General features: G+C 49.0%; 36 protein-coding genes and 1 pseudogene. 14 read left to right on the top strand and 23 right to left on the bottom strand.

What is annotated here, in order from left to right; all coding sequences use genetic code 11:
* The first annotated feature begins 8 nt into the window (after positions 1-8).
* The 11 genes and pseudogenes from QZT18_RS15775 to QZT18_RS15725 form a co-directional block, all read left to right on the top strand.
* Complete coding sequence (locus QZT18_RS15775) at positions 9-155, top strand: TIGR04076 family protein (protein ID WP_366925904.1); 147 nt, start codon at positions 9-11, stop codon at positions 153-155.
* 62 nt (positions 156-217) lie between these two features.
* Entirely contained in the window at positions 218-904 is a 687-nt protein-coding gene (locus tag QZT18_RS15770; RefSeq protein ID WP_022512909.1) for a response regulator transcription factor, read from the top strand.
* A gap of 447 nt (positions 905-1,351) precedes the next feature.
* Positions 1,352-1,849 carry a sigma-70 family RNA polymerase sigma factor gene (locus QZT18_RS15765; protein WP_022512908.1) on the top strand — a complete coding sequence of 166 codons (498 nt, stop codon included), beginning with the start codon at positions 1,352-1,354 and terminating at the stop codon, positions 1,847-1,849.
* A 521-nt stretch (positions 1,850-2,370) separates the two neighbouring features.
* The gene (locus tag QZT18_RS15760) at positions 2,371-4,629 is read left to right on the top strand and encodes an ATP-dependent DNA helicase (protein WP_294149145.1); all 2,259 of its coding nucleotides are present in this window, start codon (positions 2,371-2,373) and stop codon (positions 4,627-4,629) included.
* A 90-nt stretch (positions 4,630-4,719) separates the two neighbouring features.
* On the top strand, positions 4,720-4,983 hold the full coding sequence (locus tag QZT18_RS15755) for a DUF6870 family protein (protein ID WP_022512905.1): 264 nt from the start codon (positions 4,720-4,722) through the stop codon (positions 4,981-4,983).
* A 158-nt stretch (positions 4,984-5,141) separates the two neighbouring features.
* Positions 5,142-6,791: a recombinase family protein gene (locus QZT18_RS15750; RefSeq protein WP_120152596.1), complete on the top strand. Its 1,650-nt coding sequence runs from the start codon at positions 5,142-5,144 to the stop codon at positions 6,789-6,791.
* On the top strand, positions 6,792-8,498 hold the full coding sequence (locus tag QZT18_RS15745; RefSeq protein ID WP_294149141.1) for a recombinase family protein: 1,707 nt from the start codon (positions 6,792-6,794) through the stop codon (positions 8,496-8,498).
* Positions 8,491-10,083, top strand: coding sequence for a recombinase family protein (locus tag QZT18_RS15740; protein WP_022512902.1), 1,593 nt, complete (start codon positions 8,491-8,493; stop codon positions 10,081-10,083). Before QZT18_RS15745 ends, QZT18_RS15740 begins: the two co-directional genes overlap by 8 nt.
* A complete protein-coding gene (locus tag QZT18_RS15735) occupies positions 10,070-10,447 on the top strand; it encodes a recombinase family protein (RefSeq protein ID WP_022512901.1) in 378 nt (125 codons plus the stop codon). The genes QZT18_RS15740 and QZT18_RS15735 overlap by 14 nt, the downstream gene beginning before the upstream one ends.
* A gap of 22 nt (positions 10,448-10,469) precedes the next feature.
* Positions 10,470-11,357 (top strand): recombinase family protein, encoded by an 888-nt coding sequence (locus QZT18_RS15730; RefSeq protein ID WP_294149134.1) that lies wholly within the window; start codon positions 10,470-10,472, stop codon positions 11,355-11,357.
* Positions 11,358-11,369: 12 nt separating this feature from the next.
* Positions 11,370-12,206 (top strand): annotated as a pseudogene (locus QZT18_RS15725) (nucleoside recognition domain-containing protein); the annotation flags it as partial.
* A 7-nt stretch (positions 12,207-12,213) separates the two neighbouring features.
* Here QZT18_RS15725 and QZT18_RS15720 read toward each other — a convergent pair.
* From QZT18_RS15720 to QZT18_RS15675, 10 genes are all read right to left on the bottom strand, one after another.
* On the bottom strand, positions 12,214-13,092 hold the full coding sequence (locus QZT18_RS15720) for a TPM domain-containing protein (RefSeq protein ID WP_294149131.1): 879 nt from the start codon (positions 13,090-13,092) through the stop codon (positions 12,214-12,216).
* Positions 13,089-14,207 (bottom strand): TFIIB-type zinc ribbon-containing protein, encoded by a 1,119-nt coding sequence (locus QZT18_RS15715; protein WP_294149129.1) that lies wholly within the window; start codon positions 14,205-14,207, stop codon positions 13,089-13,091. Before QZT18_RS15715 ends, QZT18_RS15720 begins: the two co-directional genes overlap by 4 nt.
* A gap of 15 nt (positions 14,208-14,222) precedes the next feature.
* Complete coding sequence (locus tag QZT18_RS15710; protein ID WP_294149128.1) at positions 14,223-15,485, bottom strand: SPFH domain-containing protein; 1,263 nt, start codon at positions 15,483-15,485, stop codon at positions 14,223-14,225.
* Between the two features lie 16 nt (positions 15,486-15,501).
* Complete coding sequence (locus tag QZT18_RS15705) at positions 15,502-16,335, bottom strand: deoxyribonuclease IV (RefSeq protein ID WP_294149126.1); 834 nt, start codon at positions 16,333-16,335, stop codon at positions 15,502-15,504.
* Positions 16,329-17,288 carry an ABC transporter permease gene (locus tag QZT18_RS15700; RefSeq protein WP_294149124.1) on the bottom strand — a complete coding sequence of 320 codons (960 nt, stop codon included), beginning with the start codon at positions 17,286-17,288 and terminating at the stop codon, positions 16,329-16,331. Before QZT18_RS15700 ends, QZT18_RS15705 begins: the two co-directional genes overlap by 7 nt.
* Positions 17,266-18,228 (bottom strand): ABC transporter ATP-binding protein, encoded by a 963-nt coding sequence (locus QZT18_RS15695; protein WP_227030323.1) that lies wholly within the window; start codon positions 18,226-18,228, stop codon positions 17,266-17,268. The genes QZT18_RS15700 and QZT18_RS15695 overlap by 23 nt, the downstream gene beginning before the upstream one ends.
* The gene (locus tag QZT18_RS15690) at positions 18,228-20,702 is read right to left on the bottom strand and encodes a hypothetical protein (RefSeq protein ID WP_294149121.1); all 2,475 of its coding nucleotides are present in this window, start codon (positions 20,700-20,702) and stop codon (positions 18,228-18,230) included. The genes QZT18_RS15695 and QZT18_RS15690 overlap by 1 nt, the downstream gene beginning before the upstream one ends.
* 18 nt (positions 20,703-20,720) lie before the next feature.
* Entirely contained in the window at positions 20,721-21,860 is a 1,140-nt protein-coding gene (locus tag QZT18_RS15685) for a HAMP domain-containing sensor histidine kinase (protein ID WP_366925903.1), read from the bottom strand.
* On the bottom strand, positions 21,850-22,554 hold the full coding sequence (locus QZT18_RS15680; RefSeq protein ID WP_125143129.1) for a response regulator transcription factor: 705 nt from the start codon (positions 22,552-22,554) through the stop codon (positions 21,850-21,852). Before QZT18_RS15680 ends, QZT18_RS15685 begins: the two co-directional genes overlap by 11 nt.
* 266 nt (positions 22,555-22,820) lie before the next feature.
* Entirely contained in the window at positions 22,821-23,063 is a 243-nt protein-coding gene (locus tag QZT18_RS15675) for a helix-turn-helix domain-containing protein (protein ID WP_294149117.1), read from the bottom strand.
* Positions 23,064-23,128: 65 nt separating this feature from the next.
* Here QZT18_RS15675 and QZT18_RS15670 point away from each other — a divergent pair, with 65 nt between their 5' ends.
* Positions 23,129-23,467: a hypothetical protein gene (locus QZT18_RS15670; protein WP_294149116.1), complete on the top strand. Its 339-nt coding sequence runs from the start codon at positions 23,129-23,131 to the stop codon at positions 23,465-23,467.
* 235 nt (positions 23,468-23,702) lie between these two features.
* Positions 23,703-24,383 carry an aspartate/glutamate racemase family protein gene (locus QZT18_RS15665; RefSeq protein ID WP_294149115.1) on the top strand — a complete coding sequence of 227 codons (681 nt, stop codon included), beginning with the start codon at positions 23,703-23,705 and terminating at the stop codon, positions 24,381-24,383.
* Positions 24,384-24,621: 238 nt separating this feature from the next.
* Here the strand turns inward: QZT18_RS15665 and QZT18_RS15660 are convergent, their stop codons facing one another.
* The 12 genes from QZT18_RS15660 to QZT18_RS15605 all read right to left on the bottom strand — a co-directional run bounded on the left by QZT18_RS15660 (position 24,622) and on the right by QZT18_RS15605 (position 38,149).
* The gene (locus QZT18_RS15660; protein WP_294149113.1) at positions 24,622-26,790 is read right to left on the bottom strand and encodes an RNA degradosome polyphosphate kinase; all 2,169 of its coding nucleotides are present in this window, start codon (positions 26,788-26,790) and stop codon (positions 24,622-24,624) included.
* Between the two features lie 3 nt (positions 26,791-26,793).
* Positions 26,794-28,359 carry an exopolyphosphatase gene (locus QZT18_RS15655; protein ID WP_294149111.1) on the bottom strand — a complete coding sequence of 522 codons (1,566 nt, stop codon included), beginning with the start codon at positions 28,357-28,359 and terminating at the stop codon, positions 26,794-26,796.
* Entirely contained in the window at positions 28,349-29,683 is a 1,335-nt protein-coding gene (locus QZT18_RS15650) for an ATP-binding protein (protein WP_294149109.1), read from the bottom strand. The genes QZT18_RS15655 and QZT18_RS15650 overlap by 11 nt, the downstream gene beginning before the upstream one ends.
* Positions 29,684-29,720: 37 nt before the next feature.
* Positions 29,721-30,848 carry a bifunctional chorismate mutase/prephenate dehydratase gene (locus QZT18_RS15645; protein ID WP_294149107.1) on the bottom strand — a complete coding sequence of 376 codons (1,128 nt, stop codon included), beginning with the start codon at positions 30,846-30,848 and terminating at the stop codon, positions 29,721-29,723.
* Entirely contained in the window at positions 30,823-31,578 is a 756-nt protein-coding gene (locus QZT18_RS15640) for a 1-acyl-sn-glycerol-3-phosphate acyltransferase (RefSeq protein WP_294149105.1), read from the bottom strand. Before QZT18_RS15640 ends, QZT18_RS15645 begins: the two co-directional genes overlap by 26 nt.
* A gap of 205 nt (positions 31,579-31,783) precedes the next feature.
* Positions 31,784-33,280 (bottom strand): cardiolipin synthase, encoded by a 1,497-nt coding sequence (gene cls, locus QZT18_RS15635; protein WP_294149102.1) that lies wholly within the window; start codon positions 33,278-33,280, stop codon positions 31,784-31,786.
* A gap of 98 nt (positions 33,281-33,378) precedes the next feature.
* Entirely contained in the window at positions 33,379-33,882 is a 504-nt protein-coding gene (locus QZT18_RS15630) for a type II secretion system protein (protein WP_294149100.1), read from the bottom strand.
* A 20-nt stretch (positions 33,883-33,902) separates the two neighbouring features.
* Positions 33,903-34,082: a DUF4250 domain-containing protein gene (locus QZT18_RS15625; protein WP_294149099.1), complete on the bottom strand. Its 180-nt coding sequence runs from the start codon at positions 34,080-34,082 to the stop codon at positions 33,903-33,905.
* A 119-nt stretch (positions 34,083-34,201) separates the two neighbouring features.
* Positions 34,202-34,504: a hypothetical protein gene (locus tag QZT18_RS15620; RefSeq protein ID WP_366925901.1), complete on the bottom strand. Its 303-nt coding sequence runs from the start codon at positions 34,502-34,504 to the stop codon at positions 34,202-34,204.
* A 37-nt stretch (positions 34,505-34,541) separates the two neighbouring features.
* Positions 34,542-35,972 carry a DNA polymerase IV gene (locus tag QZT18_RS15615; protein WP_294149097.1) on the bottom strand — a complete coding sequence of 477 codons (1,431 nt, stop codon included), beginning with the start codon at positions 35,970-35,972 and terminating at the stop codon, positions 34,542-34,544.
* A gap of 347 nt (positions 35,973-36,319) precedes the next feature.
* On the bottom strand, positions 36,320-37,147 hold the full coding sequence (locus QZT18_RS15610; protein ID WP_294149093.1) for a polysaccharide deacetylase family protein: 828 nt from the start codon (positions 37,145-37,147) through the stop codon (positions 36,320-36,322).
* 129 nt (positions 37,148-37,276) lie between these two features.
* Positions 37,277-38,149, bottom strand: a complete 873-nt coding sequence (locus QZT18_RS15605) for a polysaccharide deacetylase family protein (protein WP_294149091.1) — start codon at positions 38,147-38,149, stop codon at positions 37,277-37,279.
* Between the two features lie 241 nt (positions 38,150-38,390).
* On the opposite strand from QZT18_RS15605, the gene QZT18_RS15600 reads away from it, so the two are divergent.
* Positions 38,391-39,371, top strand: coding sequence for an agmatinase family protein (locus QZT18_RS15600; protein ID WP_294149089.1), 981 nt, complete (start codon positions 38,391-38,393; stop codon positions 39,369-39,371).
* 251 nt (positions 39,372-39,622) lie between these two features.
* On the opposite strand, the gene QZT18_RS15595 is transcribed toward QZT18_RS15600, so the two are convergent.
* A complete protein-coding gene (locus QZT18_RS15595; protein ID WP_294149087.1) occupies positions 39,623-40,393 on the bottom strand; it encodes an IclR family transcriptional regulator in 771 nt (256 codons plus the stop codon).
* Positions 40,394-40,568 lie beyond the last annotated feature (175 nt).

Raw genomic sequence — 40,568 nt, 5'->3', positions numbered from 1 at the left:
TTTGCCCAATGGCAATTCACGTTGCATTTCCCTATATTGACATTCTGCGATATGGAGGCTCCTTGCCGGTAGGAAAGTCTGGTGATATTCGCTTCTGCTGCCCGGATGCTGATGTGTTGAATATCTTTCGTGTGGAGATAGATGACAAAAATTAGAAAAGTGTGATAGCTGTGCTCAATAAATAGGTTGATACTATCAATTTGAGGGGAGGGGTAACATGAATCATGTGTTGATAATAGATAAGGATTTATTAACTTGCAAGGAAATAAAATACAGTTTGCAGGATGATATAACGGACGTGTATTATACGCAATCTGTCAAAGAAGCGATACATATGTTGCAAAAAGAATCCTATTCACTTGTGATTATGGACGCCTGCCTTTCTCAATATGGTGGGGCGACGCTCATTCAACAAATCCGGCAAATGAACCCTCTCCCTATCCTTGCCCTCTCTGAAACCGCCAGTACAGCGGATAAGGTGGCGGCGCTCAAATGTGGTGCAGATGATTTTCTGAACAAGCCTTATGATTTGGAGGAATGTCTTGCCAGAGCGCAGGCGCTTATGCGGCGATACACCCAGCTTAACCATATAAGCGGCCGCAATTATGCCCTTGTCAGCCATGGAAATTTGATGTTAGATACAGCACGGCGGCAAGTTACCGTAGGAAATGAAAAAATTATCCTGACAAAGAAAGAATATGATCTCCTGCTGTATTTCATAAAGAACAGTAATCGTGTATTAACATTTGAGCAGATATATAACGCGGTATGGCATGAGGAATATCTAATGGATAACTCGACCATCTTCTACCATGTCGGGAATCTTAGAAAAAAGATAAAAGCCGATTGGATAGAGTCCCAATATGGCGTGGGCTATTATATTCATAACCCCAGCGAAGTTTAATTTTATCATTTGTGCGAAAATTGTCGTAAAATGCGAAATATCTAAGAATGTCCTTTGCATATTCTAAGCGTGTTCTTAGTATTGTTTGCTAAAATTTCCCTCGGTCAAAACACGAGAGGAAATGACAGATGCAGACAGAAAGAATGAAAATGTCCCTCTTGATATATAGGAGGGGCATTACATCAGCACACACAATCAGAAGAAACCAATTTATGGTTTAGGTACAAAACAGAATAACGATTGCTCTAAGGCTGTAATTCCCAACGCTGGGGTTACAGTCTTTTTTTGTTCGACAGGATATGTCAATATTTTCCTGTCAAGGGCAGCTTGCCGGCATCCACGGTTTTATTGTGGGTGCTGTTTCTGCGTCCGGCATTTATGGCCGCATTGCCGGGGTCCGCCCTTTCCGGTTTGAAATTCAAAAAATTTCAACCGGAGGAAAGGAAAATGCGGAAATATTGGACAAGCGATTATGCTGTCAACAAAGACCGCAAGGGGATTGTCTATCAGTTTGCTGATGGAAGCGAAATAGAAATCTCCCTTGCGGAATATTTACAAGTCAATCCCGACAAGACAGAGCAGGATTTCATGGAGCTGAAGGCTCTGTCGGATGGCATTTACTATGAACAGGCTTTAGAGGACACCCGGTACGGGAAACAAAAACAGTCCCTCGGCAAGCTGGAGGATTCCGAACAGTTTGCTACGCCGTCCGTTGATACCCTGCTCATACATAACAGCGAGAAAGACGAAGCCTTGAAAGCCGCCAGACTGCTTTTAGAGAGCAGCGATCTGACCGAGACACAGCGGCGGAGGTTCATCAGGCATTTCTTTGAGGGACAGTCCTACCGGCAGATTGCCAGTCAGGAAAGTGTACATTTCACCTCGGTACAGGAGAGCATTGAGGGCGCCGTGCGCAAAATGAAAAAATATTTGAAAAATTTTTAGCTGAATACCCCTACACCCCCCTTGTTTTTGGACATTAGGTGAAAGGCAAGTTTACAGCCGCCTTTCATCGGTTCCTTGACAAGTGAATACGGGTGTGGAGGCACAGCGATGACAGGCCGGGAAACCGGAAGCGACGCACTGGAACGCGCCAAGACGACAGTAAGATGGTCAGAGAACCTTGCCGATCCGAGCGATACCGTTTGCAGTGATGACATCCCGTGGTGGGATGGATTGCGATAACCCCTGTCACAATCATGGTACTTCTGCCGAGAACCGGCAGCCCTGAAAAACGGGAAAACGCACACCCCTGTTTGAGAAAGAACAGGGGGCGGCTTTTATGGTGTCCGCAAACCAAGCGGAACGCTTTCCACACCTTTGCAATACAGAAACAATCTATCGCACTATTGGAGCGATAGAAACCATGGGTTGGAGCGGGCATTTTTGTCAACAGACAACCAACCAAGCCCAGCTCCATCCTATGCTTGTGTCGCTCCTTTAGGCTGCAAAGGAGGCTGAAAGCTATGAATGAAGAACTTGTCTGCATGGCGGACATTCAGAATAAAATTTATGAGGCCGGACTGTTCCGACCGGAGGAAAAGGTCGTGCTTGCCACCAAAGGCTGTGTACTGCTGGAATATTTCACGGGCAAGACATACAGCTACCGTATGGTAGATTTGAACACGTTAAAGGCGAAACGCCTGTTTTCCCGGCAGAAGCCGCTCACACAGGAGGGGTATCAGCGTGCAATCGAAAAAATGCTGGCAAAGGCGCCGGAGCCGGAAACCCCGGCAGAAAATGATGGGCGGAAAAGGTCAAAGGAACTGCTGGCCTATATTTTCAGCGAAATACTGCCAAGGCATGGGATGGTGCTGCGGGATAACCAGCTTTCTCTTTCCCTGACGATGTTGGACGCTCTGTGGGAGAACAAGCTGGCGCTGTGCGAGGCCGAAGTGGGAACCGGAAAGACCCACGCCTATATTCTTGCCGCCATTGTGTACCGGCTTTTTAAGGGCAGTATACGCCCGACCGTGATTTCCACCTCGACCATCGCTTTGCAAAAGGCGCTGACAGAGGAATATATACCGCAGATTTCCACTGTTTTGCTGGAACACCGGATCATCAACCGGCCGCTGACCTTTGCAATCCGCAAGGGGAAATCCCATTATGCCTGTGATGACAGGGTGCGTAATTACCTGTCCTCGATCCGGCACAATAACCGGCGGTCGGACGGAACACTCATGGAAACCCTGACTGCGCTTTTTAGCGGCGGCTGTCCCATTGATTTAGACGGACTGCCGCTGACGGACTATGTAAAAGGGCGTATCTGCGTAAACCACTGCCATTTCCACTGTGACCTGTCCGCAGTCTGCCGATACCGGGACTTCCTGCGAAAGACGCAGACAATGGCGTATGATTTTCAGATTGCCAACCACAACCTTGTGCTGGCGGACATTTTAAGTCAGAAAGGCGGCAGGAACCGTCTGCTTCCGCAGAGCGGCATCCTGATCTTTGATGAAGCCCATAAGCTGCTGGACGCCGCAAGGCAGATGTACGGCATGACTTTTGACGCTGCGGAGCTGGAGCAGCTTGTGTCCAGCGCATACCGGAGCGTGAGCGGTATTTCTAACCGTAAGGAAGCGTCCCTGCTATGTGGGGAGCTGCTCCGGCTGAACAGCCTGCTATTTGATGTCATCCGGCATGAAGCAGGGGTACATTACGACAAAGGCTGTCAGGCATTTGACTTTACCACGGGCAGCATACGCATTTTGAACGCACTGGCGGCCGCGCTCGGCAGGCTGTCCGTGTGTTTTTATCTGCCAAGGGCGGGAAACGCACATAAACGTCTCCTGAACCGTATGGAGCAGGAACAGGCAAAACTTTCGGTGCTTTTGGACAGTTCGGAGTCCATCTGCTGGCTGGAGTACACGGGCGTGTCAACGTACCGGCTCTGTACCCTGTCGAAAGCGTTGGACTTCCTGCTCTACGAGGATATTTGGAATCAGGAAACGCCCTGTGTGCTGACCTCGGCCACGCTGTCCATTGGCGGGGATTTCAGCCACTTTATGCACCAGACAGGCATTGACCTGTTAGAACAGCGCAGGCTCCTGACAGTCAGCAAGGCATCCCCTTTTGACTATGAGAACCATGCCCTTTTGTACTTGCCGGAGGATATGCCGTTCCCGGATAGGAAGAATGGCGCCTATCTGACGGCGGTACTGGAACGGCTTACTGAACTGATCCGGCAGAGCCACGGACATACGCTGGTGCTGTTTACGTCCTACCGCATGATGGAGCTTGTGTATCAGGAGCTGTTGAGGCCGCAGGCGGTGGCTTATCCGCTGTTCTGCATGGGCAAGGGGCGGCTGGAAACCATTGATTCTTTCAGAAAGAGTGGGAATGGCGTGCTGCTGGCAAGCGACAGCGCCGGGGAGGGCATTGACCTTCCGGGGGATATTCTGTCCTCATTGGTGGTGGTACGTCTGCCGTTCCCCACTCCCGACCCGGTATCGGAATATGAACGCACCCTCCATGATGATTTTTACAGCTACCTGTCGGAACGCATCGTACCGGATATGCTCATCAAGCTGCGCCAGTGGATTGGGCGCGGCATCCGCAGGGAGACGGACACCTGTGTGTTCTCTATCCTCGACAGCCGCGCCGCCGGCCGCTATAAAAATGACATATTGGCCGCCCTGCCTGATATGCCGGTCACAGACCGGATTGATGATGTGGGGCGGTTTCTTTTGTCCCATAAGGACGAGAGCTACTTTGACGCCTAAGCGTGTGGAGGGAACTGCCAGTGGCAGTTCCCGGAGCATAGGACAAGACAACATTTCATATAGATGTAAAAACGAAAAGGAGGGCTGTCAGTGGGCGAATTTGATTTATCTCAGGTGGATTTTGAGGCGTTACGGCAAGTGGATGTGCGGACGGTTGACCCGGACACCCTTGTGGATATAAAGGAACTGGATATTGATAAGACCCTGCCGAGGGAGCAGCGGATGGCGGAGTTTGTCCGTCAGGTAAAGAACCCCTATTGTTTCAAGGTGGGAAAGGTCGCCGTCAGCGTGGGGTATTCCGGTGACGGCGTGACTTTTGAACAGCGGATGGAACACTATCTGCAAACATTGTAAAGAGGCTTATGGATATGAAAAACGACCGTGGATTTTCTGAAAATCAATCTGGACGCGCAGTTCTTTTTGTGGTAAGCTGGGACACAAAATAGGACTTGCGGTAAAACTCCAACATCAAATTGGCTTTCTGAAATCCAAAATGATTAGGAGTATATCGTATGGAAGCAAACAACCAAATACTTTATGATGCAGACCTCTATCTGCGCCTGTCCCGTGAGGACGGCGACAAGGCGGAGAGTGAAAGCATCGCCGGTCAGCGGGATCTCCTGCTGTCTTTTTTAGAGAAGCACCCGGAAATCCGTCTCCACTCGATCAGGGTGGATGACGGGTATTCCGGGGTCAATTTTGACCGCCCGGACTTTATCAAAATGATGGAGTCTGTAAAAAACAAAGAAATCAACTGTATCATTGTCAAGGATTTATCCCGTTTGGGAAGAAATTTCATTGAGACGGGGAAATATGTGGAGCGCCTGTTTCCGTTCATGGGCGTTCGGTTCATAGCAGTCAATGACGGATACGACAGCGCGGAACCGAAAAAATCTTCGGATAACCTGTTGCTGCCGGTAAAAAACCTGATGAATGACGCTTACTGCCGGGACACGTCTATCAAAATCCGCAGTCAGCTTGCAATTAAACGGAAAAAGGGTGAGTGTATCGCCCCGTTTGCCGTTTATGGGTATCTGAAAGACCCGCAAAATAAGAACCGGCTGATTGTAGACGAAATGGCGGCCAGCGTTGTACAGGATATTTTTAAGAGAAAACTGGATGGCTATTCCGCACAGGCGATTGCAGACTGGCTGAATGAGCAGGATATACTTTCCCCCATAGAATACAAACGCTATTTGGGGAGCAGCTTTTCCAGCCCGTTTAAGAGAAACGCAAAATCCCGCTGGACAGCGGTTTCTATCCTGCGTATTTTGAAAAATCCAGTTTACATAGGAACGCTGGTGCAGGGGAAACGGAGTACGCCAAACTATAAAATTAAGAAGCAGATGGAGGTTCCAAGGGAACGGTGGGTAACGGTAGAAAACAGCCATGAGACGATTGTCAGCAGGGAAACTTTTGATAACGTGGCAAAGATACTGTTGGCAGACACCCGCACATCTCCCAAGGAAGATACGGTATTTTTCCTTTCCGGGCTTGTGTACTGTGGGGACTGCGGACGGAGCATGGTGCGGAAAAACAACGCATCCGGCGCAAAACCGTATTACTATTATATCTGCTCCGGCTATAAACAGAAAACCGGCTGTACCAGCCACAGCATCCGTGACCAGCTTTTAGAAGAAGCGGTATTATGTGCGGTGCAGGAGCATATCCGCAGCGTGCTGGATGTGGAGGAAACCCTGCAATCAATCCACAACCTCCCCTATACGACACGGGCGGTAAAGAAAACGGATGAACGCCTTGCGGCGAAACGTGAGGAAATTGAGAAGTACCAGAGACGCAAACTCCGGCTGCATGAGGATTATGCGGACGGCGTGATTTCCCGCGAGGATTACCGTGCCTTTGGGAAACGGTATGAGGACAAAATACAAGAAGCCGAGGAAGCCGTATTCAAGCTGGAGCAGGAAATTGACCGGCTGGCAAATGGCAACTCCGGCGAACAACAGTGGATTGCTTATTTTAAGGAACACCAAAACATTGACCGCTTGAACCGGAAACTGGCGGTGGAATTGATTGACCGGGTTTTTGTCTATACCGGACAGCGAATCCGGATTGAATTTAAGTTTCAGGCAGAGTATGACCGGCTGGCTGCTTTTGTAAATACGCTGCGGCAGACCCGCCCCTCTGAACAGGAGGTGGGATAAATGGCGAGAAAAAGCAGAATTACAGAACAGCCGCCGCTTTCCCTGCTGGAACGGATTTATAAGGTTGGCCTTTATGTCCGTCTTTCCGTGCCGGACAGCGGCAAAAAGGACAGTGACACCGTAGAAACACAGGAAGCAATCCTGCGTCAGTTCATAGAGGGAAAGCCATATTTCTCCCTCGTTTCAGTATACGTTGACAACGGACAGACAGGGGTAAACTTTGAAAGGGACGAATTTGAGCGTCTCCTTGAAGATGTCCGCAGCGGCCGCGTGGACTGCATTATTGTAAAAGACCTTTCCCGCTTTGGCAGGAATTATATTGAAACCGGCGAATACTTAGAAAAAGTATTCCCCTTCATGGGAGTACGGTTTATTGCCATCAATGACCGTTACGACAGCATTGATCCATCCACTTCCGACAGCCTGACCATGCACCTGAAGAATCTGGTCAATGACGTTTACGCCCGTGATATATCCCACAAAATCTGCCCGGTACTCCGTGCAAAGCAGGAACGGGGGGAATTTATAGGGGCGTGGGCGGCTTATGGTTATTTGAAGTCCGCAGAGGATAAGCACCGCCTTGTGGTGGATGAAGAAACCGCCCCTGTGGTTCGTGATATTTTTCTATGGCGGGCTATGGGCAAGAGTTTTCAGGAGATTGCTAAAATGCTGCGGGAGAGGAATATCCCCTCACCGAGCCAGTACCGCTTTTCAAAAGGGCTGGTAAAAGACGGGCGGCTGGCGCAGGCTCCGTGGAAAATTGCAACGGTTAAGCAGCTATTGTCCAATGAAGTGTATTTAGGGCATATGGTTCAGGGGCGCAAGCAGGAAGCCCTATGGAAAGGGCAAAAGCAGTCACGGGTTCCTAAGAATCAGTGGGTTATCGTAAAAAACACCCATGAGGCGATAGTGGAGGAAGAACTGTTTTATGCCGTGCAGGAAATGAACCGGCAGGCAAACGAACAATATTGGGAAAAGAAAAAGCGGTTTGACCATATCCAGAATACCGAAAATATCCTGAAAGGGCTTGTGTACTGTGGGAATTGCGGCACAAAGCTGACCCGGTACAAGAATGTCCGGGAGAATAAGCACAAAGAGCCTAAATTCCATGTCTGGTATAATTATATCTGCCCGGTACACGCTACCTCGGCTGATCTTTGTTCTTTTATCAGCATACCGGAGCAGGACTTACTTGCTTTGGTTTATGATGTAATAAGAGTACAGTTTTTAGCGGCGCTGGATATGGATAAGCTGATGAAAAAGTCACGGTTTGGCAGCACGGCATCGGCAGAGAAAAGAAAGCTGGAACAGCAAATCGCACAGGCAAAGTTAAGCCTTGAGAGTATCAGGCGGCACGAGGAAACACTTTACGATGATTACTCGGAGCAGCTCATGTCGGAGAGAGACTATCTATATGCGCAGAACCGTTATCAGGAACAGGCAAAATCGCTTCGTCAGCAGATTGGGGAGCTGGAGGAACAGCAGCGGGTACATAGTCAGGAAAAAACGGGAGAAAACCCGTGGCTGAAAGCATTTCTGCAATTTCATAGTGAACCGTTACTGACCCGGCCCATGGCGCTGGAACTGATTGACAGCGTGGTGGTGTACAGCAAGACCCGCATTGCCGTGAATTTACGCTTTCAGGAGGAATATCAAAGGCTGTTAGAGTTGGTAATGCCACAGTACGAGGTGGCCGCCAATGAATGAAGCCATGGTAGTTGTGCTTTATCTGCGGCTGTCTGTGGAGGATTATGACGCCCGGATCGGAGAGCAGGACGAAAGCAACAGCATTACCGCACAGCGGAATATTTTACGGGATTTTGTTGCAGGACGTGAGGAATTTCAGGGCTGCGAAATCATAGAACTTTGCGATGACGGATACTCTGGTACAAATCTCCATCGTCCTCAAATTCAGAAACTGCTGGAAATGGCAAAGGCGAAAACCGTGGATTGTATTATTGTAAAGGACTTTTCCCGGTTTGGCCGTGATTATCTGACCGTAAGCGACTATGTGGATCAGATATTCCCGTTTTTGGGAGTCCGCTTTATTTCCATCAATGACGGTTACGACAGTGCGGACTATAACGGCATGACCAGCGGCGTGGATATGGCATTTCGGAATGTGGTGTATGCCTATTACAGCAAGGATATTTCCGAGAAAGTCAGAAGCGGGAAAAGAATCAGAGCGGAAAAGGGCAAATATTTAAGCCCATTCGCCCCAATCGGATACCGGAAAGATGAAAAGGATAAGAACCACCTCGTCATTGATGAAGCATCCGCCGGGATTGTCCGGCGCATTTTTCGTCTGGCAGGCATGGGCATGAGCGTGATACAGATTACCCAACTGCTGAATGCGGAAAAGGTTCCCACCCCCAGCACTTTAAAAAATGAGCAGGGGCTTCGGCATAAATGGTGGGATGGAATCGGCGGAGAAAAGCAATGGTTTGAAGATGTCATTGTCCGCATAATACGGGATGAACGCTATCTTGGGAAGAACATTTACGGCAGGCGCTACCGCCCGGAGGTGGGAAACCACAAGACAAAAAAGAGCGGGAAAGACAACTGGATTATTGTGGAGGACTGCCATGAACCACTAGTGACGCCGGAAGAATTTCAGGCGGCTAAAGATATGCTGAAAGAGTATGTGGAGAAAGATACCCCCGCTTTACAGCCGCATCTTTTCAGCGGAAAATTGCGCTGCGGGGTATGCCATTACGCTTTGGAACGAAAAAAAACTCCGACGCCAAGGTATTCCTGCACGACACGATACCGTACCTCTGGTTTTGACTGTATGAAAGGGCATATCAAAGAGACAGATTTAGCAGAAGTGGTTTTTCAGGCCATCCTTTTATATTGTCAGACACTTTTGGATAAGCAGAAACGGGTAAAAAAAGCGGCAAGAATTGAGAGTGTCCCCAATCTGCAAAAGCAAGTGGAGGAATACCAGTCAGCGGTTATGGGCTATGAGGAACGAAAAGCACTCCTGTATGACAGCAAGCTGGACGGTGCAATCAGTAAGGAACAGTATATTGCAAAGAGGGATGAGCTTTCCGCACAGCAGGAGGATTTAGAGCAGAAGATTGAGGAAATGAATGCGAAAATCAAACTCTTAAAGCAACAGCAGAACGGCGATACCCCACAGATCGAGGTGTTTGAAACGTATCTTTCCAGCGACTGCCTGACCCGTGAAATGGTTGAGGTGTTCGTGGATTGTATCTATGTCCATAGTGATAGGTCGATTCATATTGATTGGCTTTTTGACGAGAAAGGATTCCAAAATGAACAGAAATGAAAAGGTATGGTTATACTGCCGGGTGGCGCGGGACGATAAAGCGGCGTTGGAGAATCAGGAAAAAAGACTGATTGATTTTGCAGGAAAAAAGGGTTATGCAATAGCCGGTGTGTCTAAAGATACAGGCTCCGGGCTGACTATGGAACGTCCGGGGTGGAAAGAGGTTGAGCAGGCCATTACCGCACATCAAGTCGGAGCGGTTTTAGCAATCAACAGTAGCAGGATTGCCCGGAATACGGTTGAACTTCTTGCGTGCGCAGAAAGGCTTCACCGGCAAGGTGTACAACTGGTAACTGAATCCGATGGAAACATAGGAAAAATGCGCGTAGCCATGTATATGAGACTGGCACAGGAAGAAAGATAAATCGAAAGAGCAGGCCGCTGGAGTGTTGCTAGCCGCCTGCTCTTTCTGCGTTTCGGCAAAATATTTTAAAAAACTTCAACTTTTTTTACGTCCTTACTTGACACTATCAGACGACGGCTACTCCGGCACTTCGTTCGACCGCCCGGGTTTTTGCAGCATGATCGAGGATATTGAAAAAAAAGAAATCAGGCTGGTTCTCACCAAGGATCTGTCACGGCTTGGCAGGGATTACATTAAAACGGGAGAGTATACGGAGTTATTCTTTCCATCCAGAGGCGTCCGTTTCATTGCCGTCGGAGACGGATATGACTCCGCCTATTCAAGTACCGACCTGATTCCGTTCCGTAACGTGGTAAATGAAATGTATGCCCGCGATATTTCCAGAAAAATCCGGGCATCCCTGCAGGTACGGATGGAGGAAGGTTCCTATATCGGCAACTTTGCCCCTTACGGCTACAGTAAATGCGGAAAAGAACGCCATCAGCTTGTTCCTGACGGCGAGGCAGCTCCCATTGTACTGCGGATTTTCCTTGAAGCGGCTTCGGGTGTTCTCCCCTCCGCGCTGGCCGGAGAATTAAATGCGGAACACATCCCCTGTCCTTCCCTCTACCGCTGTCTGAAACATCCCGGCCTGAACCCGGGCCATTACAGCAAAAGCGGCCTGTGGACGGCCAACACCATCATAAAAATACTGCACAATCCCGTGTACCTCGGCCATATGGTGCAGGGAAAAACGAAGAAACTGTCCTTCAAAAGCAGGACGTCTCTCACGGTTCCCTCCTGTGACCGGATAAAGGTCCCCGGCACACATCCTCCCATTGTGACGGAAAAACTGTTTGCCCGGTGCAGCGAACAGCTTAAAAGCAGGGCAACCCGTAAAAAAACACCGCCTTCCCAGGGGATGCATTGACCACTCATGGCTATGGGCTTCGGCTGCAATGCCGCCGGCGTCGTCGGATGCCGTATTATCGACTCTCCAAGAGAGAGGCTGATTGCCATCCTGACCAACTCCATGGTTCCCTGTAACGGCCGTTTTCCTACCCTTATCATGCTGATTACAATCTTTTTTATGGGAATCGGCTCACAGAGCGGCGGAATTCTTGAATCCTTTACCACCGCGCTTGTCCTGACGGCATTCATCCTGCTCGGGGTTCTTGCCACTCTTTTATCATCCCTTCTGCTGTCCAAAACAGTGCTCAAAGGAATTCCGTCTTCTTTTACTCTGGAACTGCCTCCCTACAGACGGCCGCAGATCGGCAAGGTCATTGTCCGCTCCATTTTTGACAGAACGCTCTTTGTCCTCGGCCGCGCCGTTTGTGTGGCGGCTCCCGCGGGCCTGATTATCTGGATAGCCGGAAACCTGTTTATCGACGGCCAGAGCCTCTTATCCCACATGTCCTCCTTCCTCGATCCGTTCGGGCGTTTCCTGGGAATGGACGGTATGATTCTGGTTGGATTCATACTGGGATTTCCAGCCAATGAGATTGTAGTCCCCATCATTCTGATGGGTTACCTGCAGACCGGCAGCCTGGTCGAGATGTCCGACCCATCCGTCCTGATGGGACTCTTCGCCGCCCATGGATGGACGATGAAGACCGCGGTGTGCATGGCAGTCTTCGCCCTGTTCCACTGGCCCTGTTCCACCACCTGCCTCACTGTAAAAAAGGAAACAGGAAGTATCCGCTGGACTGTCGTCTCATTCCTGCTGCCGACAGTGATCGGAATCATTCTCTGTTCCCTGATTAATCTTATATTCTAATAGCCTCTCAAAACTTCCGCCCCCCGCCGCCGTGCATCCTTCCGCTGCTGCTTCTGTGAAGGGTCGTGCGGCCGGCTGAGGAGCCGGGTCCCTGGCTGGAACCGGAACTTCCTGTATCCTCGGGGATTCTTCTCTGTGTAACCATCCTGTTTAAAAACAGGTCGTTTACAAGGCGGTACTGAAATTCGCTGTTTCCCCTGTAAGAGAAACGGTAATTAAGAGCCTGTTTCTGCTCCTTTTTCATCTTATACTGGTTGACTGTACTGATGCACGGCAGAGCGGCGGCGGCTCCGGCGGCCACAAATGCAAATACCACTTCATACCATCTGAGGGAAGGCCGGTGATCGCTCCGTATATAATCATGCTGATTTGCCGGAATCCCGGCCTCCATGTAACTGCCGATCTGCTTTACCGCTGCATCCGCACATCCCGCATAGTCTCCGTCGGAGACGTAGCCGTAAGCAGCGTCCAGCACCTTTTCGATTCTCTCATCCGTCAGATAACCGGCCATCTTTCCCAGTGTGGAAACATGAATTTCCCGGTTATCCATATCTATAACGAGGAGCGCTCCGCTGTGATCGCTTCCCATGCCCAGGCCGTTTCTGTCATAGAAATCATCCGCAAGACGTTCCGTCGATTTTCCCCGCGCATCGTTCGTTGTCATGATTCCCAGATCCATCTTCCACTCATCGCGGAAAGAAGTGAGCTTTTGCTCCAGTGCTTCTTTTTCATCCTTATCAAACAGTCCTCCGTTATCAAAGACGCGCTGTTCCCCGGCGTAAGCTAATCCCGGAGACGCAAGGGCGATAAGGACAGACAAAGCCGCTGCCAGGAATCCGGCACAGACAAGTCTTATATAATTGCCCGTATGGCTGACTGTTCTCATATCAGGTACCCTCCTATCAGCAGCAGGATCAGAACCGGAAAAAAGATAACGGCAAATAGGCCCGCCAGTTTTCCATAGTCCACCGGCAGTACACCACAGATTTTCCCGCTCTGGCCGTTCATCGCAAAATAGTACATTTTATCGTTCTTTTTATCCCTGTAAGTCAGGACCCACACGGGCAGAAGCGAGTAATTCCACTCCGAATCCACAATTTCTTCCCTGTGGTTTTTAATATTGACGCTGTCATAAGAGGAAATGCTGTTTTTCAGGGAATTAACTGCAAAATCACGCACTTCCGCCTCAAGTCCCTGTCTGAATTCATCCCTCTCCATATCACGCCGCTCGGCCTTAAATCCGGAAAGATATGCGGCCTGGAACGGTTTCAGTTTTTCCATGTCAAAGGGAAGCACATTCTCCGAAAGTCTTCGGTCGGCCTGTTTCAGGGCATTCCGGGAGATATTTTTAACGTCCATCTCCCCCTTTCTCTCGACCTGATACCGGCTGGTCTCCAGATACTCAATGCTCCCCGTCCTCGTTGTCCTGCGCTTAATTCCCTCCGCGTCAATCCATCCGTCCACCTTGCAGCTATAGAGCCAGTAGGGGTAATAGATCCCTTCCATCAGCTCTATCTGTCTCGGTGAATAGAAGTCTCCCGGTACATATTTTTTGCGTTTAATCCAGTCTTTGAAAATCTCCTCTGCCTTTTTCCGATCCATCTCAAAAGGAATGATATAATCCGGCTTATAAATACCTTCCAGCCTGCCCGAAAGCACCACCGGATTGTGGCAGTAATAGCAGAATGTGGCCGCTGTCGTCTCATCCGTGACAATCTCGGCTCCGCAGCTTGGGCAGTGATAAAGAACCAATGGGGAAGCATCCTGTGAATTTTCCTCAGAACCTCCTGCCGGTTCTGCAGGTTCTTCCACTCCTGATGCTCCTCCCGGTTCTGCCGCGTCTTCCCGCTCCGCCGTCTCTGCCTCTTCCGTGTCGGCCAGTCCTACCAGCTCTTCCTGCGTAAACTCGGACAGGCAGTAACCGCATTTGAATTTCCGGGTTTTCGGATCAAATACCAAACCGCCGTCACAGTTGGGACACTTATATGTAATTGTGTTCATCTTTTGTTTCACCTTTTATGGCCTCGGTTTTCCACATTCCGAACAGAAATTTCCCTTGTTTACATTGCCGCAGCTGCAGGTCCACTCCTCTGAGGGTTTCGGTGTTCCGCATTCGGAACAGAACTTACCCGTATTCGCAGTTCCGCAGGCACAGGTCCATGATGCCGGCTGAATGGGGGCCGTCCTTCGTCCCGCGCCTCCCTGGGCATTTCCCTGGAAATTTCCCTGTGCGCCTGCCTGCTGCATCCAGTCCGTCTGAAACATCGGCGGCTGTCCCATGGCCTGGTTCATCTGCATCTGCTGCATATTGGCCGCCGACAGCGCTCCCATCAGGCCGCCGCCTGCGTTCATTCCAACACCCATACCCATGAATCCGGCCAGGGAGCCGTTTGCATTGGAGCCTGCCGCCTCCATTCCTCTTGCCACAGAGCCCTGCACGTATCCCTCGCGTACGGACGGATCACCGAGCATGGCTCCCTGATTTCTCATATTAATCAGCTTCTGGGATTCCTCGTCATAGGAAATGCTGGCAATACCCACCGCCTGAATCTCCATTCCCCTCATCTGGTTCCACTCGGCATCCAGCGTTGTCGACATATACTGGCCGAGCTCGCGGCTCTTGGAGCTGACATAGGAGATCCTTGTGCCGTCCGACGACATCTGGTTGATGGAGGACTGGAGGGCCGACAAAAATTCGGACAGATACTGTTCGTTGATTACGTCGATATCCACATGGTCTTCGTTCTTTGGAATGACTTCCGAATAGAACTTGAGAGGCTCCGTAACCTTGATCGAATAGGTTCCGTGCGCCCTTAAAAACAGCTCGGCATTGTAGAAATTATCAAAATAATTAATCGGTGTCCTGGTGCCGAAACGGATTCCCTTGATTTCCTGAAGATTAATAAAATACACCACCTGTTTCAGAGGCGTCTGGCCGCCGAAACGGATTCTGTTAAACGTCTCCTTCAGTGCGTCTCCGAATTCACCGTTAAAAAGGGACGGCATCGCGGAATTATCCACCTTGTAATATCCCTCTTCCGCCGTATAATCCACAACCTTGCCGCCGTCCACCAGCATCATGAACTGATTCGGGTACACATGGATCATGGAACCGTTGGAAACCACGTCAGCCAGTCCCTTTTTATTCTGTCCCGACCTGATTTTAACGCCTTTCGTAAATACCGTCTGATCGCTCATATCCTCAGCTTCGATGACCTCCAGCCACTGATCCGCTAAAGATGTCCCGATTGCCCCCGTTACCGCTTTAATAATTCCCATTCCACTACCTCCTGTTTTAATCCCTGTATTTTGATTTGAGCAGCGCTATCTCCCTTGCATATCCGTCCAAATCATTGGGCGTTTCCAGATAAAAAGGCAGATTTCTAAGCGCCGGATGATTGATTATCCGCACCATCGCATCGAGGCCGATATGGCCCTCCCCGATCTTTGCATGGCGGTCCTTGTGTGCGCCCAGGGGATTCATGCTGTCGTTTAAATGGATGGCTTTCAGCCTGTGAAGGCCAATCTCCCGGTCAAAATGATTCAGGACACCATCCAGATCATTCACAATATCATACCCGCCGTCCCATACATGGCAGGTGTCCAGGCAGACTCCCATCTTGTCGGCAAGTTCCACCCGTGAAAGGATTTCCCGGAGTTCTTCAAACTCCCGTCCCACCTCACTGCCTTTTCCCGCCATCGTCTCCAGGAGCACGGTCGTCCTCTGTTCCGGTTTCAAAATCCCGTTCAGCATTTCCGCAATATATGCAATTCCGATTTCCACTCCCTGCTTTACATGGCTGCCCGGGTGAAAATTGTAACAGTTTCCCGGGGTGTATTCCATTCTGTTTAAATCATCCTCCATGGTTTCCCTGGCGAACTTTCTGATATTTTCATCGGCGGAACAGCCGTTTAACGTGTAGGGCGCATGGGCCAGAATCTTTTCAATTCCCTGTTTTTCGGCAAATGCAAGAAAGTTCCCGGCATCGGCCGGATCGATCTTTTTCGCGCTGCCGCCCCTCGGGTTCCTGGTAAAAAACTGAAACGTCCCGGCGTCTATTTTCTCCGCCTCTTTTCCCATGGCCAGATACCCCTTGGATGATGATAAATGACATCCGATTCTCAACATGGCTGTCTCCTCTTTTCTCTTTCAAATCCTCTGATTTTCTCATGCTGCACCGCCTTATCTTTCCTTCCGTGGATAGGCGTAACGGCATAGATGGAAATTACAATCAATATTATGGCCAGAACAAGTTGAATCGCCATGCTCACTCCGGCCCAGTGATCCATGATAAAGTTATCGGGCAGAGCCCCAAACCACTGTTCAAACGGTTTGCGGATATCCCCGGCCCCCGCCTGTCCGTTGATCACGGAATAAAATGTCAGCGCCGGATTCAGGAGCAGCAGGTAAATAAAGCCGCCCGAGCTGGCCTGCCTGGCCGCGGAGTTTAAAACCGACACATAGGAATTGACCTCATTGGCATCCAGACGGTATGTAAACACATTGACGGCATACGTCCCGGCCACCAGAAGCACAATGGTGACATAGGTGCAGACCGTGGCTACGGTAGAACGTTTCAGCAGGGAGGAATAAAACATGCCGATGCCTCCCGTAAACAGCGCCACAATGCCGTAACAGAGAAACAGCACCAGCACATCCACAATCGTAATGCCACCGTATACAAATACAAGCGACTGCACCGGCAGCGCGGATATGGCCAGAATCAGCATCGTAGTGAGCGCCGACCAGAATTTGCCCAGGATAATCTCTTTGGGCTGCATCGTCGTGGTCAGCATCAGTTCCAGCGTCTGCCGCTCCCTCTCACCGCTGATGCTGCTGGCCGTCAGAGCCGGCATAATAAACATCAGCATCAAAAATTCGATGGAGGATACAAAGGTGTACAGCTCCAGAAATCTGGAATACTGTATCTCCGCCGTCACCTTTACCTGTTCCACTACGGTAAACATATTGAACAGGGCAACTATGGCCAGAACACTGTTAAATATCAGAAGAATCAGCGCCATACGGATACTGCGGCTGCTGACAGTCAGTTCTCTTTTATAAACCGGATTCAATTTCATGTTTCAGCACCGCCTTCTCTCCTTCGTGACCGGTAATCTGCATAAAGAGCGTTTCCAGACTACCCTTTTCTCTCATAAAACCGCTTATCATTACATCGGCATCTATCATCTGCTGGAGCAGCATCGCTTCATCCTGCTTATCCCCGATAAATCCGACCTTAATCTCCTCTTCCTTCACCGATATCGTCTGCACGCAGGGATGGCTCTTTAATATGGTCAGCGCCTTCTCCTTATTGCTGAAAACGCAGATTAAAAGCGGATTGGAAGAATTGACGCGCTCAAAAATCTGGGACATGCTGCCCTGCAGGACCATCCTGCCCTGCTCTATGATGCCGATGCTGGTGCATAATTCCGACAGCTCCGACAGCATGTGGGAACTTACAATCAGCGTCTTGCCCTGTTCCCTCAGTTCCTTCAGCATCAGCGTGTACTCCACCCTCGTCCTGGGATCCAGGCCGGAAGCCGGTTCGTCCAGAATCAGCAGTTCCGGATCATGGATCAGGGCCCTGGCCAGGCAGAGTCTCTGCTTCATCCCTCTGGAAAGGCCGTCCACAAAAAAGTCCGCCTTGTCCTCCAGCTTTACCTGCTCAAGCAGAAGTCCGCACCGTTTTCTGGCCATCAGTCCTTCTATTCCATAGCAGGAGGCGAAGAATTCCATATACTCCGATACCTTCAGGTTGTCGTAAACCCCGAAAAAGTCAGGAACATATCCGATCTTCTGTTTCAGCGCCGTATTGTCCCGGACGGCATCCACGCCGTCAATTATCACTTCACCGCCGTCCGGCGCCAGAAGGCCGGCCGCGATCTTCAGCGTCGTTGTTTTACCTGCCCCGTTGGGACCGACAAAGCCGAACAGTTCCCCCTTGGCTATCTCCAGATTTAAACCGTCGAGGGCCTGGAAATTGCCGTATTTTTTTCGAAGCTGTCTAATCTCCAGCATTATTTTTCCCTCCCTGTAACGTAAAGCATCGGAAGCTGTCTGTCCCATCCGTTCTCGTTCGTTCCCTCACTGACATATTTCACGGTGAGCGTATTGGCCGGTGACAGGTATGGCCTTAATTCCTGGGCCGTATAGCTGTCCTTTTCTTCCATCAGATCATTGCGTCCGGTGTCGTAGTTATAAAAATACATCTTCCCGGTAAAGATATTCAGATATGGATATCTCGGGTTGTCGATAAATACAGGTGACAATTTCTTAAAGTCCACACGGGTGATATCCAGGTCATTGCCGAGCGAATACTCAATAATCGCGGGCTCCGCCGGTTCTCCCGTGTACATGCTGTTATATCTAGGCTGATAATTGCCTGAAATCACCTTCGGATCCTGCTCCAGAGCCGTCCTGTAAACAAGGCCGTTCTCCTTCCGGCTGAGTTCCACTTTGGCGGTCACCATCGTGAGTCCCTCCGCAATAATATCATCGCCCTCCAGGAACGTTTCCGTCTGGTTGGGACTGAAGCCCACAACCGTTGCCTCAGGCGTATATTCATCCATCACGGAATCCAGGTAAAAGGACAGCAGGCGGCTGTGTTCCTGCGAGCGCATATAGCCTTCATCATTGATGTCCGTCTTTTCATACTGGTCGCCTCCGGTAACCCGTTGTGAAAGAGCATACGTATAACTCAGAGGGTAATTGAGGATTTCCAAATCGTCCAGTATAATCTCCTGGCCCGGCTCCATATCTCCCAGCAATACGGCCTGTCCGTAAAGGAGAAGAACGGCGTCCTCCAGCTTGTAATCAAACCGGTTGACCAGGGTGCCCTCGATTTCCCCTCCATATATATCCACTTTTCCGTCTATTCCCACATGCTCCGTCCTGTCGAGCTGTTTTCTCAGCATAAACAGTTTCGGTGTAAATGCGACGGTATCGCGTATCTTGATCTCGGTTCTGTCCGGAAGGAAATTAATATCCGTCTTGTAATCTTCCTCCCCTGTAAAACGTGTTGCGGTAAACGAATCATAGTAATAGCCCTTCGTCACCGGCCTCACCGCATACTGCGGATTCAGTTTCACGGTATACGGTTTATTGTAAGGGCTGCGGATATTGACATAGGTCTCCTCCTCCACATCCTTCCCCGAAACATCCAGGATCGTCGCATAAGTAAAGAAGGGTTCCCTGAACCTTGTCTTCATTCCCAGAATATAAATAATCCCCGTAAAAATCAGGGCACAGGCGGTCACGCCTCCCATATAATACCGGTGGATGGAACGTTTTTTCAGATAGAGATAGATAACCGGACCTATCAAAACCAGATAAACGACAATGACAAATGTGTAGAGAATGATATTGGGCAGCCTTCCGGCATCCCCTGTGTTGATCAGTCCCTGTACGGTAAAATAAAGGCTGGCAAAGCCGGAATACTCCATCTGGGCCAGTTCATTCGTCTTCATTTCACCCATGGCCATTGTGTAGAATTTTTCGATAAAAGCGGGATGGGTTTCGCAAAATCCCCTGATATCTTTCAGTTCAAATGCCGCAGCAACAATCCTGCCCTTTTTCCTGTGTACATAAGAAAGGAGAGGAAACGCGTCCCCCGGCATCAGGGCCGAACCGTTTTTCAGTCCGATATTGGCACAGACCATCTCCATAACGGCGTCCTGCGGAGCATTCTGTGAGTATTCCGCTCCGAGATTAACCTCCTGAAGAACAGCATCCTCGTATGGCGGCTCCAGAATCTCGGAAGCAAAGCGCCCCATGGACTCTTGATACCGCGCGCCCCCTCCCACAAGAAGCGTCCCGCCGTCATCTATCCAGCGGCTGACCGCCTTATGCTGCGCTTCGGAAAGCTGGTTTAAATCATAGTCCGACACCAGAATCATGTCCAGCTGATCATAGCCGAAGGCATTCTCCGGAGCCGTATCACGGTTCAGGTAAACCTGGCGGATTTTAATAGAACCGTAATGGATTCCCACTTCGTCCATAAACTGCAGTTCTTCCGGATGGTCGCTGAACACACCGACAAACGTCTCCGCGACATCGCCGCTTATATTCAGTTTCAGGCGTTTCCGGATTACCTCATTGCCGCCTGCATCCGTCATGCTGACAAACAGTTGATCCGTCTTGATTCCAAGGGGGATGTAGACAGACTTTTCTTCCTGTCCTCCGCCTTTAATCGATATCGGGTAATCGTAGCGGTAAACCTCCATACTCGACTCGGTGGTCAGGATTTCCAGTCTTCCCGTAAAGTCCTGCTCTTCCCTGTTTTCCATTTGAACCTTTATCTGCAGGTAGCGGTTTCCTTTAGCCGTGTCGTCAAATCCGTATGTTACCTCCATTGCAACAGGCGCGTCCTTTCCTGCCTGGACGGCCGCCATGGTTCTGAGCGGGAGCAGTACCGCCCCTGCCAGGAATATTAGTGCAAATAAGGCAAAAAAGAGGCCTGCCCCTCTTTTTCCCTGTTTTATATGATCTTTCATGTCCACTCTTCCCCCGCTTTACGCCGGTGTGTCAAAATTCTCTTTGTTTACGTCAAAGTTTGTCTTCAGCTTAACGGTGAATACGGTACCGTTCAAATCGCTTGTCACCTGGATCGTGCCGCCATGTATATCCACGATATTTTTGGCAATCGCAAGGCCCAGGCCCGTCCCTCCCGTGTTGGTGGAACGCGACTGCTCCACTCTGTAGAACTTGTTGAATATAAACGGAAGCTCATCCGCCGGAATCACGTAACCGTAATTGGTGACGGAAACGGTAACCGTCGGCTCGGCGACCTGTATCTTAACAAGCACCCGTTTCCCGTCGGCTCCGTATTTAATTGCATTGTTAATCAGGTTGTCAAAGAGACGGGCCAGAAGATTTCCGTCCGCCGTAATCACTTTGCCGGGCACATTGCTCTGAAGTTCATAGGACAGATTCTTGTCCACAAAGCTCGGATAGAACTCCTCCAGAAGCTGGCTCAAAAGCTTAACAACGTCCACCTTTCCCACATGCATGCTCATCTTACCGTAATTCATCTTGGTAAATCCGAACAGATCCTCGATCAGCTTCTCCAGGCGTTTGGACTTGGCATATGCGATATCAATGTACTTCTTCTGCATCTCCTGCGGAATCTCCACCTTGCCGGACAGCAGCTCCAGATATCCGATGATCGATGTGAGGGGCGTCCTCAGGTCATGAGCCACATTGGTAATCAGCTCATTCTTCGTCCTCTCCGCTTCCCTCTCCTTATCCATCAGCCTGCGGATATCCTCCATCATCTTGTTGAGGTTTACCGCCATCTGGGTAAATTCGTCATCTCCCGTGACCTCCACCGTTGTGTTCAGATCTCCCTCCGAAATATTCTGGATGGCGGAAGATATCTTCCCGATGTAGCGCAGCGCTTTCTCCTGCAGGGTCATGAACGTCACGGTAAATACGCCAATCCCCATGATCACATAGATGAGAACCATCAGCGTATTGATTTCCGTCATCTGCAGAAAAAAGGAATCGGCGTATCTCGTCTCTTTCAGATACCCAATGATCATGGAAACATTCGCGATGAGAAATACTTCTATCAGGCAGGTTATCACTGCACTGTAAAATATGTTTGTAACGATTTTCGTGCGAAACCGTTTGCTCATGTCACTACTTTTCAATTTTGTATCCTACCCCCCAGACGGTAGTGATGATCTTGTTCTGTCTGGTGTCCTCTTTCATCTTACCGCGAAGGCGCCGGATATGTACCATAACTGTGTTGTTGGCTTCATAGACCTTCTCATTCCAAACCTTCTCAAATATCTCATCGGTGCTGAATACGCGGCCCGGATTGGAAGCGAGAAGATAGAGGATATCGAATTCAATCGGGGTCAGCTTGATCTCTTCCCCATATACCATCACCTTGTGGTTATCCTTGTTAATAATCAGTCCCTTGATGGAAATCTCATTCTTGGCGGAGGAACTTACGTTGCTCTGCGGATTTAACTGTGTGTATCTGCGAAGCTGGGACTTTACCCTGGCCGTCAGCTCCAGCGGGTTAAACGGCTTTACCACATAATCGTCCGCCCCGGTTCCGAGACCCAGAATCTTATCAAGATCCGTGGAGCGGGCGCTGAGCATGATAATCGGGATGTTATTGGTCTCCCTGATCTTCTTACACATCTCAAGTCCGTCCATCCCCGGCATCATGATATCCAGAAGGACAAGATGAATGCTCTCCTTCTCCAGAATATCGAGTCCCGCCTGCGCGTTATCCGCCTTAAATACTTTATATCCGTCACTGACCAGGTAAATCTCCACCAGGTCCGCTATTTCCTTTTCATCATCTACCACTAAGATGTTGATCTCTGACATAAAAAATCCTCCCTCATTAGTAAACCTTTTCTGTCATTTTCCCGTTTTGTTTCTCTCCGGAAAATCATACAGTCTTAGTTTACCATACAGCTGAAAAATTTGCTTTAATTTTCTCTTACATTTTTGGAGAAATCTTCCCTTGTAAATCAAGGGTTTTCTGGAATTTCGTTACTAACTTGTTACTAATGCAATCGAATGAATTCACACAAAATCGCTCTCAATATGTATATAACAGAGGCGGCCGGAACATTCCCCGCCGCCCCTTGTTATTCCAATAATGCCTCATAGCTGCATCCTAATATTTCTTTAATTGCCCTTAATTGACTGGCTTTTACATGCTGCGTATTCGCTTCAATCTTCGATAAACTGAAGATTGTCATGGACACGCCAAGCAGATTTACCTCTCTCACCAGTTCCGATGGTCTCATGCCTTTTGCTGTTCTAAGTTTCTTTAAATTGCTCCCAATTTGTACATCGCTGTCATTTTTTATAAAAGTGTCTTCTATCATCTCTGTCCTCACGCTTGCTCGTTTAAGCAATCTTTTTCTTTATAGTATGTGAGGTTTATGGTAAAATGTTGCTTGTATTAGCAAAGCGAAATATATTTCCATCTATTTCCAGATTTAGTGCTGCATCAGAGAAGTATGACAAATCCGTAAGGGGAAAGGGATGGAAAATGAAAAGATATAGGAATCGAATTAAAAATAATATTTTATATTACTGGTCTGTGATCGACCTTACCATAACCGGATTGGCCTGCCACATTGTCCATTTTGTAAAAACGGGGCGGTTGCCCCAGAAAAGGACAAAGTACAGCCAGGATGAGATTCGGGAAGAACTGAGAAAAATTGCTGAAGAAATTGATATGAAAGATAAAGAGGCCCCGGTTGAGGGCCCGGGGCCAATGGAGTAATAGGATATGGGGCGAGGCCAGTGGAGAGTCGTGTCTCCGGGCGTCGCCCCCTTTCATTATAACGCGGGCATGTTTTTGCCCCTATATCCAACAAACGGATAAGGTTCTGTTTTTGTGACAACTCTCCCCGCAGGTCCCTGCAAAACGACGGAATGCATTGACGGATACGCCAAAAAATGTATATAATTAAATCACTACAAAAGCATACGGTTCTAAGTGAACAGGAGGTACACGGATGTCAAAGCGAGATATAAAAAGGATTGCCCTGCTGCTGCCCAACACGGATTCCATTCTGGAAACGGATCTTCAGATTTATCTTCCTTCCAATGTCATTATCCACACTGCCAGGATGCGCCTGGATGAAGTAGGGGAAGAGGCGGAAAAGCGTATGGTAGACGAAGAACTGCCGAAGGCAATCTCATTTCTGAAAGACATTACTCAGTTTGACGGCGCGGTGTTCGGCTGTACATCGGCCTCGGCGGTTTACGGTGAGGAGGGGCTGCAGCGCATCGGACATCTGATGGAAGAGGGGCTAAAATGTCCCGTGACCAATGCATTTTCTGCCGTTCTGTCTGAAATCAGGCGCTTTGAAGCAAAGCGAATCGGCCTCCTGACCCCTTACACCGGGGAGGTTAACCAATTCTTTGCGGCCACTCTGGCGGAGTTCCACATCGCCTGCGGGGCCTATTACGGTCTTGGAATCTCCGACGATACACAGATTGCCCGGGTGGAGCCTCAGGAGATTGAGGATATGGCATCCAGATACAGGGATGAATTAAAAGAACAGGATCTGCTCTTACTTTCCTGCACGAATTTCCGTGCCGCCGAGATCCATAACAGAATCAGCCGAATGCTGGAGCTTCCGGTTGTCACCAGTAATCAGGCTATTATCCACTGGATATTATCGATTGTATGACAGCCTGGGGAAACATTGTCCTCAGAAAATATAAAAACGAAACAGCGGTGCTTCAGAGCGGTACAAAGCCTGATAAGCATCGCTGTTTCGTTTTTTATGTTTTTACAGAATCCTTAAGCAGAGCCGGTTCACCGCGGTTCTAAATCCCGGTTTCCTCGGTTCCCGCCTTAGTTCCACCGCGGTTCATCCTTGATTCTTTCTCCCATTCCATCCAGCTTCCGGAGCCATCCCCAATTCCCTACTGTTCCAGAGGGATAAATACCCGGTTCTTTACCGGATCCGTCAGATCCTTCTCCGCCCTGGCCGCCTGGATCGCCTCCTCGCAGAATACCTCCTGGGAGATGACAAGGGCTTTCCCCCTCTTATCCTTCTTTGCATAGGTGCCGTCCGGCTGCAGGAAATGAGCCTTCACATTGTCATTTAACTGGACATCCAGGATGTGGATTACACGCGCTTTCAGCTTCTCGTCTTCCACCGGGAAGAGGATTTCCACACGCCGGTCCAGGTTTCGCGGCATCCAGTCCGCGCTTCCCATAAACACCTTCTGTTCCCCGCTGTTCTCGAAGAAGAAGATTCGGCTGTGCTCCAGGAAATTGCCGACGATAGAGCAGACCGTAATATTCTCACTCAGTCCCGGCACGCCCGCTTTCAGGCAGCAGATGCCGCGTACAATCAGTTCCACCTTAACGCCTGCGCAGGACGCTTCGTACAGGTTGGCAATGATCTCCTTGTCGCAAAGGGAATTCAGTTTCGCCACAATTCTTGCATTCTTTCCGTTCCTGGCATTTTTCGTCTCTCTCTGAATCAGGCGCAGAAACTTGCCGCGAAGCCACAGGGGAGCCAGAGACAGTTTATTCCATCCCAGAGGTTCGGAATATCCCGACAGCATGTTGAATACGGCCGTGGCATCCTCTCCAATCTGCGGATCGCAGGTGAACAGGCCGCAGTCCGTATAGAGCTTGGCTGTGGAATCATTGTAGTTGCCCGTTCCCAGATGGACGTAACGGCGGATGCCCTCCTCCTCTTTTCTGACAATCAGGGTGATCTTACTGTGCGTTTTAAGACCCAGCAGGCCGTAAATTACATGGCAGCCTGCTTTCTCCAGCATCTTCGCCCAGATAATATTATTCTCTTCATCAAAACGCGCCTTCAGCTCTACGAGAACAGAAACCTGTTTTCCATTGTCCGCCGCCTCTGCAAGGGCCGCAATGATCGGAGAGTTTCCGCTGACGCGGTACAGGGTCTGCTTGATAGCCAGGACATCCGGATCCTTGGCCGCCCGTTTGATAAATTCCACTACCGGTTCGAACGACTCAAACGGATGGTATAAGAGAATATCACCCTTTCTGATATTGGTGAAAATATCGTCGTCATTCATCAGGGCCGGTACCGGCTGCGGCGTGTAGCCAGGCGTCTTGAACGCCTCATAGCCCGGAAGGCCGTAAACTTTCATAAGCACGGTCAAATCCAGCGGGCCGTTTATCTCATATATCTCGTCGCTTGTCACTTCCAGCTCATTTTTCAGAATATCCAGAAGGCGTTTATCGGCTTTTTCCTCGATGTCCAGACGGATTGCCTCGCCCCACTGGCGTTTTTTCAACTGTTTTTCAATCTCCTGCAGCAGATCCTCGGCCTCATCCTCGTCGATGCTCAAATCGGCGTTTCTCATAACACGGAACGGATGGGAGCAGATGATATCATAGTTCAGGAACAGCTTGTCGATATTCCGTTCAATGATCTCCTCCAGATAGATAATCGTTGTCTTCGTCTCTTTCTGTTCCTGGCCGTCGCCCCCGGCGTTCTTCTCGTCGTCCGGGATCACAACGACCCTCGGCAGACCGGTTGGCACACGGACCATGGCAAAGTCCAGCTCGCTGTCTCCCTTTTTCTTTCTCACCAGTGCGGCAATGTTCAGGGATTTATTGCGAATCAGCGGAAACGGTCTCGAAGAATCCACCGCCATCGGCGTAAGGACCGGATAAACCACATCTTCGAAATACTTATCTACGTAGGCCGCCTCTTTTCTTGTCAGGTTCTCATGGCAGGTCACTATCTTCAGGCCATTCTGTTTTAAAACCGGAAGGAGGCCCCTGTTATAGGTCTTATACTGATCCGCCACCAGCTCATGTGTCTTAACTCCGATGGCCTCAAGCTGTTTTGTGGCCGTCATTCCCGCAATGTCGGGCTTTGTATATCCGGCATGGATCATATCCTTTAAAGAGGCTACACGGACCATGAAAAATTCATCCAGGTTGGAAGCTGTGATGCTTAAAAACTTCAGCCGGTCAAACAGCGGAGTGGTTTTATCCCTGGCCTCACCCAGAACACGGTAGTTGAATTCCAGCCAGCTCAGTTCCCTGTTCACATAATTTTCAGGACTGGTATATTTCGATGCTGTCTCTGTCATCTCTTAAATCCCCCTTTTCTGTCTCAGTACCGGATGTATGCCGAAGATCTCCTCGAAGAAGTCGGCCCTCTGCTCGAACGAGAAGCGTTCCAGCACAATACTGTCGGTATAGCCCGTCGTGATAACCAGGTTTCCGTCCCTGACCGCCACTTTGAAATCGGAGAGCTTCTGTTTATGGCCCCTGTCCATGGAATTGGCAAGGCGCAGGATCGCGGTCAGCTTTGCAATAATAATGGTCAGCTCCCGCCTTGAAATGTTCTTGCCTCCGTGCCGCGAAAAATCGGATTCCAGAACCACCTCGTCATAGGCAAATTCCTGTATATTATATCTCACGACGTTGGCGACAATCTCCCTCTCCAGATGGGAAAGTCCGATAATCTCCGTCGCCATGATAATCTGGTAAGCATTTTCCGTGCTCTTTGTGATGCTGACAAATTTACCGCAGGCGTGGAGAATCGCGGCAATCTGAAGCAGCAGCCTCTCCCTGTTTCCCAAACCGTGATATTTTCTGGTCGCATTGAAGATAGCCACCGCCGTCCTCTCCACTTCCTGGGTGTGGGCTGCATAACACTTATACCGCTTCGCCATATTTCGGGCCGAGGAGAGAATATCTCCCTCAAAATCATGGTGAAATTTTACAAGGCGGCTTTCTTCCGCATACTCCGCCGCAATCCCGTCGCAGAGCCGGATTCCCGGGATCCATACGGATTCCGCCCCCAGCATATCCAGCACCTTTTTATAAATAATGGCGCCCGGAATCAAAAGAGCCGCATAGTCGTGCTCTATCTCATAGTAGTCTTCTATCTCGTCCACGGACATCGAGGTCAGCTTCTTGCAGAAGGCCTTGAACTGCTCCGCGGTAAAGCGGTCCCGGTTCGCCTCCTTCATCCCTCTTTTGACCATATAGATAATGCTCTCGCCGGTCGCAATCAGGTTCTTGATCTGTCTGTCCTTCAGGTACATCTTTTTAAATGTGTAGAGCTCGTTGTCCACCAGCTCGTCAATTATCTCCGGTATCATCTGGTAATTGACCTTCCAGTGGGCGGACATCTCACTGAGGCGCAGCACACCCAGAATCAGGTTCTGGGTTGATACGAGAGAGTCCTTGTCAAACAGGGAAATCTGGGAGCTTCCAAATCCCACGTCCACAATCGCGGTTCCCGTCTGCACGGTCTTCTGGAACTCCGCGTCCTTGGATGCCACCGCTTTATAGGTCATAAAACGAAGCTCGGAGTTATTGATCGGTATTACCCTGACGCCGGTCCGGACCAGGATCTGATCAAGGACGATCTGGCTGTTTCTGGCCTCCCTGAGCGCACTGCTGGCATAGGCCCGGTAATCCTGGACCCTGTAGGTCTTCATGACGTCCATGAATTCCTTCAGCACCCGGCACATCTCGTCCACCAGCACATAAGTGATCTTACCGTCATTGTAGGTGTCTTTTCCCAAAGCCAGAACATGGCGCAGGTGATCTATTTCCCTGATGCCGTATTTGCCTGAAATCTCATAGATTCCAAGTTCCAGCTCAAACGATCCTACGTCAATCGCAGCAAATGTTTTAATTGCCATACTGTTTTTCCTCCAGCTTTAACTTACCCAGCAAATGAGTGATGAACTGGGTGGCCGTCCTGCCGGACAGTCCGCCATGGCTCAGCTCCCATTTATTTGCCTCCAGATACAATTCTTCCTCCGGCATATTTACATGGTATTTCTCCGCCAGCACCTTCACGATCTTCTGGAATTCCTTTTTGTCCGGGGAACCGTAATAGATCGTCACTCCAAACCTGGCCACGAGGGATAATTTTTCCTGCACCGTGTCGTTGACATGCAGATCATCGTCCAGCTCACGTTTATCACTGAACTTCTCCCGGATCAGATGACGTCTGTTGGAGGTTGCGTAAATCAGGACATTCTGGGGTTTGATTCCCAGCCCGCCCTCGATAATCGCTTTCAGATATTTGTACTCTATCTCATATTCCTCAAAAGACAGATCATCCATATAGATAATAAATTTGTAGTTCCTGTCCTTAATCTGCTCCAGAACATCCGACAAGCTGCGGAACTGATGCTTATATACTTCTATCATCCGCAATCCCCGGTCATAATATTTATTCAGAATCGCCTTGATGCTGGAAGATTTTCCCGTACCGCTGTCGCCAAACAAAAGTACGTTGTTGGCCGCCCTGCCTTCTATAAATGATTCCGTATTTTCGATAAGTTTTGCTTTCTGCATCTCGTATCCGACGAGATCCTCCAGATAGATATGCTCCACCCTGGTGATCGGCTCAATCGATGCCTTTGGGCTGTTCTCGTTCATGCTGATATGGAATGCCTTATTAAGGCCGAATTTGCCGACGCCGAATTCCCTGTAAAACTCGGTCACCGTATCCTGGAACGTCCCGTCGTCGCCTGCGCTCTCAAGCGCCGCGGCCAGCTCTACAATTCTGTCACGGATTCTGCGGTTGAATACCCGGCTCTCATCCGATGAACTCTGATACCGCTTCATCAAATGCCAAATGCCGCCGTCCCCATGGTCCAGAGCGGCGATATCGCGTGAAAAAAGCTCCCTCATCAGCCGGAAATCATGGGCCGCCAGCTCATTTAACGTGCCTTTTACAGGGCCTGTAATCTCACATGAAGTGCTGTAGGCGTTCTCATGGTTTGCCATACAGAAAGCCAAAAAGCAGTGCCATAGATTTCCTTTAAAACCATAGGTCACTGCCAGTTCTATCAAACAGTTGGCACAGGCAAAGGCATCCGGGGCCTCAGGGCCCCCGTCCGATGCCAGCAGTGCGCATACGTCGTCAAATAAGTTCTGATATTTTAAATTTCTGTAGAGAATCATCTGATTCCCCTGTATTTTTCCGTTTTCTTTCCTCATTATCTCTTCCATGCTGCCCTCTTTCCGGCTGAACATAAATACCGTACCGTCAATAATTACCGAGAATCCTCATATTCTTCGCTTCCTGTGATATACCGTAAAGCGCACTTATAACTCCCGGATTCTCCAGATTTCCTTCTATGTCGACAAAGAAACGGTATTCCCAGTTACGCCCGGGAACCGGACGCGACTCGATCATCCTCATGTTGACGTGATTAAAAATAAAGTTCCCCAGTATGTTGTAAAGAGTACCAATCTTGTGGGGAAGTTCAAAACAGATGCTGATCTTCCCGGCATCTTCCCTGTATACCGGCTCAGCCGACAAAATCAGAAAACGCGTCGTGTTCTCTTTACTGTTGTTAATGGAAGTGGCAAGCGGTTTTAAACCGTAGATTTCCCCTGCTATCTCACTTGCTACCGCGGCCTGGGTCCTGTCGTTCTCATCCCGGATCTTCTTGGCTGCGACCGCATTATTCTCCATGCTGAGCTGCTGCCAGTTCTCCCTCCCGTTCAGGAACTCGGAACTCTGCATCAGCGCCTGGGGATGGGCATATACGCGCCGGATATCCTCAATGGAGGCATCCTGTGTACCGAGCAGGAAGTGGTTTACCGGAACAAAGGTTTCCGCCACTATGTAATTGTTATACTTTAAAAGCAGATCATAGTTATCCGTAACGGCTCCTGCGGAGGAGTTCTCGATCGGGAGCACGCTGTAATCGGCCCGTCCCTCCTTCACCTCTATCATCAGATCTTCAAACCTGCGGACATGATGGATATCGGCCTCTTTGCCAAAGTACCGCAGCGCAGCAGCATGGCCATAGGCCCCTTCCAGGCCCTGGAATACAATCCTTTTCCCCGCAGTGTCCAGTTTCTTCACTTTCTCAAAGCCCAGCTCCATCAGGCCGGTACGCCCCGCCATCGTCTGGTACTGGTAACGGCGGCTCAGTGTCATCATCTGGAGAAAAAGCTCTCCTACCGCCTGCTTATTAAAATCACCCTCCGCCATTCCGGTAAGGGTTTCTATCTTCTCCTGTTCGCGCTTAGCGTCGTAAACAGCCTTGCCCGTCTCAATCTTATACTCCGCCACATCCGCGCAGAATCTCATTCTCTCTTCGAAAAGTTTCTCAATCTGTGTATCGATTCCATCCAGTTTAATTCTGATTTCCTGTAAGTCCATGCTGCTCCTTTTCAAGCATTCTGATAATCTGCTTTCTCGTATATGCCCCGACAAACTTGCGCTCCTCCGGAGGCAGTTCCTTGATAATAAACGGCTGTCCAAACTCAATCGTCACATGGGCCGGCCTGATAATCGGAAAATGTTTTTCAAATATCTCCGCCGTACCGGTGATGGCAACCGGTATTACCGGGCATCCGGATTTCTCGGCAATCTTTAAGCTTCCCTCTTTAAAGGGCAGAAGTTCCAGGAGATCTTCCCCTCTGTTTCTCGTTCCCTCCGGAAAAATCCAGATGGAAACGCCCCTCTTTACCTTTTCGATTCCTTCCAGGATTGTCTTAAGTCCCTCTTTCAGGTTCTTGCGGTCCAGAAACAGGCAGTTGACATTGGTCATCCAGTCGGAAAGCAGCGGATACCGCTTCATCTCTTTCTTTGCTACAAATCCCAGTAAGCTCGGCACCGTCGTATAACCTACGAGAATATCAAAATAACTTCTGTGGTTTCCCACATACAGGACAGGCTGTCCTTCCGGCACATTCTCCATCCCTTTGACGGTCACGGTCACTCCCGACATCTTAAGTATGAAACGGAATACTTTCTGCACAATGCGCAGGCTCTCCCGCTCCATCTTCTCCTGGTCACTTTTGCCTGTCTTTTTAAGTTTATACAAAAGTCCTGTGGAAAAAATAAGGAAACCAATTACAGTTGATGCCACTAATATAAAACGTATCATATCTTCACCTCTCTATCCGTTCTATTATATAAAAATAACGGCTCTTTTACAAGCTTTTCCTGTCTGTAAAATGCCTGTAAAGAACCGTTGTGTTTGACCCAAGGGGGCCCGCTGTCTGTGACTTTCGCTTTGCTCCACTCACAAAAAACACCTCGCGGAATACATCCGGTCTGAACCGTAACACGTTCTGTAATTTTTATCCGTCCTATAAAAGCGATGACAGCAGACGGCTGCACTGTTCCTTAAAGCGGATCACAAGCCCCCTGGCCTCATAATCCTCCGGTGTAATCTCCCTGCACAGCGGAAGATCATTCAGGAATGCCTCTTCCAGGCGTTCCGTCGTAGCCTCGTCATAGATGACCGCATTGACTTCAAAATTCAGTTCAAAACTTCGAATATCCATATTGGCCGTACCGTAACAGCTCACAAAGCCGTCCACGGAAACGCCTTTGGCATGGAGGAAACCGTTCTCATAGGTGTAGCATCTGGCTCCCGCCTTCAGCAGATCGCCCACATAGGAATAGGTGGCCCAGTACACAAACGGATGATCCGGTTTGCAGGGAATCATCAAACGCACATCCACGCCCGAGCGGGCTGCAATCTGAATGGCGGACAGAACGGCGTCATCCGGGACAAAATAAGGCGTCTGAATATAGATATGATGCCGGGCCTTATGGAACAGTTCCAGATAATTATCGCGTATCTGCCGGGTCTGGGTATCGGGTCCGCTGGAAACGATCTGGATTCCAACCATGCTGTCAATCGACGTGGGTTCCGTCAGATCAACGGTCTCATTAAAATAGCTCATATCTTTAAACAGATTCTCCCCGGCCGCATAATTCCAGTCCTGGGCAAAACGGAGCTGCAGGCCGATTACCGCCTCGCCGTAAATTTTCAGATGGGTATCCCGCCAGTATCCGAACTTCGGATCCTTGGAGATATATTCCCGGCCGATATTAAAACCGCCGACATAACCGACGCGGCCGTCAATCACGACAATCTTCCTGTGGTTTCTGTAATTCACACGGAAATTGAGACGGCCCAGAATCGGCGGGAAGAAGCTGGCAATCCCAATTCCGGCTTCCTCAAGCATCTTCCACTTTCGCTTCGGCATAAAACGGCCGCCCATCCCATCGTACAGAATCCTGACTTCAACGCCCTCCCTCACCTTTTCAAGCAGGATCGGAATCATTGAATCAAACAGTTCATCATTCTTTATAATATAGTACTGGATGTGGATATAACGTCTGGCCTTCTTCAGTTCTTCTTTTAAGTCGTCAAACTTCTCCACGCCGTCAGTAAAAATCTCCACCTGGTTGTTCATCGTCAGGACTGCTCCGGATACCTCCAGGTTATAGAGAACCAGATCCGCATATCCTCCGGCCAGAGAACCCAAAAGTCCCATATCCTGGCTCTTGATGAATTCTTCCTGGTTTTTAGCCGAATATTTGAGGCGGTCCTCCACCTCTTTGATCCTGAACATCTTGCTCTTCCTGAAATCCTGGTCAAAGAACAGATAAAAGAGAATGCCGAACACCGGAATGAAATACAAAGCCAGAAGCCACGTCCAGACCGTCTTCGGATCATGCCTCCTGAAAAATACGATAATAATCGACAGTATTAAATTGACAAAAATCAGATGTTCCAAAAGCCATGTCCAGACCGACACCGCTCCGTCAAAAATCGTTGCAATCAAGCCCACTGTATTTACTCCGTCCCATTCTCTATAGCCGGCATGTTCCATAAGCCGGCTCAATCCATTACTGCCTCAGTTCATAACTGCTTCATTCCTTAGCGGCATTAGTCCGTATCCGTTTTCTCGTCCGAACTCTGTTCTTCTTCGTCCTCTGTTATTTCGGTTTTTCTAATGCTGATCTCCGGCTTATCCTTGACAATCGCAATATCACCCGTTAACTTTACCGATATTTTGTAGTCATCCACCACGTAAATAAATCCAATCAGCACAGACTGTACAAAACGGAATTCCTGTATCTCCGCTCCCATTGTGGCTCTCCTCGTCAGGTACGGATTCAACACGTGCCGCTTTGAAGATACTTCAATTTCACATAGCTTAGCCGCCAGTTTCTCCTGTGTGAGCGGAGTGCCGGCTGCCTCCATATCGATCATATACAATTGGGTAGCCAGGCAGACGCTTTCCGCCTCCGTCATATAACGCTGTTCTCTGGCTTTTTCGATATATTTTGCCAAAACAGGCGCCGCCATCCCGATGAATATTGCAAGTATTGATACTGATATAACCAGTTCCAGCAATGTAAATCCGCTGCATTCTCTGTTCTCGTTCATCTTCTGTCTTTTATTCATATTCAGCGAAAACGGTTCTGGCCTTTGTCATAACAGTAACCAGCTTCTGCCAGTTTTTTCTCCAGCTCCTGGCGGTCCACCGCCAGGTCGTCACAAAGTGATTCCAGGCTGGAATAATAGTCGCGAAGCTGAGTATTAATAAAACTCAGGCACATAATTGGATCCTGTGGTATTTTTTTCATCTTGGGTCACGCTTCCTTCTCTGTCAGTTATCTTTTTCCCACACACTTTATCACAATGCACCTGTAAATTCAATTGTTTGTCAACATAAATTTACAAAATTTTACACATTTCTACAAACTTACTCTTCCGGAAACGTAACAGTCACATAAAAACCCCTGTCATTTTCCACAATTTCCTTCACAATTCCTCTTGTAACCCCGTTCTCCGTCTTTAACCGGTTGTTGAGTTTGAAAAGCCCTGACATCGCCACGGCCGGTTCTATCATATAGTTGACATTAAAGGGGGTGACCGATTCACTCACCTCTACTTCCTGGCCCTGCTCCACAAGCCCCGGCCTCTCCATCTTAAATATGATTTCCTTTGCCATCACAATCCCTCTTTCATCCGTATATTGGTTATTGTCCATTATAAATATTACCATAAGAACTGTCTTTTTTCCAGGGTTCGTACGGCTGCGGTTAATCTATCTTGATTCTGCTGTAATCCACGGTCAGCTTTTCCCTGGAAATTCCGCCCGACATATGGTCTATTCTTCCTGCTCTCTTCCTAGTTTCCGCTTTCCCGGCCGTTTTATTCGTTTTGTTCATCTTATCCGGCTCTTTAACAGGTTCTTCTCCCGGATTTCTTTCTTCCGGAGCCGATGCGGTTTTCACCCCCTGCGCGCTTACTTTCCCGTTGCCCTTCTCTTCCTTATCATTGATGTCCGGAGGAAGGAATGAGGCTCTTTTGACGGCATCCGTGCCGAATTTACCGCGGATGGCATCCACGGCCCGGTCTAACTTTTCCAGTTTTTCGTAGTCTGTTGTATCGAAAATACTCATCTGGCGGGCGCTTTCCTCCTTGATCCTGGTCGTCTGTATTCCGAGATGGCGGATTGGCGCCCCATCCCACAGCTCTTCAAAAAGACGGCAGGCCGCCTGGTATATCTCCGCCGTAATATTAGTCGGCGCCGCCAGCACCATCTGATGCCCCTGTGACTGCAGAAGATTGTTCTTAATTGATACAGAGACTACCTCCGCCTTAACTCCATGGCTTCTCAGCCGCGTCCCAACGGTCTCCGCCAGAGACAGAAGTACCATCTTCGCTATCTGCGCGTCCGTCACGTCAAAAGAAATCGTCGTGCTGTTGCCGTATCCCTTATTGTCCGGCGCTTCCGGCTCCACCAGATCGGGAGCCTCTCCATTGGCAAAATTCCAAATCACTTCACCGTGCTTTTTCAAATGGCTGGTCACGATGGACAGTTCCGTATTCGCCAGCTCCCCAATCGTATGGATTCCCATAGCCGAAAGCTTCTGTTCGGTTGCACGGCCGACAAAAAAAAGTTCCCTCACGGGCAGAGGCCACATCTTCTCCGCGATCTCATCCTGAAAAAGCGTATGCACCAGATTGGGCTTCTTAAAATCCGAGGCCATCTTCGCCAGCAGCTTATTGGATGATACACCGATATTGACGGTAAATCCAAGCTCCGACTCAATCCTCTCCCGGATGCGGTTGGCCGCTTCCTCCGGCGGCCCGAACAGCTTCTCCATCCCGGTCATATCCATAAAAGCCTCATCAATACTGTATGGTTCCACATTGGGAGAATATTCTTTCAACATATCCATAAAAGCCTGAGATGATTCCTTATAGAGATTATAATGAGCCGGCACCAGTTCCAACTGGGGACATTTCTTTCGTGCTTCCATGATGGATTCCCCTGTCCGGACGCCAAACTGCTTGGCCTTTATGGACTTGGCCAGAATAATGCCGCGGCGCTTACTGCTGTCGCCGCCCACAGCGCAGATTCCTTCCCTTAAATCCCTGGTTCCCCCCAGGTGCTTCAGACGGTAAACCGCCTCCCAGGAAAGAAATGCGCTGTTCACATCCACATGAAATACAACCTGTCCCACGTTTCCACCTCCGGTCAATTTCAGAAAACATAGTTCCTGTCCAAAACAGGAACCGTGCGGCGGCTCCTGCTGTTTAATAAATCCATTATATCAGAACGTGTGTTCTGTGTAAATAGAGAACTTTTTTCCATATCAGCATGACAGTTTAAAATCCGTTATTGCATGACGGCTCAAAATCCATTATTCAGTCTCTTGTACTTTCGTGGAATGCTGGATTCCATAGACATCCATTTTGTAATCCCTAGTGTAAATCAGCTCTGAGACGGGTACAATTGTATATCCCCTGGCCTGTATTTCTTTAATAATTGTCTCCAGTGCCTGAGGCGTATATTCCGCCCCGTTGTGCATCAGGATAATCGTCCCGTTTTCAGCTTTCCGCTGTTCAGTACGCCGTCCAGAAGCGGCTGAATTCCCAGATTCTTCCAATCCAAAGAATCAATTGACCATTGAATACAGTAATACCCGTTATTTTTGACCGTGTCAATCACTTTTGAATTATAGGCTCCGTATGGGGCTCTGAATAGAAATGCCTCCCGCCCCGTCAATTCCTTTATTTTCTCATGGGCAGCCTGTATCTGGGCGGAAATCTGTTCCGGCGTCATACCCGTCATATCCGGGTGGCTGACGCTGTGATTGCCGATTTCATGGCCTGCCTCATAAATCTTTTTAACGCTGTCCTCGTGGTCATCCATCCAATCCTTGGTCAGGAAAAAGGTCGTGCGCACATTATAACGTTTCAGGATTTCCAGAAGCTGATCCGTATAGTCAAATACGGAACCGGAGTCAAATGACAGCGCTACCAGCGGTTTTTCCGTATCTACCTGGAAAATCGGCTCGCTTTGTTTTCCGGCATAATGATTGCAGGATTCATCCGGCGCGATATGCTCATACCGTTCAATCTGCGGAATTTTCTGAATCCACGCTCCATCCTTCCCCACCGTATAGCCGTCGGGCGTGACGCCGTCCGTCACCATGTTTCCCTGGGTATCCAGATAATACCAGCAGCCGTCGTCATCCTGAAACCATTGAGAGGCCAGATGGCTTCCGTCATTATTTTCGTACTTCCAGACTTCCTCCCCGTAAACCCAATTGCCCGCCAGGGCGGGAACCGCCGCCAGCAGGGCCATTGATGTTCCCAAAACAAGTGCTGCCGCCGTCCAAATCTTATTTTTCATAACGCCTCCCCTTCCCAAACACTTCCGTTACAAATCAAAATGTAATCTGTTAATTTCCGGTTTGATTTTGGTTTTATCAGTGTTTTATCTATAAATACAGTATAAAACAGAACAGTAAAATAAGCAATCTTAATCGGCAAACTGCCGTCCTTCCTGATCAAGATGAAAATTTTCCTTCCATATAAGAGAGGAAACCGGAACAATTTCAAAACCTTTTTGCTGCAGCCCTGCAATGACCGCTTCCAGGGCATCCGGGGTATACTTTGCCCCATTGTGCATCAGAATAATACTTCCATTGCCAAGATGCGGATCGTCCAGTACTTTATTCACAATCGAATCGGTGCCGTAATCCTTCCAGTCCAAACTGTCAACGTCCCACTGAATCGGGTAATATCCCATGGAATCCGCAACTTCTATTACATTATTATTATAATCACCGTAGGGAGGACGGAACAGCGTCATGTCTTTTCCCGTCAGTTTCTTCACTTTGTCATGTACCGTCTGCAGCTCCGACTTAATCTTTGCCTTGTCGAGCCGGCTCATATTCTTGTGGTTTTCGCTGTGGTTTCCAAGCTCATGTCCCTGTTGTGCAATATAGCGGACATCCTCCGGATATTTTTCCACCCATCCGCCCGTCATAAAAAAAGTAACCTTGATATTGTGGGCCCCCAGGATATCCATCAGCCGGCGTGTATCCTCATTTCCCCACGCCGCGTCGAACGTCAGCGCCACCTGTGGTTTATCCGTCTTCACGCAGTAAATAGGAAGTCTTCTTTCCTTAATCTGATAATTCCTGCCTGCGGCTTTGACATACTTAAACACGCTCTGTGATGAGACGCTGGATGCATCCCCCTTATGTATGGATTTCTCATATAGAGACGTGATGCAGCCGATTGACAAAAGCACCAACAGCATCCAGAACAGCGCGTTCTCCGCCATAGGCAGATGATGGCCGGAATGCCTCTCCGACGGTTCCCTCTTTCTTTGTTCAAAAAATTTCATTTGACCACCTCAACAGATTATAATTTTCAGACTGCGCGCCGGTCCGCAAAATGCCGTCAGAATTGCCGTCAAAGAGGGCCGGATCGCCTTATTATTATAAGTATATGAGGGAAAAAATGTTACATGCCTATTGACATTTCGACACCGTAGTGATATAGTCAGATTATGATAATATCGTTTACAAAATTACAATATCGTTTTTCAATGTACCATATTTCGTCCACGAAAGGAGTTTTTTATTATGCAGAATAAGCCAGTTATCTATCAGCCAGGCGTAGTGCCACAGGAAATTTACAGCGGTGTACCATCTTTTATGGGACTGCCGGTAGCAAAGACAGCAGACGATGTAAAACAGTTCGATTTCGCCGTTATGGGTGTTCCGTGGGAAGGCGGATGTACATATGGCGGATACTCCTCCTGCGTTGTAGCGCCGAAAACATTCCGTGCCGTATCGACACGCTATACGGGATATCTTCCTGATTATGATATAGATACATTTGATTATCTGACCGCCTGTGATTACGGCGATACCGTTGTCCAGAACGGCAACTATGACCTGACATTTGCAAAGATGCGTGAGAAATTCGGTGAGATCATTGACGCAGGCGCGATCCCGATCACATTTGGCGGCGATCACTCCATCTCCTACCCAATGATCAGCGAACTGGCAAAACGTCATAAAAAGAGAGTCGGCGTTATCCATTTTGACGCACATCTCGATACAATGCCATCCTTTGGCGACGACCTTTATTCAAGATGCTCTCCTTTCAACCGCCTGTATCAGGATGAGAACTTTGATTCCACCAAGATTGTACATATCGGAATCAGAGGACCGAGAAACCATCCTCAGGAGAGAAGGGAGGCCGAGAAATACGGCGCAACCGTAATTCCGGCTATGGAAATCAAAAAGACCGGATACGAGGCTTCCATCAAGAAAGCCCTGGAAATTGTGTCTAAAGATACGGATGTAATCTATGTAACCATCTGCTCCGACGTACTGGATGCTTCCGCTAACCCACAGGGACCGGTAGATCCATGCGGCGTTACCTCCTTTGAGCTGGCTATGATGGTCAACGAATGCGGCAGGGCCGGAGCCAACGCATTTGACTTTGTAGAGATTTACCCGGAAACCTGCGGGGCGCAGACATCTGCCCACACAGGTGTATGGATGGCGCTCTATTTCATGAATGGTCTGGCTGCCAGAAAAGCAGAATTAAAATAATTCTGTTTTCTTAAGAGGTGTATTTTATTGAAAAATCTGCATGCATGAAAAAAACATATTAAAAGAAGGGTAAGAATTCCATTTTCCTGGAGTTCCTGCCCTTCTTGAATTTACTTTAACGAGTTTCCGCCCGCTCCTTCTCCCGGATGCTCCGTCACCCGACCGGATATCGTTCTTTTGGCCTTATTGACCGGACGGTTCCAAATACACAAATACGTTTTTCCTTGTCTTCCAAAACGCTTCTTTGTCCGCTAGAACAAAAGATTCTCTGTCACGAATGCCGCGCAATCCCTCATTGGAATGATAACATCCTGAATAATCGGCATCACAATGGAACTGGAGGCCACGATACTGATCGTCCCGTAAAGCGCCCCGTTCTTCTTCATGACCGGAATGGCAATACTGCTGATTCCAAGACCTATCTCTTCAAATTCCGTGGCATATCCCCATTCTTCAATCTTATCCAGCTCTTTTTGCAAATCTTCCCTGGTTATAAGCGTGTTCTTTGTATACATCCGCTTATCCAGCGTCCTAAAATACCGTTCCCTCTGGCGATCCCCCATATAATACAAAAGCAGCTTTCCGGACGCGGTGGCATTTAACGCAAAGGTCGTGTTTAAACGCGTGAGAAGAATGTAATGTGCGTTTTCCGGATTGATGTTTTCAATCGTAAAAATGTTGTAATTAGAGACCACCTGAAGACGGGCCGATACCTGAAATGTGTTGGAAATCTGCTCCAGATACGGCCTGGCCAGCTTCTTGACGCGATCCATATCATTAGAGCTCACCAAATCCGCCTTGGGAATAAATACAGGTCCCAACGTATAAATATTTGCTTCTCCATCATGTTCCAGATAACCATTAGCCACCAGAGTATTGACAATTCCCCTGGTCGTATTGATATTCAGGGACAGCATCTCACTGATCTTCGGCAAAGTCAGCTTCGGTGTCTGATCACTGAAACAGTTGATAATATCAAATGCCCTCTGGATAGACTGGATCAGACGCACTTCTTTTTCCATAGTACAGGCTCCTTTTCTCTTCGATACAAGATAGATTTATACTACAACATTTTCGGAAAATATGCAACGAATCCCAATTTATTGTACGCGTTTTCTCAATGATTTGTTACTGATTGGACATAAATAGGGATTTAATTGAGGAATGAGAACGCCGCCGGGACGGTCGGGGTTCGGG

The organism is uncultured Clostridium sp. (genome assembly GCF_900547735.1).
Taxonomy (GTDB): Bacteria; Bacillota; Clostridia; order Lachnospirales; family Lachnospiraceae; genus Otoolea.
Note: the sequence above shows the minus strand (reverse complement) of the source record. Positions and strands in the feature narration are given on the sequence as shown.

What these genes read in the sequence shown, in the direction of transcription:
- QZT18_RS15775 (WP_366925904.1), top strand. Translation starts at nt 9, where the DNA reads ATGGCAATTCACGTTGCATTTCCCTATATTGACATTCTGCGATATGGA.
- QZT18_RS15770 (WP_022512909.1), top strand. Translation starts at nt 218, where the DNA reads ATGAATCATGTGTTGATAATAGATAAGGATTTATTAACTTGCAAGGAA.
- QZT18_RS15765 (WP_022512908.1), top strand. Translation starts at nt 1,352, where the DNA reads ATGCGGAAATATTGGACAAGCGATTATGCTGTCAACAAAGACCGCAAG.
- QZT18_RS15760 (WP_294149145.1), top strand. Translation starts at nt 2,371, where the DNA reads ATGAATGAAGAACTTGTCTGCATGGCGGACATTCAGAATAAAATTTAT.
- QZT18_RS15750 (WP_120152596.1), top strand. Translation starts at nt 5,142, where the DNA reads ATGGAAGCAAACAACCAAATACTTTATGATGCAGACCTCTATCTGCGC.
- QZT18_RS15745 (WP_294149141.1), top strand. Translation starts at nt 6,792, where the DNA reads ATGGCGAGAAAAAGCAGAATTACAGAACAGCCGCCGCTTTCCCTGCTG.
- QZT18_RS15740 (WP_022512902.1), top strand. Translation starts at nt 8,491, where the DNA reads ATGAATGAAGCCATGGTAGTTGTGCTTTATCTGCGGCTGTCTGTGGAG.
- QZT18_RS15735 (WP_022512901.1), top strand. Translation starts at nt 10,070, where the DNA reads ATGAACAGAAATGAAAAGGTATGGTTATACTGCCGGGTGGCGCGGGAC.
- QZT18_RS15720 (WP_294149131.1), bottom strand. Translation starts at nt 13,092, where the DNA reads ATGAGAACAGTCAGCCATACGGGCAATTATATAAGACTTGTCTGTGCC.
- QZT18_RS15715 (WP_294149129.1), bottom strand. Translation starts at nt 14,207, where the DNA reads ATGAACACAATTACATATAAGTGTCCCAACTGTGACGGCGGTTTGGTA.
- QZT18_RS15710 (WP_294149128.1), bottom strand. Translation starts at nt 15,485, where the DNA reads ATGGGAATTATTAAAGCGGTAACGGGGGCAATCGGGACATCTTTAGCG.
- QZT18_RS15705 (WP_294149126.1), bottom strand. Translation starts at nt 16,335, where the DNA reads ATGTTGAGAATCGGATGTCATTTATCATCATCCAAGGGGTATCTGGCC.
- QZT18_RS15700 (WP_294149124.1), bottom strand. Translation starts at nt 17,288, where the DNA reads ATGAAATTGAATCCGGTTTATAAAAGAGAACTGACTGTCAGCAGCCGC.
- QZT18_RS15695 (WP_227030323.1), bottom strand. Translation starts at nt 18,228, where the DNA reads ATGCTGGAGATTAGACAGCTTCGAAAAAAATACGGCAATTTCCAGGCC.
- QZT18_RS15690 (WP_294149121.1), bottom strand. Translation starts at nt 20,702, where the DNA reads ATGAAAGATCATATAAAACAGGGAAAAAGAGGGGCAGGCCTCTTTTTT.
- QZT18_RS15680 (WP_125143129.1), bottom strand. Translation starts at nt 22,554, where the DNA reads ATGTCAGAGATCAACATCTTAGTGGTAGATGATGAAAAGGAAATAGCG.
- QZT18_RS15675 (WP_294149117.1), bottom strand. Translation starts at nt 23,063, where the DNA reads ATGATAGAAGACACTTTTATAAAAAATGACAGCGATGTACAAATTGGG.
- QZT18_RS15670 (WP_294149116.1), top strand. Translation starts at nt 23,129, where the DNA reads ATGTTGCTTGTATTAGCAAAGCGAAATATATTTCCATCTATTTCCAGA.
- QZT18_RS15665 (WP_294149115.1), top strand. Translation starts at nt 23,703, where the DNA reads ATGTCAAAGCGAGATATAAAAAGGATTGCCCTGCTGCTGCCCAACACG.
- QZT18_RS15660 (WP_294149113.1), bottom strand. Translation starts at nt 26,790, where the DNA reads ATGACAGAGACAGCATCGAAATATACCAGTCCTGAAAATTATGTGAAC.
- QZT18_RS15655 (WP_294149111.1), bottom strand. Translation starts at nt 28,359, where the DNA reads ATGGCAATTAAAACATTTGCTGCGATTGACGTAGGATCGTTTGAGCTG.
- QZT18_RS15650 (WP_294149109.1), bottom strand. Translation starts at nt 29,683, where the DNA reads ATGGAAGAGATAATGAGGAAAGAAAACGGAAAAATACAGGGGAATCAG.
- QZT18_RS15645 (WP_294149107.1), bottom strand. Translation starts at nt 30,848, where the DNA reads ATGGACTTACAGGAAATCAGAATTAAACTGGATGGAATCGATACACAG.
- QZT18_RS15640 (WP_294149105.1), bottom strand. Translation starts at nt 31,578, where the DNA reads ATGATACGTTTTATATTAGTGGCATCAACTGTAATTGGTTTCCTTATT.
- QZT18_RS15630 (WP_294149100.1), bottom strand. Translation starts at nt 33,882, where the DNA reads ATGAACGAGAACAGAGAATGCAGCGGATTTACATTGCTGGAACTGGTT.
- QZT18_RS15625 (WP_294149099.1), bottom strand. Translation starts at nt 34,082, where the DNA reads ATGAAAAAAATACCACAGGATCCAATTATGTGCCTGAGTTTTATTAAT.
- QZT18_RS15620 (WP_366925901.1), bottom strand. Translation starts at nt 34,504, where the DNA reads ATGGTAATATTTATAATGGACAATAACCAATATACGGATGAAAGAGGG.
- QZT18_RS15610 (WP_294149093.1), bottom strand. Translation starts at nt 37,147, where the DNA reads ATGAAAAATAAGATTTGGACGGCGGCAGCACTTGTTTTGGGAACATCA.
- QZT18_RS15605 (WP_294149091.1), bottom strand. Translation starts at nt 38,149, where the DNA reads ATGAAATTTTTTGAACAAAGAAAGAGGGAACCGTCGGAGAGGCATTCC.
- QZT18_RS15600 (WP_294149089.1), top strand. Translation starts at nt 38,391, where the DNA reads ATGCAGAATAAGCCAGTTATCTATCAGCCAGGCGTAGTGCCACAGGAA.
- QZT18_RS15595 (WP_294149087.1), bottom strand. Translation starts at nt 40,393, where the DNA reads ATGGAAAAAGAAGTGCGTCTGATCCAGTCTATCCAGAGGGCATTTGAT.